50 protein-coding genes and 1 tRNA gene (1 of these 51 running past the window's edge) are annotated in these 57,671 nt (G+C 35.7%); 46 read left to right on the top strand and 5 right to left on the bottom strand.

Translation table 11 applies throughout. From position 1 onward, the window contains the following. The 12 genes from tsaE to DFR80_RS10495 form a co-directional block, all read left to right on the top strand. Positions 1–47 carry the final stretch of a tRNA (adenosine(37)-N6)-threonylcarbamoyltransferase complex ATPase subunit type 1 TsaE gene (gene tsaE, locus DFR80_RS10550; RefSeq protein ID WP_076544789.1) on the top strand. It extends 427 nt beyond the left edge of the window, so 47 of the gene's 474 nt are visible here — the last part of the coding sequence; its start codon lies off the left edge, out of view; it ends in the stop codon at positions 45–47. Next, entirely contained in the window at positions 41–754 is a 714-nt protein-coding gene (gene tsaB / locus DFR80_RS10545) for a tRNA (adenosine(37)-N6)-threonylcarbamoyltransferase complex dimerization subunit type 1 TsaB (protein ID WP_076544790.1), read from the top strand. Before tsaE ends, tsaB begins: the two co-directional genes overlap by 7 nt. Before the next feature lie 16 nt (positions 755–770). Beyond that, positions 771–1,808, top strand: a complete 1,038-nt coding sequence (gene tsaD / locus DFR80_RS10540) for a tRNA (adenosine(37)-N6)-threonylcarbamoyltransferase complex transferase subunit TsaD (RefSeq protein WP_233493825.1) — start codon at positions 771–773, stop codon at positions 1,806–1,808. An 8-nt stretch (positions 1,809–1,816) separates the two neighbouring features. Further along, positions 1,817–3,160, top strand: a complete 1,344-nt coding sequence (locus DFR80_RS10535) for a radical SAM protein (RefSeq protein WP_114489942.1) — start codon at positions 1,817–1,819, stop codon at positions 3,158–3,160. A gap of 230 nt (positions 3,161–3,390) precedes the next feature. Further along, positions 3,391–3,681 (top strand): co-chaperone GroES, encoded by a 291-nt coding sequence (locus tag DFR80_RS10530; RefSeq protein WP_076544792.1) that lies wholly within the window; start codon positions 3,391–3,393, stop codon positions 3,679–3,681. Between the two features lie 84 nt (positions 3,682–3,765). Continuing rightward, positions 3,766–5,433 carry a chaperonin GroEL gene (gene groL / locus DFR80_RS10525; protein WP_114489941.1) on the top strand — a complete coding sequence of 556 codons (1,668 nt, stop codon included), beginning with the start codon at positions 3,766–3,768 and terminating at the stop codon, positions 5,431–5,433. Between the two features lie 866 nt (positions 5,434–6,299). After that, the gene (locus tag DFR80_RS10520; RefSeq protein WP_114489940.1) at positions 6,300–7,109 is read left to right on the top strand and encodes a pyruvate, water dikinase regulatory protein; all 810 of its coding nucleotides are present in this window, start codon (positions 6,300–6,302) and stop codon (positions 7,107–7,109) included. A 14-nt stretch (positions 7,110–7,123) separates the two neighbouring features. Beyond that, positions 7,124–9,748, top strand: coding sequence for a pyruvate, phosphate dikinase (gene ppdK / locus DFR80_RS10515; RefSeq protein WP_369862730.1), 2,625 nt, complete (start codon positions 7,124–7,126; stop codon positions 9,746–9,748). 189 nt (positions 9,749–9,937) lie between these two features. Further along, the gene (gene guaA, locus DFR80_RS10510; protein ID WP_114489938.1) at positions 9,938–11,476 is read left to right on the top strand and encodes a glutamine-hydrolyzing GMP synthase; all 1,539 of its coding nucleotides are present in this window, start codon (positions 9,938–9,940) and stop codon (positions 11,474–11,476) included. 23 nt (positions 11,477–11,499) lie between these two features. Beyond that, on the top strand, positions 11,500–11,793 hold the full coding sequence (locus DFR80_RS10505; protein ID WP_076544797.1) for a YerC/YecD family TrpR-related protein: 294 nt from the start codon (positions 11,500–11,502) through the stop codon (positions 11,791–11,793). 82 nt (positions 11,794–11,875) lie between these two features. Beyond that, positions 11,876–13,132, top strand: coding sequence for a hypothetical protein (locus DFR80_RS10500; protein ID WP_114489937.1), 1,257 nt, complete (start codon positions 11,876–11,878; stop codon positions 13,130–13,132). Positions 13,133–13,333: 201 nt separating this feature from the next. Further along, a complete protein-coding gene (locus DFR80_RS10495) occupies positions 13,334–14,737 on the top strand; it encodes an NAD(P)/FAD-dependent oxidoreductase (RefSeq protein ID WP_114489936.1) in 1,404 nt (467 codons plus the stop codon). 87 nt (positions 14,738–14,824) lie between these two features. Here DFR80_RS10495 and DFR80_RS10490 read toward each other — a convergent pair. Continuing rightward, positions 14,825–14,901, bottom strand: a tRNA-Pro gene (locus DFR80_RS10490). A 157-nt stretch (positions 14,902–15,058) separates the two neighbouring features. Between DFR80_RS10490 and DFR80_RS10485 the strand changes: the two genes are divergently transcribed. From DFR80_RS10485 to hslO, 10 genes are all read left to right on the top strand, one after another. Then, positions 15,059–15,520 (top strand): redoxin domain-containing protein, encoded by a 462-nt coding sequence (locus tag DFR80_RS10485; protein ID WP_076544800.1) that lies wholly within the window; start codon positions 15,059–15,061, stop codon positions 15,518–15,520. A gap of 252 nt (positions 15,521–15,772) precedes the next feature. Beyond that, positions 15,773–16,252, top strand: coding sequence for a DUF456 domain-containing protein (locus DFR80_RS10480; RefSeq protein WP_114489935.1), 480 nt, complete (start codon positions 15,773–15,775; stop codon positions 16,250–16,252). 73 nt (positions 16,253–16,325) lie between these two features. Continuing rightward, positions 16,326–18,305 (top strand): UvrD-helicase domain-containing protein, encoded by a 1,980-nt coding sequence (locus tag DFR80_RS10475; RefSeq protein ID WP_076544802.1) that lies wholly within the window; start codon positions 16,326–16,328, stop codon positions 18,303–18,305. Between the two features lie 2 nt (positions 18,306–18,307). Then, positions 18,308–20,518, top strand: coding sequence for an ATP-dependent helicase (locus tag DFR80_RS10470; protein ID WP_114489934.1), 2,211 nt, complete (start codon positions 18,308–18,310; stop codon positions 20,516–20,518). Further along, on the top strand, positions 20,519–21,316 hold the full coding sequence (locus DFR80_RS10465) for a PD-(D/E)XK nuclease family protein (RefSeq protein ID WP_114489933.1): 798 nt from the start codon (positions 20,519–20,521) through the stop codon (positions 21,314–21,316). A 94-nt stretch (positions 21,317–21,410) separates the two neighbouring features. Beyond that, complete coding sequence (locus tag DFR80_RS10460; RefSeq protein ID WP_076544805.1) at positions 21,411–21,989, top strand: hypothetical protein; 579 nt, start codon at positions 21,411–21,413, stop codon at positions 21,987–21,989. Between the two features lie 13 nt (positions 21,990–22,002). Then, positions 22,003–24,309 (top strand): single-stranded-DNA-specific exonuclease RecJ, encoded by a 2,307-nt coding sequence (recJ, locus tag DFR80_RS10455; protein ID WP_114489932.1) that lies wholly within the window; start codon positions 22,003–22,005, stop codon positions 24,307–24,309. A 61-nt stretch (positions 24,310–24,370) separates the two neighbouring features. Then, positions 24,371–25,069, top strand: a complete 699-nt coding sequence (locus tag DFR80_RS10450) for a 2-phosphosulfolactate phosphatase (protein WP_076544807.1) — start codon at positions 24,371–24,373, stop codon at positions 25,067–25,069. Continuing rightward, positions 25,070–25,360, top strand: coding sequence for a hypothetical protein (locus DFR80_RS10445; protein WP_076544808.1), 291 nt, complete (start codon positions 25,070–25,072; stop codon positions 25,358–25,360). Positions 25,361–25,488: 128 nt separating this feature from the next. After that, positions 25,489–26,421, top strand: coding sequence for an Hsp33 family molecular chaperone HslO (hslO, locus tag DFR80_RS10440; RefSeq protein ID WP_076544809.1), 933 nt, complete (start codon positions 25,489–25,491; stop codon positions 26,419–26,421). 47 nt (positions 26,422–26,468) lie between these two features. Here the strand turns inward: hslO and hflX are convergent, their stop codons facing one another. After that, entirely contained in the window at positions 26,469–27,698 is a 1,230-nt protein-coding gene (gene hflX, locus DFR80_RS10435; RefSeq protein ID WP_076544810.1) for a GTPase HflX, read from the bottom strand. Positions 27,699–28,130: 432 nt separating this feature from the next. On the opposite strand from hflX, the gene adhE reads away from it, so the two are divergent. From adhE to DFR80_RS10345, 18 genes are all read left to right on the top strand, one after another. Continuing rightward, positions 28,131–30,725 carry a bifunctional acetaldehyde-CoA/alcohol dehydrogenase gene (adhE, locus tag DFR80_RS10430; protein ID WP_076544811.1) on the top strand — a complete coding sequence of 865 codons (2,595 nt, stop codon included), beginning with the start codon at positions 28,131–28,133 and terminating at the stop codon, positions 30,723–30,725. Between the two features lie 167 nt (positions 30,726–30,892). Beyond that, complete coding sequence (locus DFR80_RS10425; RefSeq protein ID WP_076544812.1) at positions 30,893–31,141, top strand: (2Fe-2S) ferredoxin domain-containing protein; 249 nt, start codon at positions 30,893–30,895, stop codon at positions 31,139–31,141. Beyond that, a complete protein-coding gene (locus DFR80_RS10420) occupies positions 31,134–32,861 on the top strand; it encodes a [Fe-Fe] hydrogenase large subunit C-terminal domain-containing protein (RefSeq protein ID WP_076544813.1) in 1,728 nt (575 codons plus the stop codon). Before DFR80_RS10425 ends, DFR80_RS10420 begins: the two co-directional genes overlap by 8 nt. Further along, positions 32,861–34,015 (top strand): SpoIIE family protein phosphatase, encoded by a 1,155-nt coding sequence (locus DFR80_RS10415; protein WP_114489931.1) that lies wholly within the window; start codon positions 32,861–32,863, stop codon positions 34,013–34,015. The genes DFR80_RS10420 and DFR80_RS10415 overlap by 1 nt, the downstream gene beginning before the upstream one ends. Positions 34,016–34,034: 19 nt before the next feature. Continuing rightward, on the top strand, positions 34,035–34,274 hold the full coding sequence (locus DFR80_RS10410) for an NAD(P)H-dependent oxidoreductase subunit E (RefSeq protein WP_076544815.1): 240 nt from the start codon (positions 34,035–34,037) through the stop codon (positions 34,272–34,274). Between the two features lie 11 nt (positions 34,275–34,285). Next, a complete protein-coding gene (locus DFR80_RS10405; RefSeq protein WP_114489930.1) occupies positions 34,286–35,707 on the top strand; it encodes a monomeric [FeFe] hydrogenase in 1,422 nt (473 codons plus the stop codon). A gap of 113 nt (positions 35,708–35,820) precedes the next feature. Beyond that, entirely contained in the window at positions 35,821–36,318 is a 498-nt protein-coding gene (locus tag DFR80_RS10400; RefSeq protein ID WP_233493823.1) for a DUF123 domain-containing protein, read from the top strand. Between the two features lie 50 nt (positions 36,319–36,368). Then, positions 36,369–38,516 carry a DNA helicase PcrA gene (pcrA, locus tag DFR80_RS10395; protein ID WP_076544818.1) on the top strand — a complete coding sequence of 716 codons (2,148 nt, stop codon included), beginning with the start codon at positions 36,369–36,371 and terminating at the stop codon, positions 38,514–38,516. A 12-nt stretch (positions 38,517–38,528) separates the two neighbouring features. Continuing rightward, a complete protein-coding gene (gene ligA, locus DFR80_RS10390; protein WP_114489928.1) occupies positions 38,529–40,544 on the top strand; it encodes an NAD-dependent DNA ligase LigA in 2,016 nt (671 codons plus the stop codon). Between the two features lie 79 nt (positions 40,545–40,623). Continuing rightward, positions 40,624–40,911: an Asp-tRNA(Asn)/Glu-tRNA(Gln) amidotransferase subunit GatC gene (gatC, locus tag DFR80_RS10385; protein ID WP_076544820.1), complete on the top strand. Its 288-nt coding sequence runs from the start codon at positions 40,624–40,626 to the stop codon at positions 40,909–40,911. 25 nt (positions 40,912–40,936) lie between these two features. Beyond that, entirely contained in the window at positions 40,937–42,379 is a 1,443-nt protein-coding gene (gatA, locus tag DFR80_RS10380; protein WP_114489927.1) for an Asp-tRNA(Asn)/Glu-tRNA(Gln) amidotransferase subunit GatA, read from the top strand. Positions 42,380–42,400: 21 nt separating this feature from the next. Continuing rightward, entirely contained in the window at positions 42,401–43,846 is a 1,446-nt protein-coding gene (gatB, locus tag DFR80_RS10375; RefSeq protein WP_114489926.1) for an Asp-tRNA(Asn)/Glu-tRNA(Gln) amidotransferase subunit GatB, read from the top strand. 110 nt (positions 43,847–43,956) lie between these two features. After that, the gene (locus DFR80_RS10370; protein WP_233493821.1) at positions 43,957–44,580 is read left to right on the top strand and encodes a CoA pyrophosphatase; all 624 of its coding nucleotides are present in this window, start codon (positions 43,957–43,959) and stop codon (positions 44,578–44,580) included. A 94-nt stretch (positions 44,581–44,674) separates the two neighbouring features. Then, the gene (locus DFR80_RS10365; protein WP_114489924.1) at positions 44,675–45,187 is read left to right on the top strand and encodes a YeeE/YedE thiosulfate transporter family protein; all 513 of its coding nucleotides are present in this window, start codon (positions 44,675–44,677) and stop codon (positions 45,185–45,187) included. A gap of 19 nt (positions 45,188–45,206) precedes the next feature. Further along, the gene (locus DFR80_RS10360; RefSeq protein ID WP_114489923.1) at positions 45,207–45,743 is read left to right on the top strand and encodes a DUF6691 family protein; all 537 of its coding nucleotides are present in this window, start codon (positions 45,207–45,209) and stop codon (positions 45,741–45,743) included. 65 nt (positions 45,744–45,808) lie between these two features. Further along, entirely contained in the window at positions 45,809–47,185 is a 1,377-nt protein-coding gene (locus DFR80_RS10355) for a rhodanese-like domain-containing protein (RefSeq protein ID WP_076544826.1), read from the top strand. Positions 47,186–47,350: 165 nt separating this feature from the next. Beyond that, complete coding sequence (locus tag DFR80_RS10350) at positions 47,351–47,680, top strand: helix-turn-helix transcriptional regulator (protein ID WP_084566130.1); 330 nt, start codon at positions 47,351–47,353, stop codon at positions 47,678–47,680. Between the two features lie 49 nt (positions 47,681–47,729). Continuing rightward, the gene (locus DFR80_RS10345) at positions 47,730–50,234 is read left to right on the top strand and encodes a CoA-disulfide reductase (RefSeq protein ID WP_114489922.1); all 2,505 of its coding nucleotides are present in this window, start codon (positions 47,730–47,732) and stop codon (positions 50,232–50,234) included. A gap of 126 nt (positions 50,235–50,360) precedes the next feature. Here DFR80_RS10345 and DFR80_RS10340 read toward each other — a convergent pair whose 3' ends face one another. Both DFR80_RS10340 and DFR80_RS10335 read right to left on the bottom strand, forming a co-directional pair. Beyond that, a complete protein-coding gene (locus DFR80_RS10340; RefSeq protein WP_114489921.1) occupies positions 50,361–51,728 on the bottom strand; it encodes an MATE family efflux transporter in 1,368 nt (455 codons plus the stop codon). 17 nt (positions 51,729–51,745) lie between these two features. After that, positions 51,746–52,675, bottom strand: coding sequence for an AEC family transporter (locus DFR80_RS10335; protein ID WP_076544829.1), 930 nt, complete (start codon positions 52,673–52,675; stop codon positions 51,746–51,748). A gap of 202 nt (positions 52,676–52,877) precedes the next feature. On the opposite strand from DFR80_RS10335, the gene rlmD reads away from it, so the two are divergent. The 6 genes from rlmD to DFR80_RS10305 all read left to right on the top strand — a co-directional run bounded on the left by rlmD (position 52,878) and on the right by DFR80_RS10305 (position 57,095). Continuing rightward, positions 52,878–54,242 carry a 23S rRNA (uracil(1939)-C(5))-methyltransferase RlmD gene (gene rlmD, locus DFR80_RS10330; RefSeq protein ID WP_233493819.1) on the top strand — a complete coding sequence of 455 codons (1,365 nt, stop codon included), beginning with the start codon at positions 52,878–52,880 and terminating at the stop codon, positions 54,240–54,242. A 160-nt stretch (positions 54,243–54,402) separates the two neighbouring features. Continuing rightward, positions 54,403–54,675, top strand: coding sequence for a hypothetical protein (locus tag DFR80_RS10325; protein WP_114489919.1), 273 nt, complete (start codon positions 54,403–54,405; stop codon positions 54,673–54,675). A 39-nt stretch (positions 54,676–54,714) separates the two neighbouring features. After that, positions 54,715–54,933: an FmdB family zinc ribbon protein gene (locus tag DFR80_RS10320; protein ID WP_114489918.1), complete on the top strand. Its 219-nt coding sequence runs from the start codon at positions 54,715–54,717 to the stop codon at positions 54,931–54,933. A gap of 119 nt (positions 54,934–55,052) precedes the next feature. Beyond that, entirely contained in the window at positions 55,053–56,195 is a 1,143-nt protein-coding gene (locus DFR80_RS10315) for a DUF362 domain-containing protein (protein WP_114489917.1), read from the top strand. A 16-nt stretch (positions 56,196–56,211) separates the two neighbouring features. Beyond that, complete coding sequence (locus DFR80_RS10310) at positions 56,212–56,706, top strand: metallophosphoesterase family protein (protein WP_114489947.1); 495 nt, start codon at positions 56,212–56,214, stop codon at positions 56,704–56,706. Next, positions 56,706–57,095: a YlbF family regulator gene (locus tag DFR80_RS10305; RefSeq protein ID WP_114489916.1), complete on the top strand. Its 390-nt coding sequence runs from the start codon at positions 56,706–56,708 to the stop codon at positions 57,093–57,095. The genes DFR80_RS10310 and DFR80_RS10305 overlap by 1 nt, the downstream gene beginning before the upstream one ends. Before the next feature lie 96 nt (positions 57,096–57,191). Here the strand turns inward: DFR80_RS10305 and DFR80_RS10300 are convergent, their stop codons facing one another. Beyond that, positions 57,192–57,413, bottom strand: a complete 222-nt coding sequence (locus DFR80_RS10300; protein WP_076544836.1) for a NifU family protein — start codon at positions 57,411–57,413, stop codon at positions 57,192–57,194. Positions 57,414–57,671 lie beyond the last annotated feature (258 nt).

Raw genomic sequence — 57,671 nt, 5'->3', positions numbered from 1 at the left:
GAAAACGAAGTAGTTTATTAATAGAAAGGTTGAATCAAAAATGTTAACTCTGGCAATTGATACTTCAACAGATAATTTGGGACTTGCTCTAATGGAATCTGGGCAGCTCAGAGGAGAATATAATTTAAGTTTAAAGAGGCAGCACAGCGAAAAATTGCTACCTTTGATAGAACAGATTTTTGAGCTCTTGGGAATTCAGCCCCGGGAACTTAACGGGGTTGCTGTAGCAACAGGTCCTGGTTCTTTTACAGGTCTTAGAATAGGTATTACTACAGCAAAATTACTGGGAAGAATATTTTCTATACCTGTAAAAGGTATATCGACTCTTGAAATCATGGCAGCCGGAATAGCTGAACCTTATTTATTACCTCTAATTGATGCCCGAAGAAAAAGAGTTTATTGTTCTTTTTATCAAAATTTACGGACTGCAAACGACAATTTTTTAAAAGAAATTTATCAACCTACAGCTATCAGTATTGCCGAATTACCAGAATTACTTAGTAATTATAAAGAAAAAGAAATTACATTAATTGGCGAAAAGAAGAAAGAAGTTAGGCGAGTTTTAGAAGCCAATGCATTTTCAACCAGACTTGCTGAGGCTGAATCTGATCTACCAAGGGCTGCAGTTTTAGCAAGGTTGGGAGAAAATTATTTTAAGACGGGACAGAGAGATGATATTTATCAGCTTAAACCCGCTTATTTAAAAAAACCACAGGCAGAAATTAACTGGCAGCAGAAATATGGAAATAATTAATATGGGAGTGGGAAAGTTGAAGTTTAGAGATAAATTAAAAGATGAAAGTGAAGACATTTATATACTTGCTCTTGAGAGTTCCTGTGATGAGACAGCGGCAGCAGTAAATAAAAATGGACTGAAAGTTTTGGCAAATGTTGTTTCTTCTCAGGTTGATCTTCATAAAAAATTTGGGGGGGTTGTACCGGAAATTGCCTCCCGTAAACATCTTGAGTTGCTGCTGCCTGTAATTGATCAGGCATTAGCAGAAGCAGGAATTGATTTTGAAGATTTAGATGCAGTAGCATCTACTTCTGGTCCAGGTCTAGTTGGAGGGCTTTTAGTTACTCTGACTGCTGCCAAGACAATTTCCCTGGCTTTAAATATTCCTTTAATAGGGGTTAATCATATTGCTGGACATATTTATGCTAATTTTATCGCCAATCCAGAAATAAAAAAACCACTTTTGTGTCTTACTATTTCTGGTGGACATACAGATCTGTTATATTTTGAGGATTTAAGAGGTTATAAAATTCTTGGGAGAACTGTTGATGATGCCGCAGGAGAAGCCTTTGATAAAATCTCCCGATTTCTCGGTCTGGGTTATCCCGGAGGACCGGCAATAGAAAAAGCAGCTCGAGCTGGAAATGAGATGGCAGTTGATTTTCCAAGAGCTGATTTAGGAGACAGTTATAATTTCAGTTTTAGTGGTTTAAAAACTGCGGTAATGAATTATGTTAATAATGAAGAACAGCGGGGCAATGAGCTAAAAATAAATGATTTAGCAGCCAGCTTTCAAAAAGCAGTAGTAGACAGTTTAACCGCAAATTTACTGCAGGCGGTAGAGAAATATGATGTAGAGAGTGTTGTTTTATCAGGTGGAGTTGCCGCAAATCAGAGGCTTAGAAGTTATATTGAGGAAAAATTAGAGGAAAATAATTTAAAACTTTACTATCCTCCTTTAGAATTATGTACTGATAATGCAGCTATGATTGGTGCAGTGGCATATTATCAGTATCTTGAGCGTGATTTTGCACCTTTAAGTATTAGTGCTGATCCCTCTTTAAAATTGTAGGTGATTAAATGAAAAAAAGATCTAAAGAAGAAATTTTATATAAAACAGTAAAAGAAGATAATATTCTTCCTATAACATCTATCTGCAAATTGAACTGTATTTTTTGCAGTCATAAAAACAATCCCCCCCAGGTTGAAACTTATAGCTTTGGACATCTGGATAAAGCACTAATCAAAAATATGATTGAATTTTTGAATCCGGAGAAACCAGTTTTTATTGGTGAGTCAGCCAGTAAAATTATCGAAGGTGAACCTTTTGTTTATCCAGAAATATATCAAATCTTAGAATATCTGCGTCAGCGATGGCCAGAGATTGAAATTAAAATTACAACTAGCGCTTCATTTCTAGAGCTTGAGAGATTAGAATACCTAAAGAATTTAGAACCATTGGAATTAAATATCTCGCTAAATGGTCCCGCTCCTGAGGAACGGGTTTTTTTAATGAATGATTCGCGTCCAAATAATGTTTTTAAAATTATTCCTGAACTAAAAAGAATGGAGTTTAATTTTTCTGCAAGTATTGTTTCCATGCACCATCTTAAAGGTTTTGATTATTTAAAAAGAAGCTTTGATTTTTTGGAAAAATACCAACCACGGACTTTGCGAGTGTTTATGGCTGGTTTTAGTAATTATGCAGATTCTGAGATTATTTCTGCTGCAGATGATTATCAGCAATTAAATCAGTTCATTAACTCAATCAAAAATGAATATTCATACCCAATTCTTGTTGAGCCTCAGCTATTGAATGATTTTAAAGCTGAAATAAATGATATTATAAAAGATTCTCCTGCAAAAGTAGATTTACAGCCGGGCGATATAATAAAAAAAATAAATCAAAATACTGTTGAAAGCAGAGTTGATGCTTTTTATCAAATTAAAACTGCCAGTAATCCTGAAATAATATTCAAACGTGATCAAAAAACTAAAAAAATAATTCTTAAAAAAAAGAAAAACGAAGATTCTGGATTAATCATGTCCTATGATTTGAGTAGAAAAGAAAAGAAAAGTTTAGAAGCTTATGCAGCTGAAAGTTCAAAAAACCAAAATGGAATCACAGTGATTTTAGCTTCAGAGGCGGGTTATAATCTCATATTTAGTTTAATTAAGAAATATTTAATAGATAATAAAAATTTAAAATTACTAAAAGTAAAAAATTGTTTTTTTGGAGCTTCAATTATTGCAGCCGGCCTTTTAACTAATTCTGATTTAATTAGCAGTCTCAATTTGATCGAAGAAAAGATCGAAAAAATCATTTTACCAGAGATTATTTATGATTATTATGGTAATGACCTGCTGGGAAACCATTACAGTCAGCTGGAAGAGAAATTTAGGGCAGAGGTGGTTTTAATTTAAATAATGTAAGATATGAAGACATCCTTATAAAATATTTGTTAATCAGAGAATAAATGATTTAATTTGATTTAATTGCAATTAATGAGCTTTGTTAACCTTTTAAAACCAAATAGAGGATTTGATTTTCCTAACTGTCTTAGATATTATATTTACAGTGCTTATTAGCACTCACCTCAAATGAGTGCTAATTATTATAAAAGAATATAATATTAGAAGGGGGTTATTTTTTAATGAGTATTAAACCACTAGATAACAGAGTTGCAGTAAAATTTGTCAAAGATGAAGGTGAAGAGAAAACTAAGGGAGGAATTGTACTTCCTGATACAGCCAAAAAAGACGAAAAGCCACAGCAGGGTGAAATAGTTGCTGTAGGTAAAAATATTGCACCAGAAGGCGAAGAAGCAGAAGTAGCTGTTGGTGACACAGTAGTTTTTGATAAATATGCTGGAACAAAAGTTGAAATTGATAGTGAAGAATATATTATTCTTGCAATAGAAGATATTTTAGCAGTTATTAACTAAATTAAAAATTATCTCTATTCAATTTGATAATTTATAAAATTACTTTCAAAAATAACTCAGATTAATTATACAGGAGGGATTTAGATGCCAAAACAGTTAAAATTCGGCGAAGACGCACGCCGCAAATTAGAAACAGGAGTTTCTCGTTTAGCAAATGCAGTTAAAGTAACACTTGGACCCAAAGGACGTAATGTACTTTTAGAAAAGAGCTTTGGTTCTCCTACTATCACAAATGATGGTGTTAGTATTGCCAAGGAAATTGAATTAAAAGATCGTTATGAAAATATGGGTGCTCAGGCAGTAAAAGAAGTAGCTACTAAAACTAATGATGTTGCTGGTGATGGTACAACAACTGCAACAGTATTAGCAGAAGCTATGTTAAAAGAAGGATTTAAAAATGTAGCTGCTGGTGCAAATCCAATGCTGATCAAAAGAGGTATTCAAAAAGCAGTAGAAAAATTAACTGATGAGATTGCTTCAGTTGCCAGACCTGTAGAAGGTAAAGAAGCTGTATCCCAGATTGCTTCTATTTCTGCCGGTAATGATGATGAGATTGGTAACTTAATTGCAGAGGCAATGGAAAAAGTTGGACAGGATGGAGTTATCTCTGTAGAAGAGTCTAAAAGTATGGGAACTTCCTTAGATGTTGTAGAAGGTATGCAATTTGATCGTGGTTACTTATCTCCTTATATGGTAACTGATACTGATACAATGGAAGCCTCTTTAGAAGATCCATATATCTTAATTACTGATAAGAAAATTTCCAGTATTCAGGATATTTTACCATTATTAGAGCAGGTTGCTCAGTCAGGCAAGAGTTTAATGATTATTTCTGAAGAAGTTGAAGGGGAAGCACTTGCTACTTTAGTGGTAAATAAAATTCGTGGAACCTTTAATTGTGTAGCTGTAAAAGCACCTGGATTTGGTGACCGCCGCAAAGCTATGTTAGAAGATATTGCTGTTCTAACAGGTGGTACTTTAATTACTGAAGATCTTGGTCTAAAGCTTGAAAATGCAAGCATTAATGACTTAGGTCAGGCACATAAAGTAACAATTACCAAAGATGATACTACAATTGTCGAAGGTAACGGAGACAAGGAAAAGATTCAGGATAGAATTTCTCAATTAAGAAAGCAGATTGAAACTACTACTTCTGATTTTGATAAAGAAAAATTACAGGAAAGATTAGCTAAATTAGCCGGTGGTGTTGCAGTAATTCAGGTTGGTGCAGCAACCGAAACCGAGCTTAAAGAAAAGCAGCATAGAATTGAGGATGCATTATCTGCTACCAGAGCAGCTGTAGAAGAAGGTTTAGTTGCTGGTGGAGGTACAACCTACCTTAAGGTAATGGCTGCCCTTGAAAGCTTAAACTTAGAAGGTGACGAGGGTACTGGAGTTGATATTGTTCGTAAAGCTCTAGAAGCTCCAATTAAGCAGATTGCTAATAATGCAGGTCACGAAGGATCTGTAGTTGTAGAAAGAGTTAAGGAAAAGGATGAAGGAATCGGCTTTGATGCCATGAAAGGCGAATATGTAGATATGATTAAAGCTGGTATCATTGATCCTGCTAAAGTTACACGTTCTGCTCTTCAAAATGCAGCAAGTGCTGCTTCCATGCTTTTAACCACTGAATGTCTAGTTGCTGATAATAGCGACGATGATGATGACGGAAATGGTGGCGGAATGCCCGGTGGCATGCCCGGAGGAATGGGCGGCATGGGTGGCATGGGTGGCATGGGCGGTATGATGTAAGCCCGATAACCACTCAGACTCATTAACTTAATATTTAAATTCAAGGATGCTTCCTCTTTAACTAGAGGTTGCATCCTTTTTTTACTTTGCAGACTCGATGTCCTAATAATATGACGCACTCAATGTGCTAACACAAATCTAACAATTTGTTTATTAAAGCAAGATTTGTGCCTCGACCATGCGTCTTAAAAAAGAAGAGAAGTGTGACGGACTCGATGTCCTAATACTAACCTAACAATGCGTCTTAGAAAGGGAGGTTAGTGAGACGGACTCGATGTCCTAATACTAACTCGACCATGCGTCTTAAAAAAGAAGAGAAGTGTGACGGACTCGATGTCCTAATACTAACTCGACCATGCGTCTTAAAAAAGAAGAGAAGTGTGACGGACTCGATGTCCTAATACTAACTCGACCATGCGTCTTAAAAAAGAAGAGAAGTGTGACGGACTCGATGTCCTAATACTAACTCGACCATGCGTCTTAAAAAAGAAGAGAAGTGTGACGGACTCGATGTCCTAATACTAACTCGACCATGCGTCTTAAAAAAGAAGAGTTAGTGAAAATTTTTCTGCTTTTAAAAAAGGATTTTTTTGACGAATAGAGAATAAATATTATAAGAGAAAACAATTTAGCTATGAAAGTTTAAATTAAAGTTTTATTTTAATATTAACTAATTTAATTAATGCTGAATAAACAAAATAATATTGCTGAAAAACATCCAATTAAAATACTTTATTTTAAATTTTCATAATTTTTTGCGAAAAGTAAAGGGTTATTTTGCAAAAAATAGAAATAAAATACAGGTGGTGATATATAAAAAGAGATATATAATAATTGTAAAAAAGTCTGTAGGATAAGGTGATTATATGATAAAAAATTTCTTAGTCTATGTATTATCTGATTCAGTAGGAGATACTGCAGAACAGGTGGCAAGAGCTTCGGCAGAACAGTATAAAGACTCAGATTATGAAATTAAGAAATATCCCTATGTAGAAAGCAAAACCAAAATTGATAGTATTATGGAAAGCTTGAATTCCGAAAATTCAATCTTTGTTTATACCATCGTTAATAAGGAGATATCTGAATATCTGCGACAGAAATGTGAAGAAAAAAAAGTTCCTTACATTGATGTAATGGCTCCCTGTTTGAATACTTTTACCGACTTTTTGGGACAAGAACCGGTGAGAGAATCAGGTGTTATTCGCAAACTTGATGAGGATTATTTCAAAAGGGTAGAAGCAGTGGAATTTGCTGTTAAATATGATGATGGTAAAGATCCACGGGGTATTTTGAAAGCAGATATTGTTTTAATTGGGGTTTCACGATCATCAAAAACTCCCTTAAGTATGTATCTGGCTCATAAAAACTATAAAGTGGTTAATATTCCACTTGTAAAGGGATCAAAAGTACCAGATGAATTGTTTGAAGTTCCACGCAGAAAAATAATTGGATTGATGATTGATCCTTCAGATTTAATAGAAATAAGAAGAGAGAGAATAAGGGTTTTAGGACTTGATAATAGTGTGGATTATGTATCAATAGAAAAAATTTACGAGGAGTTGGAATACGCTGAAAAGATAATGAGAAAAGTTGGTTGTCCTGTAATTGATATGACTAAAAAGGCTGTCGAAGAAGCTGCTAATTTAGTCATTGATATCATAAATGATCTTAACTAACAAAAGGAGGGGTTTTGTTGAAGAAATATGTATATGGCTTTGAAGAAGGTAAAAAAGAAATGAAGTCACTGTTGGGTGGTAAAGGTGCCAATCTTGCTGAGATGAGTAAAATTGGTCTGCCAGTGCCTCCAGGATTTACAATCACTACAGAAGCCTGTATTCACTATATTGAAATTGGTGAAAAGTTGGAAGATAGTCTCAAAGAAAGTATTTTCGAACACTTAAAAGACTTAGAAAAGAAAATTGGTAAAGATTTCGGTGATGTAAATGATCCTCTCTTAGTTTCGGTTAGGTCTGGAGCAGTTATCTCTATGCCAGGTATGATGGACACAATTTTAAATCTTGGTTTAAATGATAAGAGTGTTGAAGGACTTGCTAAAAAGACCTCCAATCCTCGCTTTGCTTATGATAGTTACAGACGTTTAATTCAGATGTTTGGTAATGTTGTACTGGGAATACCTGGTTATGAATTTGATAATTATCTAGAAAGAAAAAAAGAGAAAAAAGGCTATGACAATGATACTGATTTAACTGTTGATGATTTGAAAGATATAATAAAAGATTTTAAAGCTTTAATAAAAAATAGAAAAGACATAGAATTCCCACAAAAACCAGAAGAACAACTATTAATGGCTGTTAAAGCTGTGTTTAGTTCCTGGAATAATAACCGTGCTATTTCTTACAGAAATCATAATGATATACCTCATGATTTAGGTACTGCAGTAAATGTGCAAACTATGGTTTTTGGTAACATAGGTGAAAATTCTGGTACAGGTGTTGCTTTTACTAGAAACCCTGCAACTGGAGAAAACAAAGTGTTTGGCGAATTTCTGCTTAATGCACAGGGGGAAGATGTTGTTGCAGGTATCAGAACTCCAAAAGATATCAGTGAACTTAATAATTTAATGCCTGATGTTTATGACGAATTTATTGAGGTAACTGAGACTTTAGAGCAGCACTATAAAGATATGCAGGATATTGAATTTACAATTCAGGAAGGAGATTTATTCCTGCTTCAAACCAGAACCGGTAAAAGAACTGCAGATGCAGCAGTCAATATTGCAGTTGACATGGAAGAAGAAGATTTAATTGATAAAGAAACTGCTGTAATGCGAATCGATCCCGAGGATATAAGCCAGTTATTACATCCAAACTTTAAAGAAGAAGAGCTGGAAAAAGCAGATCTGTTGGCAAAAGGATTGGCAGCATCTCCTGGTGCAGCAACAGGTAAAGTTTACTTTAACTCAGAAGATGCAGCAGAAGCAGCAGCAGATGGAGAGGATGTAATTCTAGTTCGTAAAGAAACTTCACCAGAAGATATTGAAGGAATGGTTAAGTCCAATGGTATTTTAACATCACGTGGTGGTATGACATCTCATGCGGCAGTTGTTGCACGTGGAATGGGAAAATGCTGTGTTGCTGGTGCTGGAGATATTCAAGTTGATGAAAGCTCCAGACAGTTTTTTGTTGATGATCGTGTGTTTAATGAAGGAGATTATATATCATTAAATGGTAGTACTGGGGAAGTTTATGCAGGAATTGTTGAAACTACAGATGCTAATTTAACAGATAATTTTAGAATGCTGATGGAATGGTCTGATGAATATCGCGAGATGGGAGTTTATACTAATGCTGATACTCCTCATGATGCAGAAGTAGCTGTTGATTTTGGGGCAGAAGGTATTGGACTCTGTCGTACAGAGCACATGTTCTTTGATAGTGAAAGGATCATTTCTGTTCGAGAAATGATAGTTGCTGACAGTAAAAAGAAACGTAAAAAAGCTCTGGATAAGCTGTTCCCCTATCAAAAAGATGATTTTAAAGGAATCTTTAAAGTTATGCAGGATAAGACTGTAACAGTAAGGCTTTTAGATCCCCCATTACATGAATTCCTGCCTCAGAATGATAGAGATATTAAAAATCTTGCTGAACAACTTAGTATACCTGTTGATGAGTTAAAACGAATCATTGGTGAATTAGAAGAGATGAACCCAATGCTCGGTCACCGCGGCTGTCGTCTTGGTATTACCTATCCTGAAATTTATAAAATGCAGGTTAAAGCAATAATGTCTGCCGCTCTGGAAGTTAAAGAAGAGGAAGGTTATGATGTTAAAGCAGATATTATGATTCCTCTTGTTGGTACAGCCAAAGAATTAGAAATATTAAGAGAAGATGCTGTTGAAGTTGCAGAAGAACTTCTGGAAAATTCAAGTGTCAAAGTCAATTACAGTGTAGGTACTATGATTGAAATTCCAAGAGCAGCTTTAACTGCAGATAAAGTTGCAGAACATGCTGATTTCTTCTCCTTTGGTACTAATGACCTAACTCAGATGACTTATGGTTTCTCTCGTGATGATGCTGGTAAGTTTATTAGTAAATATCTAGATCAAGAGATATTTGCCAAGGATCCTTTCCAGGTCTTAGATCAGGAAGGTGTAGGTCAACTTGTCGAAAAAGCTTCCGAGCTGGGACGTAAAACAAAACCAGAACTGAAACTTGGAATCTGTGGTGAACATGGTGGAGAACCTTCTTCAATTGAGTTCTGCCATAAAACCGGCTTAAACTATGTATCCTGTTCACCTTATCGGGTTCCAATAGCTCGATTGGCTGCGGCCCAGGCTGCATTAAAAAATGATTAATTAATATCACAGACTCTAATTTTAAGGTTAGATATTAGATAAAAGAAAACTCCTTCCTGTTCAATTCCTTTTAACAGGAGGGAGTTTTAATATTTGAATTTAATAAATATTTTTCTCAGCGACTTATTCCTTGACAAAAGGCTTAATTCCACTGTATACTTTAGTAAATAAAAGCGGAAGGGGAATTAGATGGATTACGATAAGATATTGATTCTTGATTTTGGCGGCCAGTACAGTCAGCTGATTGCAAGAAGAGTAAGAGAATTTAATGTTTATTCTGTAATTAGAGGGCATGATATTGAGCTGGAAGAAATCAAACAAATTGATCCAGCAGCTATAATTTTTTCTGGGGGTCCTGATAGTGTTACAGCTCCTGGAGCACCCGGGGTTGATCAGGGTGTATTTGAACTTGGGATTCCAATCTTAGGTATTTGTTATGGAATGCAGTTGATGGCCCAGCTTTTAGATGGTGGTCATGTAGAAAAATCAGAGCATGGTGAATATGGTAAGGCTGATTTAGAAATTTATACCGAAAAAAAATTATTTAAAGAACTCGAAAACCACTCTCAAGTCTGGATGAGCCATGGAGATCATGTCAAGGAAGTACCAGCAGGATTTGAAGTTATTGCTAAAACTGATTTAACAGCTACAGCAGCTATGGCTGATTTTGAAAGAAATTTTTATGGAGTCCAGTTTCACCCAGAAGTTAATCATACAATTCAGGGGAAAACTATTCTTCATAATTTTTTATTTAGGATTGTAGATGCCAGAGCGAACTGGAATATGGCAGATTATATTAATGAAGAGGTTGAAAGAATAAGAAATCAGGTTGGTAAAGGCAAAGTTATCTGTGGCCTTTCAGGAGGCGTAGATTCTGCAGTTGCTTCGGCTATTGTTCATAAAGCAATAGGAGATCAGCTGACCTGTATTTTTGTTGATCATGGTTTACTTCGCAAAGGTGAGGCAGAACAGGTCAAGAGAACTTTTGGGGAAGAGTTTAATATTCCTTTAATTTATGTAGATGCCAAAGATCGTTTTCTGAGCCGATTAGAAGGGATAACTGATCCGGAAGAAAAAAGAAAAATTATTGGTGATGAGTTTATCCAGGTTTTCGACGAAGAAGCTGAAAAATTATCAGATGTTCGTTATCTAGTTCAGGGTACAATTTATTCAGATGTCATAGAAAGTGGAGGCACAGATAAGGCAGCGACAATTAAGAGTCACCATAATGTTGGAGGCTTACCAGAAGAAATGAATCTTGAACTGGTTGAGCCGCTGCATTTTCTTTTTAAAGATGAGGTAAGAAAAATAGGTGAGGTACTTGGTTTGCCAGAAGAAATTGTCTGGCGCCAGCCATTTCCGGGTCCTGGACTTGCAATCAGAATAATCGGTGATGTTGACTGGGATAAGTTAGAAGTTTTAAGAGATGCTGATGCAATAGTGCAGGAGGAAATAAAAGAAGCGGGTCTTTACCGTGACATCTGGCAGTCATTTGCCGTTTTACCGGATCTGAGAAGTGTTGGAGTTATGGGAGATGAAAGGACTTATGGCTATCCGATTATTTTGAGAGCTGTAAATAGTGATGATGCTATGACAGCAGATTGGGCTCGCCTGCCCTATGAAGTGCTGCAGTCAATTTCTAATCGAATAGTTAATCAGGTGGAAGACGTTAATCGAGTTGTTTTTGACATTACTTCAAAACCACCTGGAACAATAGAATGGGAATAATGTCCAGAAGAGAGGTGTAAACTTTGTCCAGAAATATAAAGGATAAATTTACTGAGCAGCTGTTTGAAGCCATTTTAAAGCTTGAAAGCAAAGAAGAATGCTATAATTTCTTTCAGGATATAGCAACAATTGGTGAGATAAAAGCTCTGGGTCAGAGGCTGGAAGTGGCTAGAATGCTTAAAGAAGGTTATACATATGATCATATAGTTGCAGAAACAGGTGTGAGTACAGCAACTATTAGCCGTGTTAAACGCTCCTTAGAATATGGTGAAGATGGTTATAATTTGATTTTGAGTCGCCTGGAAGAAAACAATTAAACAAATAATTAACGATTATTAAGAAAAAAGCTCATTTTGAGCTTTTTTCTTTGATAATATAAAAAATTCAAGGAGGAAGAAAATGAAAAAAACACTATTATTTCTATTAACAATTACAATTATTTTTTCGACAGCATTAACTGCCTCTGCCGCACTTGATGCGGAAGCAATTGGGATGGGGGATAACTTTTCTACTATGACAGGTGAGGCAGCCTATTATTCTAATCCGGCTGGACTGGCTTTAAGAGATAATAATTTTGCCTTAAAAGCAAATCTAGGTTTTTCTATCTGGAATAATGTTTTTGAGAACAGTGAATTTTCTAAAGATGAGATTGAGAGCAAGTTAACTGGTGAAGATTTAATTTTGGCCGGTAGAAGTGCTTTTGGAACTCAGTTTTATTATAAGAATTTTGCTCTGGCAGTCAATGGAAGAGCAGAAGGAATGCTGAAAACAGATAGTGATGCAGCTGAGATTCTGACAGGTGATACACCTGAGATTAGTCTTGAGTCACTACAAGATAAAGGTTCAGTTACTGTTGAATTTGGTGACAGTGCTGGTGGAGCAGCTGCTACAGCAGATGTTTCTTTAAGCTATGCTCGTCAGATTTTTAGAAACTGGTCAAATAATTCTCATAATATTGAGTCTGTATATTTTGGAGCTACATATCACTATCTAGAAGGAGAAATCTATAAATTTTCTGGTGGTGGAACAATTAAGGCGACTGTAAATGAAAATTCTGGTGACCCATATGTAGAGTATAGTACTTCAGATGCTGAATTTTATGAAAACCATTCTAAAGATGGAGAGGCGACAGGTGATGCCTTTGATTTTGGTTTAGCTATTAAAACAAGCAATGATTATACTTTTGCCTTCAGTGCAATGAATATTGGTGAATTATCTGCGGATAGTTCTGTTATTGATGGTACGGGATATGGAGTTACAACAGAAAATAATCCAAATGATACTTTAACAGAAAATAATTTAAGTGGTGAAGAAGGTAAAATCACTTATCAACTTCCAAGAGTATATAGATTAGGAATGAAAAAAGAATTCAGTCAAAACACTGTTTTATATGCTGATTATTCAAGAGTAAGCTATGATGGTGGACAGAATGATAATATTTATGCCTTTGGTAGTGAATTTAGAAAGAATAAATTTATTCCCCTGCGTCTGGGAGTTAATTATTCTTCTTTAAGAGAGGATATTGAAGTTGCTGCTGGAATGGGAATTAATATCAGCAACAATGTTAAGGTTAATTTAGGTATTGCTGATTTATTAGCACTTAGTGACAGTGCCAAAGGTGTTAAGTTTGGTATTTCAACTTTGATTGGATTTTAATTTAAAATCTTGCAGAGTTAATTTAAAAATAAAAAGAGAAATTAAACTACCGACCTTAACTATTTCTTTAGGGTCGGTTTTTATTTTGAAAAAAATAAAATTAAAAGCAGGAATTTAACTTCTGGTCTAGAAACTATAATATTGGTTTGTCTAAAAAATAATATTTAGACTTTATTAAAAAACCTGGAGGTTTAAAAATTAATGAGCAAAAAAGATTATGATGTGATTATCATTGGAGCTGGACCAACTGGAATATTTACTGCGATGGAATTTGTGAAAAAAGAAGCAGATTTAGATATTCTGATTTTAGAAAAGGGTACTGATCTGGAAAGAAGAGTCTGTCCAATGAAAGAAAATCCTGGGATGGGCTGTGTTAACTGTCCAAGCTGTGCAATAGTATCGGGCTGGGGTGGAGCAGGAGCTTATAGTGATGGTAAACTTTCTCTTTCTCCTGATATTGGTGGAAATTTAGAAAATTACATAGGAAGACAGCGATTAATAGATAATATTTCCTATGCAGATGATATTTATATGGAATTTGGTGCGCCTGATCGTATTTTTGGAGTAGCAGATGATAAACAAGATGAGATTAGGAAAAAGGCTGTCAGAGCAGAACTTAAGTTTATACCTGCCAGTTTACGGCATCTGGGAACAGGATACAGTCAGGTTGTTTTACAGAATATGCAGGATTATTTAGAAGAACAGGGTGTAGAAATAAGGTTTGGAGTTAATGTAAAGCGTTTTATAGTAAAAAACAATAAAATTGAGGCTGTTAAAACAGCTGAAGGCGAAAAAATAACTGCTGACTTTGTGATGGCAGCAGCGGGTAGGGAAAACGCTGAATGGTTAACTAATGAGGCTAAAAAACTTGACATTGAGACGGCAATTAACCCTGTTGATATTGGAGTTCGAGTAGAATGCCCAGCAGCAGTAACAGAATATATGACTGATAATTTATATGAATCTAAATTGATATATCATACTCCTACCTTTGAAGATAAGGTGAGAACTTTCTGTATGTCTCCTTATGGTGAGGTAGTTAGTGAAAATAATCAGGGTTTAATTACAGTTAATGGCCACAGCCATTCTGATCTTAAAACTCATAATACTAATTTTGCTCTACTGGTAAGCAAAACTTTTACAGAACCTTTCCATGAGCCAATTACTTATGGTAAAGACATTGCCAAACTGGCTAATATGCTTGCAGGAGGAGTTCTGGTTCAGAGGCTGGGTGATCTGCTGGAAGGTAGAAGAACTACTGAAGAAAGATTGAAACGATCTGTAACTGAACCGACTTTAAAAGATGCAACTCCTGGAGATTTATCTCTGGTACTTCCTCACAGACACCTGACAGGAATTATTGAAATGTTAAAGGCGCTTGATGAAATTACACCAGGAATTTATGGACGTGATACCCTGCTTTATGGAGTAGAGGTTAAGTTTTATTCTTCCAGATTAGATGTTAAAGATAATCTGGAAAGTAAGGTTGAAAATCTATTCTTTGGTGGGGATGGTGCCGGTATAACCCGAGGGCTGATGCAGGCTTCTGTTTCGGGACTTGTAATTGCTCGTTCAATTATGAAGAAGTTGGAAAAGAATAGCTAAAAAGTTTGTATTAATTAAATAATAATAATAAAGGCAGTAAGCTCAATCTCCTGGATGAGCTTTACTGCCTTTTAGTTTATAAATAAATGGTCTGGCTGCGGGGATTTGAACCCCGGACCTCTTCGTCCCGAACGAAGCGCGCTACCAAGCTGCGCCACAGCCAGTTAATATCATAAAACATTATATCACAATTTTTGTAAATACAAAAGCAAATAATTATGGAAATTGTTAAATTTTCACTTGATATTAAATCTTAAGAGAGTTACAATTAACACAAGTTAATAACTCAGGTTTAAATATATTTAACAGGAGGTATTTCAAATGAAATTAACAAAAGGTGAAAAAATTCCAGAATTTAAGTTAAGTGATCATCAGGAAGAAGAAATTACTTTAGAAAAATTCAAGGGTAAAAATGTATTGCTTTCTTTCCATCCACTTGCCTGGACAAGTGTCTGCCGTAATCAAATGCAGGCTCTAGAAGAGAATTATGATCAATTTGAAAAAAATAATACAGTTCCGTTAGGAATTAGTGTTGACCCTGTTCCTTCCAAACGTGCCTGGGCAGAGGATATTGGACTTGAAAATTTAAGACTTTTATCTGACTTCTGGCCTCATGGTGAATTTGCTTCTAAACTGGGAATTTTCATCAGAGAAAAAGGAATTTCAGGTAGAGTTAATATTTTAGTTAATGATCAGGGAGAAATTCTCTGGGTAAAAGAATATGATATACCGGAACTTCCTGATATTGATGAAGTATTGAAAGTGGTTTCTGACAACGCATAATTTATTGATATTGCTAATTTAATAAAATTTTTAAAAGCAACTGTTATTTAGCGGAATAAAGTAAAAAGTTCACAGTTTATTTATTCAAAAAAAATATTTAAGAGCTAGTAAACCCTGTTTAGATGACAGGGTTTTTTGCTTGCTCTTTGTTTTTTGTGTTATAATAAAATTTAGCTTAGACTTTAGAAGTAGATTAAATGATTTATTATTTTTTTAAAAATTTGAGCAATTCGTTGCCTGGGAGTGATCGGGTTGGAAATTTTTTTATTACTTATGATTTTAATATTATTTACCCTGGAAATTGCGGCAATTTTTTTGCCGGTACTGCCTGATTCTGTTTTTTTCTGGGCTGCAGTTATCTTATACAGAATAATTAAAACTGATATCAGCTACTCACCCTATTTTTGGACCGGTGCAGTGTTGATTACAGTCATTATTTTTCTGGCAGATTATCTGGCTAATGCTTATTTTATTAAACGCCAGGGTGGTACCAACAGGACAATTATAGCTGCTGTTTTAGGAATGATATTAGGGACCTTATTTTTAGGACCGCTGGGTTTTATAATTGGTCCATTTCTTTTAATATTTATCGCAGAATACTGGCAGAGCAGAAATAAAAGGAATTCCTTTAAACTTGCCTTAAGCAGCATCTTTGCTTTTGTTGCCAGTACAGCTTCTCGACTGGGGATGCAGATTTTTTTAATGATCTGGTTTTTTATCGAGATTTATTAATAACTAATTTGTTGTTCTTTTTTGAATTATATTTTAAAATTTTTTCATAATTTTAACTAAAGGAGACTGGCTGATGTACAGTATTTACAGTGGCAATACGGGTAGTGGTAAAACTTCAAAACTGAAAACTGACTACCAAAGGCTGGCAGCTGAACAGGGTAGTGAAAAGATACTCTTGTTTTTAAATTCTGCCCGTTCCGTCAGTCAGTTTAGAGAAGAATTAGATATAGAAATGATGGGAAATTTAAATATCTATACTTATTTTGGCTTTGTCAATCAGCAGTTAAATAAGAACTGGCCTGCTGTAGAGCGAAAATACAGTGGCTCCAATCAACTGATAGAGCCAACATTTATGAATATTGAAACATCTCATTTTTTAATGAGTAATTATGTGGCAAAATATAGAAAAGATAGATCATATTTTCGGAGTATTAAGGCCAGACCTGTCCAGATTGCAGTTCAGTTAATTGATAATTTGAATTTGGCTGCTTTCAACATGCTTGGTTTTAAGGAGCTTAAGCAGAGAATGCTAGGTTGGACTCAGAATGATGAAGAACGTAGAAAATATGCAGAACAGTCTTTAGAGATTATGAAGACTTTTAGAAATTTTTCGCTTACTTATCGGCTCTTTGATTATTCCGCAGCTGTAAGTTTGTTTAACAAATATCTGCTGGCTGATCCTGATTATCTCAGTAATTTAAAAAAACAATATAATTATTTATTGGTAGATGATTTAGAAAAAATGATTCCAGCCGGGCAAGAATTGATAAAGTCATTGATTGAATCTCAGATTAAAGGTATCTTTACTTTTAATGAGAGTGGGGGTTTTAATCGTTTTTTTGGGGGTAATCCTGCTGCGGCCAAAAAGCGTTTTTTTAAAGCGGAAGCAGAAATAATTGAAATTAATAAAAACTACACTGCCTCAGAAGCGAGCAGTGATTTAGCTGCAGAAATAAAAAAAGTAATTAAAGAAAGAAAGTCCAATTTAGTACAGTCTTCACTCCTCTTGGAAGAAATTGATAGTGAGTTAAGAGGTGAAATGCTGATTAAAGTTGGGAAAAAGATTATTTCACTTCTAAAAAAAGGAGTCAAAGCTGATCAAATAGCGGTTATTTCTCCTAAAATTGACAAAGTACTGAGCTTTAGTTTGCAGCAGATTTTAGAAAAAAATGGTTATCGATTGAGTAATTTTAACCGTTCTAAACGACTAATTGATATTCCTTTTGCACGAGCTCTATTAATTTTATATTTATTTCACTGTGAGAGAACTAATATAGTTGGCGTTTCTTCGCTGCAGCAGGCACTGTCGCTGCTTTTAGAATTGGATCCCCTGCGTTCATATATTCTGGCTGAGGAAATTGCTGCTTCCGGTATGAAATTGATAGACCTTGACCAGAGTGGGTTGAGAGAAAAGATAAACTTCCAATCTGCTGAAAAGTATGATTATCTAAAAGACTGGCTGCAGGATAAAAAAGAGGAAGAGCTGGAAATTGAAGATTTTTTTCAGCTGGTTTTTAGTGAAGTTCTGGCCCCTTTAGATCCTTCCCAGGAAGATATTTTTGCCTGCAGACAGATGATCGAATCAGTTGCCCGTTTCCATCAGGCAGTAGAAAATTTTCATCAGCATAAAAATGATCTAAGTGAACGTTATATTAAGATGATTTATGAGGGAACTCTGGCCGCAGAGACTCTATTTAAAGGTCAGGAAAAAGAAGCCGGAGTTATTTTGGCTTCACCCTATAAATTTTTATTTTCACCTGAACTGGCTGGAGTTGACTATCTATTTTTACTTGATATTTCCAGTAGTGACTGGCTGCAGAGTATTGCTAAAGAACTTGTTAATCCCTATATTTATACTGAACAGTGGCAGCAGATTGATAATTGGAATGACAGTCTAGATCAAAAGATAAGGTTAAATCAGCTCAGTGATTTTTTAATCAGTTTAATTTATAAAGTTAAAAAAGGAATTTATATAGCAGATAGTTTTCTAAACAGCAGTGGTAAAGAACAGGAAGGACCACTTTATCGCTGGCTTGATGTGAGAGGAGAGTAAGAATGGAGTTTAAACCCAGACCAGGACAGAAAGAAGTACTAGAATATCGAGGTGGAGAGCTTGCTGTACCTGCAGTTCCAGGAGCAGGGAAGACAACAGTTCTTGCTCATCTGGCAGCAGAATTGATTGCCTCTGAGTTAAATAATAATCAAAAAATATTAATTGTAACTTATATGAATTCAGCAGTGGCAAATTTTCGCAGAAGAATTGGAGATTTTTTAGCCAGCAAAGGACTTCCCCGCAGCCGGGGTTACAGTGTTAAAACCCTTCATTCTCTGGCGCTGGGGATTATTAAAGAAAAACCAGAAGCCCGGCTGATCAATCAAGAATTTGAATTAATTGAAGCCGGAAGGCGCTACCGCTGGATAAAAGATTTATGCCGTAAATGGGCCGGAGAAAACGGAGAGCTGCTGCAGCAATTTTTTAATTTAGAAAAAAACAGCTATCAATTTGATAAATATTTAAAAAAATGGAAAGAAGATGATTTTCCAGCCTATGTTGCTTCCATGATTTCCTATTTCAAATTGAAGCTGCTTGAGGGTGAGGAACTTAAAAATATGGTTAAATATTCAAATTTGAAATCAGCCAATATTTTATATCCTGCCGCAGAAATATTTGCTGAATATGAATTCCGGATGGCTCAGGCTGGTTTGCTAGACTTTGATGATTTAGTTCAGCAGAGTTTAAAATTACTAAAAGAAGACCCAGAATTTACAGAACGTATTGCTGCTCAGTATGCTTTTGTTTTTGAAGATGAAGCTCAGGATTCCAATCAGGCCCAGGAAGAAATGCTTTATCTTCTGGCTGGCGAAAACAATAATTTAGTTCGAGTGGGGGACAGTAATCAGGCAATTACCGGTACTTTTACTCTTTCAGATCCTGAAATTTTTCGTAGCTACTGTAAAAGAGAAGATGTTGAAGTAGAAACCATGGCTGTTTCCAGCCGCAGCAGCCTGGATATTATTGAGCTGGCGAACTATCTGGTTGACTGGAGTCAAAAGGAATTTGCGGAAAGAGAAATTGATCCTCTAGAAAAAAAATATATTCAGCCTACAGCTAAAGGGGATCCGGCTCCCAATCCCGCCCCAGAAGGGTATAGAATTGGAAGCAGATCTTTTAAAAATTGGAAGACTGAAAAGAAATTTATTGCCAGACAAGCTTTGCGTAAGGCAGTTGAAAATAATAGTGAAACCACGGCTGTATTGATGCCTACCGGCTGGCAGCTGGAAGAAATAGCAGTAGAGATTAATAGGCTGGGTGGAGAGTTTCAGCTTGCAGGGAGTAGTTCCAGTGATGCTTTTTTAACAGAGTTGGAAGTTATTTTAAAATTTTTGACTTCACCTGCTTCAGCAGATAATTTAAAGCTTATTTTTGCTGAGATTTTTACTAAAGATAATTCAGAATTGAGTCAGCTTCTGGAAGCTGCTCTGAGAGAAAAAGAAAATCAGGAGTTGATTTTTCCTCTCTCAGGTTTAAATCGTGATAATTTTGAACCTGAATTTAGAAAAAAAGATTATTTTAATGATTTTTTTAAAGCTCTAACCAGAATTCAGGGCTGGCTCGAAGCCTCAATGGAGCTGCCACCTGATGAACTAGTTTTATTCCTGGCGGAAAGAATTGAACTGACTGGGAAAAAACTGGCGTTGGCTCAAAATCTTGCCCTAGAATTTGGTAGACTTTTAAATGACAATCCAGCCTGGAGGCTGGATCAATTAACAGCTGAGCTTCCTGAAATTAGAGATCGTCTGCGGCAGTTTGCTGAAACTTTAACTGAAATGGAAGGCTTTGAAGCCAAACCTGATCAGGTAACACTTTCTACCCTGCATAAAGCTAAGGGGATGGAGTGGGATACTGTTTTTATCGGCAGTCTTACTTCAAGCCACTTTCAGCATGATAATGATGACTATTTTATGGGAGAAAAGTTTTATCTAAATGAGGAAATTAAAAATCCTAAGGCTTCTGCTAGAGCAGAACTAGAATATATCTTAAATGAAAAAAAGGAGAGAAATGCTGATTATAAGGCCCGACAGGAGCTAATTGCCGAAAGAGTGCGCTTGCTTTATGTAGGGATAACCCGGGCCCGTCAAAACTTATTTTTGAGCACCCATCAAAAAAGGGGTAAATGGGATAAAGATCCTGCTTTTGTTTTTAGTTCTTTAGATAATTTTATTAAAGAAAAGAAAAATAAATATCAGACAGAGGAGGCAGAATAGATGGCAGTAAATAATTTAAGAGATTTATATTTTTCTCAGTCTGCCCTGTCTATTTTTGATAACTGTCGCCGGCGGTTTCGTTATCGTTATCTGGATGGTCTTTACTGGCCGGCTGAATGGGGAATGAAAGAAGAGGTAAAAAATGATTTAAAACAGGGAAGACAGTTTCACCTGCTGGCAGAAAGATATTACAGTCAGAGCCTGGGGGAAACCGTACTTGATTCAGCTGATTTGCTGGCCGCCTGGTTCAATAGGTTAAAATCATTTTCGCCAGCAGAGAATGTTGTAGCTGCAGAGCAGGAACTTCGCTACAGGCAGGATAATTTAAAACTTCTGGCTAAATATGATCTATTAAAATATAATTCAGAAGCGAAAAAATTTATAATCTATGATTGGAAAACAGATAAAAAAAGCCTTTATCAAAAAGATGTTGAAAGCTCAATGCAGAGCCGTTTTTATTTATATCTTTTATATGAAGCTGGTTATGATTATTTTGCTGACGATTATAATCTCAAAGAAATGCCGGAACTTATTTACTGGAACCCCCGTTATCCAGATCAGCGGGTGAGAATCAATTATACTTCAGCGGATTTTGAGCAGGATAGAGAATATTTTAAGCAGCTGATCACTGAAATTTTAAATGAAAAAGATTTTCCCCTTACAGATGATTTAAATAAATGCAGATTTTGTGAGTACAGGCCAATCTGCAGAGATAAAAAAACGGAAGCCAGAGAAGTTATAGAAGATGATTTAGATTTGAATCTTGACTGGGAAGCGGTTGAAGAAATAGAATTTTAAGCGAAATTAGATTTAATTAGATTCCTGCATTAGATTTTAATAAATAAAACGAGGTGAGTTTCTGGAGAATAAATTAAAAATTTATTCTTAAATTATGTTTGAATACGAAGATGAGTATCAGCTCCGCTACATTTATCACACCAATCAACACAACAATGCATATCTGGTTGAACTTAATTTAGATAATTATGATGATCTGTTTAACAGCTGGGATGGCTCAGCTCTTGATCGAAAAGAGCTTGATCCAGAATTGAGTCATTTTTTAGAAAGAGCAAGCTATGAGCTGCCCTTAAAGGAAAAAGTGGAGCTCTGCTTTTATCTGCCAGAAGACAAACAGGACGAGGGAGTAGAGGCAGACTCCAGAGCGACAATAAAAAATAATTTTAGAATGAATTTATTTTTTATTGATCAGGATTTAAAAAATAATAACAAAAAAATTATGACCTATATTGTAATGGGCCTTTTATTTTTAATTACAGCCTATTTAATTCCAGAAAATAAAGACCTGTCACTTCTGATTTCCCTGCTGATGGAAGGACTATTTGTTGGAGGCTGGGTTTTTCTCTGGGAAGCCTTTTCAATATTCTTTTTCGGCAGCCGTGAATTAAAAGAAAAGAAAAAAAGATATTTGCGCTATCTAAATTCAGATATAGTATTTAAATATAGAGAGTGAGTGGATTTGAGCTATGCAGATTAAAAAAGCAGAAGTATTTGAACCAGCTGAGGAATTAGTTGAATATCTTGAAAATAAACAGCTTGCCCGACTGGCTCAGAAGCGGGGGCTGAATTCAAAGGCTGAGTTAATAGAATTTATAGAACCAGCTGCTTATTCCCAGCTTGAATTAAGAGACTTTCCTCAGATTATGGAAATTGCAGATTTTATTATAGAACATATTAAAGCAAATAATAAAATTTTAATTTATGGGGACTATGATGTTGATGGAATAACTTCTACTTCAATTCTAGTTGGAGCGCTAAGCCGCCTTTCTGATCAGATAAGCTATCACATCCCTGATCGTTTTAAAGAGGGTTATGGTCTCAATAAAGAAGTACTGGCTTCATACCAGGATCAAATTGATCTAGTCATCAGCTGTGATTGTGGTATCAGTAATTATGAGGAAGTTAAATTTGCTAGAGAACTTGGAATGGATTTTGTTGTCACTGATCACCATGAATTACCGGATGAATTACCTCCTGCAGACTATGTAATTTCCCCCCGGCTGCTGCCTGAAGATCATCAGGGATACTGGCTGCCAGGAGCGGGGATGGCCTATTTTTTAATAAAAGCAATTTATGAGCGGCTTGAGATGAATGGAGCTGAGAAAGATTATTTGGATTTATTATTACTTGCCATTATAGCTGATGTAGTTCCCCTAAAAGGAGAAAATCGCTATTTATTTAAAACCGGTCTAAAAAGATTGAAAAATACAGATAGAATTGGGCTTAAGGCTCTTTACAATGAACTTGATATAAATCCTCTAACGATAAATGAAAAGACTCTGGGATTTCAGATTGGACCCTTGTTAAATTCAGCTGGTAGAATTGACAGTGCTGAAAAGGGATTAAAATTACTTCTGGCAGATGATAAAAAGCAGGCAGCCGGACTGGCCGCGGAATTATATCAAATTAACCAGCATCGAAAAGAAATAAGCCAGAAAATTTATCTGGAAGCAGAGAAGAAAATCGAAAGCGGTCAGCGGCAGGGAATTGTTGCTTATGATTCCAGCTGGCATCAGGGAGTTATTGGGATAGCAGCAGGAAGAATTACTGAGAACTATCAGGTACCGGCAGTTTTAATGACTTCAAATCAGCAGAGTGAATTGATAACCGGCTCTGCCCGCTCGATTGAAGGCGTAAATATTAATAATTTGATCGGGAAGTGTTCTGATCTTTTAGAAAAACACGGGGGTCATGCAGCAGCAGCGGGTTTCTCATTAAAGAAAGACAGATTGGAAAAATTCCGTTTAAGACTGCAGCGTCTGATTGATCAAAAATTAACAGAGATTGATTCTGAGCTAAAAATTGAGACAGATTTGAATCTGAAGCTGGAAGAAATAAATGATGATTTTTATCAGGGACTGCGACTTTTTGCTCCCTTTGGCGAAGCCAATCCAGAGCCTCTTTTTTATCTGGAAAGCAAAGTCTTAAGCAGTCGTGAAATATCGGCTGGTAAACATAAAAAACTTATTTTCGGTGATCAGGATAAAAAAATCACAGCACTCTGGTGGTGGGCGGGAGAACTGGAAAGCAACTTTTTGCAGCAGACTGCCTGCAGATTAACTGAGAATATTTATCAGGGTAATAAAAGCCTGCAGCTTGAAATAAAAGCACTTGCACCACTAAAAGATGTCGCTAAAAAAGTTAAAAAAGGAAAAAATGAAAAAAGACTGCTTAAAGTAATTGACTGGCGCCAGAAAAAAATTTCAGAACTTGAAGCTGGTGCAGAAAACACGGTTTACTTTGCTGAGGGTCTGCAGGAATATCAACTTTATCCCTTAATAAATCGAAATTATTTTAAAAAGGCTGATAAATTAGTTTTGCTCACCATTCCTCCTTCACTACCTGTCTTAAAAGAAATTATACTTTTAAGTAACTGTCAAAAATTAATTTTAGTTAAGAGCAGAGAAGAGAGTTTAGTTTTTAATAAATTCATCCAAAAATTACTTTCGCTGCTTAAATTCAGCCTGAAGCAGGAGAACGGAATTTTTAATCTGGAGCGGGCTGCACTGGCCCTTTCAGCAGAGGAGATAGCTGTTAAGAGAGCTTTAGAGTTTATTCGGGCTAAGGGAATAATTAGCTTTGAATATATCAGTTATCAGGAACTTTTAATTACAAAAGATGGTTCCAGAGATCAGGGAAAAGCTAATTTAAGCAGGCAAAATTTAAAGAAATTACTAAATGAAAGTTCAGCCTTTAGATCTTTTCTTAAAAATCAGGAAATAGAAAAAATTGAAGATCTTTTAAATAGGAGTCTGGCCTCAGCCAGATATTAAATTTCTCTGGTGTTTAAAAAAATATTAAGCCATAAAATTTGGAAGTTAGGGAAGTGGAAAGATGGAAATAAAAAAACTAAAATTTTTAGAGGGAGCTGCAGAAGCAGAAGGCTTAACAGTAATCATTGATGTTTTCAGAGCCTATACAACTGCCGCCTATCTTTTTGCAAATCAAGCAGAAAATATTTTTATAGTTAGTAAAATTAAGACAGCAAAACAATTAAAAAAGAAATTAAAAAATTCAGTATTGATTGGAGAGAGAAGGGGAATTAAAATTTCAGAATTTGACTTTAATAATTCTCCATACTTCATCTCCTGTCATAATTTTGCGGATAGAAATATAATTTTAAGTACCAGTGCCGGTACTAAAGGAATCATTGCAGCCCAAAATGCAGCTGAAATTATTACAGGTAGTTTTGTAAATATTACTGCGGTGGCTGATTATATTAAAAGCAAGGATCCTCAACTGGTCTCTCTGGTAGCAATGGGCAATAACGGAGTCACAGAGGCAGCTGAGGATAATCTTTATATCGATCAATTAACAAGAATTTTAGAAAACAAAAAAACTTTTTCTAAGGCTGAAATTAAAAAGAGATTAAGGAGTCCTGCCGGAGATAGATTTTTTGTAGAAGAGACTCAATCAGAAATGCCGGCTGAAGATTTTGAGTACTGTCTAAAAATAAATAAATTCAATTTTGTGATTAAAGCAGAGAAAGTAGATTCTGATATTTACCAACTAAAAAGAAAAGAGGGTGATTAAATGAAAAATTTTTTAATAAGCTTAGTAATTATTCTGGTTTTGTTAGTCGGTGCAGCGGTTACGAATCCTTCTCGGGAAGAATTTATCAACTGGGGTGTTGCAGAGATTCGTTCGCAGGCAGACAATGATATTGAAAGAATTTTTGGAGGTGCAGTTGCAGCACCAATGCTTGAGTTGCAGACCGAGGTTGATGATTATGTCTTTTTTAGTATTTTCACTCTACAGAAATCTGAGAGTGAAGTTAGGTATTTGGGGGTTTTTAATAATTTCTTTATACTTACTGAAAATTAAAATGAGAACTTTGTATAATTAAGTTAGAATAAAATAATTTGACATTAGAGCTGAATTTAATAAAATAATGTATGGATAATTAAAATTATAATTTGATTTGTAGCTAATCAATCTGGAGGAGATTATATATGGATGATTATTTAATTCGTGCAATAACAACCAATAAGGAAATAAGAGCTCTGGCAGTTAAATCTACTAATGTTGTGAGAGAAGCACAGGAGAGACACCAGACTACCCCTGTAGCAACTGCAGCTTTAGGTAGGGTTATTACTGGTGCCTTATTAACTGGCTCATTAGTTAAGTCTGGAGATGAAATTGTTCTAAAAATTGAAGGTACTGGACCTGCCGGTAAAATTGTAGCTGATGCCAATCAGGAGGGTGAAGTAAGAGGTTATATTGAAAATCCAAACTTAGATTTATATCAAACTGATACAGGTAAGCTTGATGTGGCAAAGGCTGTTGGGGCAGGAGAACTTTCTTTAACCAAAATTATGAGAATGAAAGAGCCTTATACAGGTAGTGTGCCGCTAGTTTCGGGAGAAATTGGGGAAGATTTAACTTATTATTTTACTGCCTCTGAACAGGTTCCATCAGCTGTAGGTCTGGGGGTTTTAGTAGACACAGATCTCAGTGTTAAAGCAGCTGGAGGATTTATTATCCAATTACTTCCTGATGCTTCTGAAGAGACTATTCAGATGCTGGAAGATAATCTGGCAAAGGTAAGTTCAGTCAGTAAATTAATTGAGGCTGGAATGACTCCGGAAGAATTATTAGAGGAACTGCTGGGAGATATGGATTATAGAATTATGGCCCGCAAAGATGTTAAGTTCAAATGCCGCTGCAGTAGAGAAAGAAGTTATGAATTAATAGCCGGACTTGGCAGAGAGGATATAGAAGAGACTCTGGCTGAAGAAGGAGAAATCGAAGTTCGCTGTCATTTCTGTAATAACACCTATACTTTTAATAAAGAAGAAGTGGAAGAACTGCTTGCTGAACTGGAAGCAAAAGAAAAAGGGATTCCCGAAGTTGATACTGATCAAATAGTTGTTGAAAATGATTAATCAGAATATAGAATAGAATAATTTTTAAAAAGTAAGCCGCAGAGAATTTAAGCTTCTCTGCGGTATTTTTTTAGTTTTGCAGCTGTAGTTTGAGGAAGCAGAGCTTTTAAATAAATATTATTTTTCTGGTATTTTTCTTCATATACCTTAGCTGTATTGTGAATCCTTTCTACCCAGGATGCTTCAGAATAGGGAAGATCCAGCTCTACTTCTACCATTTCTTCGCTGATAATTTTATTTAGTTTCTCAACAACAGAATTAGTATTAATTCTTTTTAAAGCTGAGATAAAAAGAGCATCTGGATAAATTATTTTTAAATCAGCAAGTCGTGATTCCTCAATTAAATCAATTTTGTTAAAGACCTTGATGATTTTACAGTCAACTTCAACCAACTCTTTGATTTCGTCATTAACCACCCTAATATTTCTTTCCAGATCAGAGTTTGAGGCATCAATTAAATGCAGAATAATATCAGCATTTTCTATTTCTTCCAGGGTAGTTCTAAAAGAAGCTACCAGCTGGTGGGGGAGCTTACTGATAAAGCCAACTGTGTCACTCAAAATAATATTCTGGCCCACAGGTAACTCCAGCTGCCTCATAGTAGAATCAAGAGTTGCAAACAATTTGTCAGCAGTATAACTGTCTGCTCCAGCAAGTCTGTTCATTAAAGTTGATTTCCCAGCATTTGTGTAGCCAACCAGTGCTGCCACTGGGTCACGCCTGCTGCTGCGCTGAACTTCTCTGCTGGCTTTAATTTCTTTCAAATTTTCTTTTAAACGGTGGATTTTCTTTTCAATTCGACGGCGGTCAACCTCGAGTTTTGTTTCACCAGGACCACGAGTTCCAATTCCACCTGCAAGTCTTGACATTTCTACTCCTCGTCCCTGCAAGCGGGGAAGACGATATTCTAGCTGTGCCAGTTCAACCTGAATTTTGCTTTCACGGCTGTGAGCATGACGGGCAAAGATATCTAAGATTACCTGAGAGCGATCAATTACTTTTATTTCAATTTTATCTTCCAGATTACGTTGCTGAACAGGTGAAAGTTCATTATCAAATACAATTAAATTGGCTGCTGCAGTTTCAGCTGCTTCTCTAATTTCTCTAACCTTACCACTTCCTATATAATAGGCGGGATCAATTTTTCGGTCATGATAGGTCATTTTTAAAATGCTTTTTGCTCCTGCTGTTTCAACAAGAAGTTCCAGTTCATTCAACTCACTTTCATTTTGACCAACCAGAACAGCTTTTTCTTCCATTTGTTCTATTTGATACATCTCATTTTTTTCATTGATTGTAAATTTATTATTAATAATATCATCTCCTATTGTGTTATTCTAAATTATAGAAACTAGTCAAACTAAATAATTTGTACTTCATTTTATTCACTTTTGCTTATTATTATTATAACATTTTTTAAAATAAACTAAAATTTTTAGCTGCTATCTAAATAAAACTGAGAATTAATAGGATTTAGCATAGTAAATGATAGCTAATCGCTTTTAAAGATTAAATATAATGTGAAATTAAACACTTTTATATTTGATATAATAATTTTTGCGTGTTATTCTATAAATATCAGATAAGTTATAAAAATAAAAGGCTGATATAACAACCATTATAATTTCATAAGATAAAGAAAATATTTTTTTATTAAAATTTGTTATAATCTTCACAATAACTTTATAAGTCCAAAAGGAGGATAACTAATGAAGATTAAAAATGTTAGTACAGTAGAAGAATTTGATGAGATGATTGCTGAAGTAGAGACAGCTCAAGAAGAATACGCCGAGTATAGCCAGCAGGAAGTTGATGCAATATTTAGAAGAGCTTCAATTGCTGCTAACGATCAGCGGATTGAGCTAGCTAAGCTGGCTGTTAAAGATACTGGAATGGGAATTGTTGAAGACAAAGTAATTAAAAATCATTTTTCATCCGAATATATTTATAATAAGTATCGTGATCAAAAAACATGTGGGATTCTGGAAGAAGATACTGCATATGGTATTAAAAAAATTGCGGAGCCGATTGGAATTATCGCCGGTATTGTTCCGGTAACCAATCCAACTTCAACAACAATTTTTAAGTCCTTAATTTCTTTAAAGACTAGAAATGCTATTATATTTTCTCCCCATCCTAGTGCTAAAGAGTGTACAATTGAAGCGGCAAAAACTATTCTAAAAGCTGCAGTGGAAGCAGGAGCTCCCGAAAATATTATTGGCTGGATAGATGAGCCTTCAATCGAGTTATCTCAGCATTTAATGCAGCATCCCAAAGTCAGTATGATCCTGGCAACTGGTGGCCCAGGAATGGTTAAGGCAGCTTATTCTTCAGGGAAACCAGCAATTGGGGTTGGTGCAGGAAATACTCCAGCAGTTATTGATGAGACAGCTCATCTAAAAATGGCTGTTAGTTCAATATTAATGAGTAAAACTTTTGACAACGGAGTTATCTGTGCTTCTGAACAGTCAGTAACTGTGGTTGATGAAGTTTATGATAAAGTAAAAAAGGAATTTGAAGATCGTGGAGCTTATATTTTAAGTGAAGCTGAAAGAGAAAAAGTATCCGAAATTCTGCTTATTGACGGCCATATTAATGCTAAAATTGTAGGGCAGAGTGCTCATAATATCGCAGCAATGGCAGGAGTTAATGTACCTCAGGATGCAAAAGTATTAATTGCAGAAGTAGAAGAGGTTGGTAAAGAAGAGCCTTTTTCTTATGAGAAATTATCACCAACTCTTGCTTTATATAAAGCAGCTGAGTTTAAAGACGCAGTGGCTAATGCAGTTGAATTAGTTAAATTTGGTGGAATTGGTCATACCTCCGTTTTATATACTGACAGTATAAATGATGAGCGTAAAGATTATTTCAGTCATCAGATGAAAACAGGTAGAATTTTAGTTAATATGCCTTCATCACAGGGAGCAATTGGTGACATTTATAACTTTAAGCTCGAGCCATCATTAACTTTAGGTTGTGGGTCATGGGGTGGAAATTCAGTCAGTGAAAATGTGGGGGTTAAACATCTAATGAATATAAAAACGACTGCAGAAAGAAAAGAAAATATGCTCTGGTTTAAAGTTCCCGAAAATATTTATTTTAAATATGGAGCGCTACCTTCTGCTCTGGCAGAATTGAAAGACAAAAAGCGAGCCTTTATTATGACAGATAAGCCGCTTGCCAAAATGGGCTATACTGATCGAGTTACAGATGAACTGGATAAGCATGGTGTTGATTATAGAGTGTTTGCCGATGTTGAGCCAGATCCAGAAATTTCTATGGTCCGGAAAGCTGTAAAACAGATGCAGAGTTTTAAACCTGATTTAATCATTGCTCTTGGTGGGGGCTCACCAATGGATGCCGCAAAAATTGCCTGGCTGTTATATGAACATCCAGAGGCAGAGTTTAAGGAACTCTCAATGACCTTTATGGATATCAGAAAGAGAATTTATAAATTTCCTGAATTAGGAAACAAAGCTGAACTGGTTGCGATTCCGACTACTTCCGGTACAGGTTCAGAAGTTACTCCTTTTGCAGTAGTAACAGATGACAGTACAGGAATAAAATATCCGATTGCTGATTATGAGTTAACACCAAATATGGCAATTGTTGATCCTGATCTGGTGCTATCAATGCCTAAAACTCTGACAGCACATTCCGGGATAGATGCTTTAGTTCATGCAATTGAAGCCTATGTATCAGTTTTATCAAGTGAATATACCAGAGGCTTATCTTTAGAAGCCATAAGATTAATCTTTAAATATTTACCCGAGTCTTATCAGGGAGGAGCAGATGCCAGAAAAGCAAAAGAAAAGATTCATTATGCAGCTACAACTGCTGGTATGGCTTTTGCCAATGCCTTTTTAGGAATCTGTCACTCAATGGCTCATAAGCTGGGATCGGCTTTTCATTTATCACATGGATTGGCAAATGCTTTACTAATTAACAATGTCATCAAATATAATTCCAGTGATAAACCAGTTAAACAGACAGCTTTTCCACAGTATAAATATCCAAGAGCTAAAATTAGATATGCAAAAATAGCAGATCACCTTGGTCTGGGAGGAAGAACTCCAGAGGAAAAGGTAGATCTTTTAATAGATGCAATTAATGAACTGAAAACAGAATTGGATATTCCTGCAACAATTCAGGAAGCAGGAGTAACAGAAGAACAGTTTAATAAAAAAGTTGATGCGATCTCCGAATTAGCTTTTGATGATCAGTGTACAGCAGCAAATCCACGCTATCCGCTGATTTCAGAAATCAAAGAGCTATATCAAAAATCATTTAAAGGAGATTTATAATAAATTTGCCCAAATGTAAAATATACTCTAGCAAAAAGATGCTCTCCCCAGAGCATCTTTTTGTGATTCAAAATATCGTATATAATAGATACTTTGTTGATTTTCGCAAAATTAAAAGTTAAAAACAGTAAGATTTAAATTACTTAAAACTTAGAGGAGGACATACAATGAACGAAATAATTATATGTGTTGGCAGCAGCTGTCATTTAAAGGGGTCAGAGAAGATAATAGAAATTTTTAAGAAAGAAATTGAAAAAAATCAGCTTCAAGAAATAAAAATTTCTGGCAGTTTCTGTCAGGGGAACTGTACGGCAGGCGTTAATATAGAAATAGATGGCCAGAAGATAGCTGCAGTCACTGAAGAAAATGCCAGAGGAATCTTCAAAAAATATTTGCTGGATGATCAAAATGAATGAGACCTTGATTGTCAGGCCGGCCAGCTGTAAGGACTGTCATAAGTGTCTCCGGGAATGTCCGGTAGCAGCAATTGGATTTAAAGATAATCAGGCTTTTATTATTGAAGAAAAATGTATTTACTGTGGCAACTGTATTAAAACCTGTCCTCAGGGAGCAAAAAGTGCGCTTTTTGAAGAAAAGAAATTAGAAGCATATTTGGAATCAGACAGCTATTTAATTGCCTCAATCGCACCATCGTTTGTGGCTGCTTTCTCTGAGCTTAAACCAGGACAGTTAGTTAAAGCACTAAAATTAATTGGTTTTGATTATATAGCTGAAACTGCAGAGGCTGCTGCCAGAGTTGTACAGCAGTTTAAAGAGGAGAGAAAAGAGATGGATAAAACTCTGATGACTTCCTGCTGCCCGGCGGTAGTAAATTTAATTGAAAAACACTATCCAGAATTACTGCCCCAACTAGCTTCCGTCCTCTCCCCAATGATGCTGCAGACAGCAGAATTAAAAAATAAATTTGAAAAGGCAAGAGTAGTTTTTATTGGTCCCTGTCTGGCCAAAATTGAAGAAAGTAAAAATGAAAAAAGAAGAAATTATAGACCTGATATTGTAATAACCTTTGAACATCTCAGGCTTTTTTTAGAGAAGAAGGGAATTAAAATTTCTGAACTTAACGAGGTAGAGGTGGATCTTCCAGCCTCTCAGTTGACTGCAGATTATGCTCTTTCTGGTGGTGCTGTTAAAGCAGCAGATTTACTTCGAGCTGATCCCGGTTGTGGAAATAAAGCACTGCATTTAAGTGGTCTTGATAATATAATAAATTTTCTGGAAGATTTAAAAAGAGATAAGGCTAAGATTAAGGTAGAGCTGGTCGAACTGCTTGCCTGCTCAGGGGGGTGTATTAATGGTCCAGCAATCAATAATGATTTAAGTATTCCTTTAAAAGAGTTAGAAGTTCATAATTATTTAACAGCTAATAAAAAAAATAAAATTAAAAGCTATCTTCCTATAAATAAAGAGGTATCAATTAAAAGAGAACATCAGAATAAAAAAATGCAGCTGCCTGAAGTACCGGAGTCAGCAATTAGAAAAATATTGGCTTCGATTGCTAAAGAAAAGAAAGAGGACGAAAAAGACTGTGGTGGCTGTGGTTATTCGAGTTGTCGCGAAAAAGCAGCTGCAGTATATCATGGATTTGCGGAAAAGAAAATGTGTATTCCCTACATGAAATCAAGAGCTGAGTCTCTATCTCAAATTATAGTTGAGTCATCACATAATGCGATAGTTGTAGTCAACGATCAGATGGAAATTCAGAAATTTAATCCTGTGGCCCGAGAACTATTTACTCAGACGAATAGAGATTTGAAGGGGATAAAACTGGATAAATTTATTAACAGCAGTAGTTTTCAAAAAGCCTGGAATCTTAATCAGCGGCTTATTCACCAAAAATGCTCCTATAAAAAGGGAGGTATTATCGTCGATCAGACTATTTTCGCGCTTAAAGAACATAAAGTTATAGTTGGAATTTTAACTGATATCAGCCAGCAGGAAAAACAGCGGCTTGAGCTTCAGAAAATGAAAAAAGTAGCTGTTGAAAAAACAAATGATGTTGTTAATAAACAGATGCAGACTGTGCAGGAAATAGCAGGTCTTTTAGGAGAAACAACTGTAGAAACAAAGGCTGCTTTAACAGAGCTTGCAGATCTGCTGCAGGCAGGTGATGAATAATGGGACTGGTTTTTGAAGAATTTTATAGATCGATTCCTAAAGCTGGAGAGGAAGTCTGTGGTGATAGCGTAGAGATTATTAAAAAAGGAAATAAAACTATTGTCGTTTTATCTGATGGTCTGGGAAGTGGTATTAAAGCCAATATTCTTTCCACCTTAACCGCAAAAATTGCTTCCGGGCTGCTGGAAAAAGAACTACCTTTAAAAGAAATTCTTTCGACCATTCTGGCTACACTTCCTGTTTGTGAAGTTAGAGGAATTGCTTATGCTACCCTGGTTTTTTTAATAATTGATCAAAATCAGCAGCTGCGGCTGATAGAAATTGATAGTCCTTCAGCTTTTTTATTTAGAAACAAACAGGTGCAAAAATTAGATTATAGAGAGTTTGAATTAGAAGGCAAAAAAATTAGAGAGGCCAATTTTAAATTTCAGCGTCAGGATCAGCTGTTTTTAGTTAGTGATGGAGTTACTCATGCCGGGATAGGGGGACTTCTAAATTTCGGTCTGGGCTGGGAGGGAGTCGCCTGTGAAATTGAAAGAGTAGTTAAAAGAAGTCAGACAGATTTAAAAAATAATATTAATAAACTAGTTAAAGTTTTTAATACTTTTTATGGGGATCAGGCTGGTGATGACTTTACAATTATTGGTATGAAATATCGTAGGAAAAGAAAATTAAATATCTGGAGTGGTCCTCCTTTGAAAAAAGAAAATGACAGTCTTCTGGCCAGGAAAATTTCTGAAGCCGAAGGTAAAAAGATTATTAGTGGGGGAACTACAGCTCAAATTGCAGCTCGCGAATTGAACAGAGATCTGGAGGTTGGACTTAAATATTATGATCGAGATATTCCTCCAATCAGTAAAATGGATGGAATTGAACTTTTAACTGAGGGATTATTAACTTTAAACCGGGTTCTTTCAATGCTAAAAAAATATAAACCTGGTCAGATTCCAGTTGAAGGTAAGGATGGAGCTTCTCGTTTTACCCGTCTGCTTTTGGAAAGTGATAGTGTTAAATTTCTGGTAGGCCGAGCTGTTAATGAATCTCATCAGAGTCTTAATCTGCCAATTAATCTTGGAATCAGAAGTCAGATAATTAGTCAGATTGCTGAGCAGCTGAGGCGGATAAAAAAGAAGGTCGAAATTGAATGGTTTTAAGTCAGAGGAGGTGGAATAGATGTCCAAAAACATTTTGAAAATATGTATAGGAACTCCCTGTCATTTGATGGGAGCTGCGAATTTGCTTGAATCAGTAGAAAAATTTGATTGTAAGCTGCGGCAAAAAATAGAGTTAAAAACAAGTCACTGTATTGATAACTGTTGTGATCAGGCTCCAGTTGCTGAATTTAATGGTAAAGTTTATCAGAATTTAAATCCGGAAAAACTATATAAGATTATAAGAGAGAATATAAAATAGGAGCTGTTAAAATGAGTAATAATGCAATTTCTGAGATTGTTAAGTTAAAAAGAAAACTGTATGTTGAGCTTCTCAAGCTTGTTAAATCTGGAGATCTGACAGCAGAAATTTCGAATTTATCTAAAAAAATGATAACAAAAGATACAGCTCGCTACAGATGCTGTGAATTTAAAGAAAGAGCTATTTTTGAGGAGCGAATTAAAGCAGTACTGGGTTTTAATATTGCAGAAAACAGCAAAAAAAGTTTGGAGGAACTGGCAGCTTCATTGCCACGCTGGCAGAAGAAAAAAAGGATAGTTGAAGTAATTGGTAAAGCATGTGACAGTTGTCCAATTGATAAATATCTAGTTACCGATGCCTGCAGAAATTGTGTAGCCCATAAATGTGTTAATAGCTGTCCGGTAAAGGCAATAGTAGTTATTCAGAATAAAGCTTATATTGATCAGGATAAATGTGTGGAGTGTGGCAAATGTGCTCAGGCCTGTTCTTATAATGCTATCTTAGAAAATGAACGCCCCTGCAGCAGAGCCTGTGAGCTTGATGCCATCAGTTCTGATTCCAATCGTCAAGCTAAAATTGATCAAAAAAAGTGTGTAAGCTGCGGCAGCTGTATAGCAGCCTGCCCTTTTGGAGCAATAACAGCGATTAGTGATCTGATTGAAGTTGCCCTAAATTTGTTTGCTGAAAAAAATAACTTGGCTGTGATGCTTGCGCCTTCATTTTTAGGCCAATTTGGACATCAGCAGAGTGCAGCAAAGGTAAATTATGCTCTGAAAAAAGTTGGTTTTAGGCTGGTGAGAGAAGTTGCTGCTGGAGCTGAAATAACTGCAGCAGCTGAAGCTGAAGAACTGGAAGAAAAAATTGAATTTAATAAGACATTACTTTCTTCCTGCTGTCCGGCCTTTAAAAAAATGGTAGAAAAAGAATTTGAAGAACTTTCAGCTCTAATTTCTAAGACAGACTCTCCGATGTCAGTAACCGCGGCAGAAATTAAGAGTAAAAATCCTGAACTGAAGACTGTTTTTGTGGGACCATGTACTGCCAAAAAGGCAGAGGCACTAAAGGATAAAAATGTTGATTATGTTTTGAATTTTGCAGAGATGCTCGCCTTATTTACAGCCAGCAATATTAATTTAGCTCAAATAAATGAGGAAGAAGAACTAAATGATGCCGGACAATTAGGCAGACAGTTTGCCTATGCTGGGGGTCTACAGCAATCTTTAAAGGAACTGACAGCATCTGATTTTAAATGCCGGCAGCTAGATGGATTAGGAAGACTAAAAAAAGAACTTTATTTAATCAGGGCAAATAAACATGATTATAATTTTCTGGAAGGGATGGCCTGTAGTGGTGGCTGTGTTGGGGGTCCATTTTCGATGATTAATCAAAATTTAGCTAAAAAATTAGTAAAAGAATTTGCAGAATCCTTTTAGTTCTTGATTTTTGGTTTAAATAATAATTGCTAAATTCCAGCTTAAAAATTGATAAAAACTTATAAATGTATTATAATTGAAATGCCGGGATACCGGCATTTTTTCTGTTCAATATGCAGGAAATAAGTGATTTTAACTTAAATAGAAAAGTTAGTGGAGTGATTGTAATGAGTGAATACCCTGCTGGTGGAGTATATATTTTAAAAATAAAAGTTGAATATCAAAAGAAGATTAGGATTGGTGCCCTGGGTAAGAAAGACTTTACTCCTGGTTATTATTTTTATGCGGGTACAGCTCAGCGGAACCTTGAAGCAAGAATTAAACGTCATTACAGCAGTGATAAAAAATTCCACTGGCATATAGACTACTTTTTAGCAGAAGTAAAGCTGGAAAAAGATTTTGTTTTTGAGCTCCCAGCTGAAGGAGAATGTTTTCTGGCCCAAACTTTAATCAATAATGGTGGTAGAACACCAGTAGAAGGTTTTGGGGCCAGTGACTGCAGCTGTGGCAGTCATTTAATTTATTTTTCTCTGACTGAAGGTAGAGAGATTATGGAGCAGCTAAGTTCAGAAAAGGATTTGGAAGCAGAATTTTATGCGGCTAAGGGTTAAAATAATAACATTTAAAAAAATAATAAGTTTTAAAATAAGGAAGTGATTTGGTGGAAGCAAGTGAAGTACTGAAAAATTTAAATCAGGCTCAAAAAGATGCTGTTAAACACCATAAAGGTCCAGAGCTGGTGCTGGCTGGTGCTGGTAGTGGAAAAACTAGAGTTCTGACCAGAAGAATAGGTTATTTAATCAACCATTATGGAGTTTCTCCCTATAATATTCTTGCTGTAACCTTTACCAATAAAGCAGCAAATGAAATGAAAGAAAGAGTAAAGGATATGGTGGGAGGAGTAAACAGCAGCCTCTGGGTTAGTACTTTTCACTCTTTTTGTGTTCGGATTTTACGCCGCGAGGCGGAAAAGCTTGGTTATAATAAAAATTTTGTTATTTTTGACAGTCTCGATCAGCGAAAACTTGTAAAAGAAGTTTTAAAATCAAAAAATCTAGATCCCAAAAAAACTAAACCGAGATCTGTTTTAAGTAAAATTTCAAATGCAAAAAATGAACTAAAAACTCCGGAAGAGATGCGAGCAGTTTCTGGCAGTTTTTTTGATCAGACTGCAGCTGATATTTATGCAGAATATCAAAAACGTCTTAAAGAAAATAATGCTATGGACTTTGATGACCTGATTCAGCAAACTGTAAGGCTTTTTGAAGAATATCCACTTGTTCTGGAACACTATCAGGAACGTTTTAAATATATTCTGGTAGATGAGTATCAGGATGTCAATCATGCTCAGTACCAGTTGGTAAATTTGCTGGCAGAGAAATACCGAAATGTATGCGTAGTTGGTGATCCAGATCAGGGAATCTATGGTTTTAGAGGAGCTGACATCCGCAATATTTTAAATTTCGAAGATGATTATCCGGATGTTAAAACTATTCGCCTGGAGCAGAATTATCGCTCTAAAGGGAATATTTTAAAAGCTGCTCAGGCAGTAATTAAAAATAATGCCTCCCGCAAAGAAAAAGAACTGTGGACAGATCAAGGGGAAGGTCCTAAACTGGAACTTTATGAAGCTAAAGATGAAAAAGAAGAGGCTGATTTTGTCTGTCGAACTGCAAAAAAACTGACTGAAAAGGAAGATTTAACCTTTGATGATCTGGCTGTTTTATACAGAACAAATTCTCAGTCAAGAGCTTTTGAGGATATGCTGATGAAATATGGTATTCCCTATCAGATAGTCGGGGGAGTTCGTTTTTATGAACGAATGGAGATTAAAGATATTATGGCTTATCTGCGTCTTATTTACAATCCGGCTGATGATATCAGTTTTTTAAGGATTATTAACCGTCCTAAAAGAGGAATTGGAGCCGGGACTCTGGGTAAGATCCAGGATTTTGCTGAAGCAGAAGGTCTTAACTTATATCAGGCTGCTTTAAAGTCTAAAGAAAACCCTGCTTTAAGTGGAACCTATGCTAAAAGAGTGCTTCATTTTACAGAAATTATAGAAGAATTAAGAGCTGAACAGGATGAGATTGCCCTGGCCAGATTGACTGAAAAACTTTTAGATAAAAGTGGTTACCGTCACAATTTAGAAGAAGAAAAAACAGCTGAAGCAGAGAGTAGATTGGAAAATATAGAAGAATTATTTTCTGTTATCAATGAGTATATGAAAAATAGTGACAACAATACTCTGGCTGGATTTTTAGAGGAAGTTACTCTAATGTCAGATATTGATTCTATGGAAGAGAATCAGAGTTCTTTAACTTTGATGACCATTCATTCTGCTAAAGGATTGGAGTTTCCAGTTGTCTTTTTAGTCGGTATGGAAGAAGGAATTTTTCCTCACTCTAATTCAATGTTTGAACAAAAAGGAATGGAAGAAGAAAGGCGTCTCTGCTATGTTGGGATGACCAGAGCAGAAGAAAGATTATATTTAAGCAGAGCACAGGTCAGACTTCGTTTTGGGGAAAGAAAAATAAATCCTCCTTCTCAATTTATCGAAGAGATACCTTCTGAACTGCTTTCAGGGGCAGCTGATACCCGTTCTGAAATGGCAAAAGAGGAAGAACTTATTCATAGTGATAATTCTGGTACTGATTATGCTATTGGTCAAAAAATTGTCCATCCTCGCTGGGGAATTGGAACTATTCTTTCTATTCGGGGAGAAAAAAATCCAGAATTAAAAATTGCTTTTGCCGAAGGTAAGACCAGAAATTTACTGGCAGAATATGCTCCAATACAGAAAGTTTAGGTAGGTGTAGAGATGACAAATTTAACAAAAGAAAAGGCAGAAAAGAAAGTAAAAGCTTTAAGAAAAAAAATAAGAGAACATGAATATAAATATTTTGTACTTGATGATCCTTCAATTTCTGATGCTGAGTTTGATCAGTTGATGCAGAAATTAATTAAACTTGAAGAAGAGTTTCCCGAACTTGTAACTGAAGATTCCCCCACTCAGCGAGTCGGAGGAGAGGTTCTGGATGAATTTGAAAAAGTTGAGCATTCTGCAGCTATGCTGAGTCTGGATAATGCATTTGATGCTGGGGATTTAAGAGATTTTGATCAGCGGGTCAGGAAAAATCTTAGTGGTGAAGATTATCAGTATGTAGTAGAGCACAAAATTGATGGTCTTTCGGCAGTGATGAGATATAGAGATGGGAGTTTTGAGTTGGGTGCAACCCGGGGGAATGGAGAAGTTGGTGAGGATATTACTCAAAATATGAAAACTATCCGCTCACTTCCCTTAAAAATTGAAGAGCAAGCAGAGATGGAGCTCAGAGGAGAAATTTATCTGGCAAAAAGTGAATTCCAGCGTTTAAATGAGGAAAGGTTGGAAAATGAAGAAGCTCCCTTTGCCAATCCCCGTAATGCCGCTGCAGGTTCAGTTAGACAGCTGGACAGTAAAATTGCTGCTCAGCGCAGTTTATCTATTTTGATTTATGATCTTATTTCCCATTCAACCAGAGAATTTGAGACCCATCTTGAAGTGTTTTCTTACTTAAAAGAGCTGGGTTTTAAGGTCAACTGGCATCAAGCAGCTGCAGATATTGAGGCGGTTATTGAAATCTGTGAACACTGGCAGGAAGAAAGGGAAAGTCTGGATTTTGAGATTGATGGACTGGTAATCAAAATTAATAATCTTTCACTGAGAGAAAAATTAGGTTCAACAGCAAGGTCACCTCGCTGGGCAATTGCCTATAAATTCCCGGCTCAGCAGAAGACAACTCAAATTAAAGATATAGAAATTTCACTCGGGAGGACAGGGGCACTAACCCCCACAGCTATTCTGGAGCCAGTGGAGTTGGCTGGCTCAACAGTGAGTAGAGCGACTCTGCATAATGAAGATGAAATAAAAAGAAAAGATATCCGGATTGGTGATACTGTTCTGGTTCAGAAAGCAGGAGATATAATTCCCGAAGTTGTAAAAGTAATAAAAGAAGAACGCGATGGTTCAGAAAAAGAATTTAAAATGCCAGATCAGTGTCCGGTCTGTGGTGGTGAGGTAATTAGGCCTGAGGGTGAAGCTGTTACCCGCTGTACTAATATCAGCTGCCCCGCCCAGCGCAAGGAGAGTATACTTCATTTTGTTTCCAGAGATGCGATGAATATAGATGGGGTTGGTCCTGCATTAATTGAACAGCTTTTGGAAAACAATCTGATAGAAGATTATGCTGATCTTTACTTTTTAAAGCAGTCACATCTTAAGGACCTGGATAGAATGGGCGAAAAATCTTCTCAAAATGTGATAGAGGCAGTTGAAGCCAGTAAAGACAGAGAATTCTTTCGGGTTCTCTATGCACTGGGAATCAGACATGTTGGAATTGGTGCTGCCAGAATTTTAGCAGCAAACTTTAATTCTATAGAAGAGCTGCAGCAGGCTTCAGCAGAAGAATTAGAAGCAATTGATGAAATTGGCCCGGTGATTGCCGAGAGTATTGTTGGGTTTTTTAAGGAAAGACACAATAGAGATCTTTTGAGCAGATTAAAGCAGGCCGGGATCAGGCTGCAGAAAAAAGAATCAGAAAGCACAAAATTTCTTGAGGGCTTAAAATTTGTGTTTACAGGTTCCTTAAACAATTACAGCCGTTCTGAGGTTAAAGATTTAGTTGAAAAAGCTGGCGGCAGGGCAGTTTCTTCAGTTAGCTCTAAAACAGATTATCTGGTAACTGGAGATAATCCTGGTTCTAAATATGATAAAGCCAGGGAGCTCGGGATCGAAATCTTGACTGAAGAAGAGTTTAAGGAATTAATTGAGGAGAAAAATTCTTCTGAGAATTAAGTGTTATTATTTGCTAATCATTTAAGATTAGAATTTTAAATAGATTATAAAATTATCCTAAAGTGAGGAGGAAATATAAATGATTGATAAAAAAGATGTAGAGTATGCAGCAGGTTTAGCACAGCTTAAACTTGATGAGGAAGAAAAAGAAAAGTATACAGAACAGATTGGTGAAATACTTGATTATGTTGATAAGCTGAGTGAACTGGATACAGATGATGTTGTACCAACAGCGTATACAGTACCCATGAAAAATGTACTGCGTAAAGATGAGGTTCAGGAGTCACTTCCGCGTGAAAAATCACTGGCCAATGCGCCGGATAAAAAAGATGGGCAGTTTAGAGCACCAAAAATTATGTCAGATTAAGCAGTTAAGGAGGTAAGATAATAAAATGAATATTTATGATTTAACAATTCATGAACTAAAAGATAAAATTGCTGCCGGAGAAATGACTCCTGCAGAAATTAAAAAAGCTTTTGCAGATAGAATTAATGATGTAGAAGATAGAGTAAAGTCTTATATTACAGTAACTGATCAGCTTGCAGAAAATGGGCTAGCAGACTATGAAAATAAGAAGGATGGTCTTTTAGCTGGGATTCCAATTGCAGTTAAGGATAATATGTCAACAGATGGCATAAAAACCAGCTGTGCTTCAAAAATGCTGGAAAATTATAAACCACCCTATGATGCAACAGCTGTGAAAAAATTAAACGAAGCTGGAGCAGTTATTATGGGAAAAACCAATATGGATGAGTTTGCTATGGGATCTTCAACCGAAAACTCTGCCTTTTTCAACACCCATAACCCCTGGAATTTAGATCGAGCTCCCGGTGGATCCAGTGGAGGATCAGCAGCAGCAGTTGCAGCAGGCGAATGTGCAGCAGCTCTGGGATCTGATACAGGTGGTTCAATTAGACAACCTGCGTCTTATTGTGGAGTAGTAGGTTTAAAGCCTACTTATGGTATGGTTTCTCGTTATGGGCTGGTAGCTTTTGCTTCTTCTTTGGATCAAATTGGCCCTATTACAAAGGATGTTGAAGACAGTGCAATTTTGATGAATGTAATTGCAGGTCATGATCCAAAAGATTCTACATCTATTGAAGGCAAAAAAGAAGACTATACTGAATATCTTAAAGAAGATGTCAGTGGTATGAAGATTGGTATTCCAGAAGAATACTTTAATTTAGATTTTGATAAAGATGTTAAAGAAAGTGTACTATCAGCAGTAGAAAAGCTTAAAGAAGCGGGAGCTGAAGTGGAAACGGTACATATGACAGATGCTTCTTATGCTCTGGCAGCTTATTACGTAATTGCTCCAGCAGAGGCCAGTTCTAACTTGGCTCGTTATGATGGGGTTCGTTATGGTCTGCGCAGTGAACATGCTGCTGATATTAGTGAAATGTTTACGAACACCAGACATGAGGGTTTTGGTGATGAAGTAAAAAGAAGAATAATGATTGGTACTTATGCCTTAAGTTCAGGTTACTATGATGCTTATTATCTTAAAGCTCAGAAGGTTAGAACTCTGATTAAGGATGATTTTGACCGTATTTTCAATGATTTCGATCTAATTATTACTCCTACGGCACCGACAACAGCTATTGAACTGGGATCAAATAGTGATCCGCTAGAAATGTATTATACAGATATCTTTACAGTACCAATTAATATTGCCGGTGTGCCAGCAATGTCTGTACCCTGTGGCTTTGACAGCAAAGAAATGCCAATAGGGCTGCAGTTAATTGGACCTCACTTTGGTGAGGGGAAAATTATTCAGGCAGCTTATACGCTGGAAAAATTATTAGATATTAGCAATAAAAGAGCGGAATTATAAATACTTAAGAGAGGTGAAAAAATGTCCACTAAATATGAAACAGTAATTGGACTTGAAGTCCATGTACAGCTAAATACAGATTCTAAGATTTTCTGCGGCTGCAGCACAGAATTTGGCAAAGAACCCAATGAAAATACATGTCCGGTATGTCTGGGATTACCTGGAACTCTGCCGGTATTAAATAAAAAAGCGGTAGATTATGCAATTATGGCAGGTTTAGCTCTAAATTGTGATATTGCTGAATACTCTAAATTTGATCGCAAAAATTATTTCTATCCAGATCTGCCAAAGGCCTACCAGATTTCTCAATTTGATCTGCCAGTTGCAGAAGACGGTAAAATTGAAATTGAAACTGATGAGGGTATCTTTAATATTGGAGTCACCAGAGTTCATTTAGAGGAAGATGCAGGTAAATTGATCCATGAGGGGAGTATTGATAAATCTAAAGGTAGTCTGGTAGATTATAATCGTACCGGAGTTCCTCTCATTGAAATTGTTAGTGAACCTGATATGAGAACTCCTGCTCAGGCAAGGGCTTATTTAACTGAGCTAAAAATGATCATGGAGTATCTTGAGATTTCTGACTGCAATATGGAAGAAGGCTCTCTACGCTGTGATGCCAATGTGTCCCTGCGGCCTGTAGGACAGGAAGAATTTGGCACTAAAGCAGAGTTGAAAAACATGAACTCTTTCAGTGCAGTAGAAAAGGGTTTAGAATATGAGGTTAAAAGACAGCGTGAAATTCTGGAAGAAGGTGGGGAAGTTGTTCAGGAAACTAGAACCTGGGATGAGTCTTTAAATAAGACAATCTCCATGCGTGGTAAAGAAGAAGCACATGATTATCGCTACTTCCCTGAGCCTGATTTAGTTCCTCTAGAAATTGATGAAGCCTGGAAAGAAGAAATGCGTAAAGAAATTCCAGAACTGCCGCGAGAAAAGTATAAGCGCTTTGTTTCCGAACTGGGGCTGCCTGAGTATGATGCAGGTGTGCTGACAGGAGACAAAGATATGGCAGTTTTCTTTGAAGAGGTTCTTAAAGACTATACTGACCCTAAAAACTTAAGTAACTGGATGATGGGAGAATTTTTGAGATTATTGAATGAAAATAATCATTCACCATTTGAGTCTGGTGTTACTCCACTGAATCTGGCAAAAATGCTGAAGCTGATTGATCAGGATGTTATCAGCGGTAAAATTGCCAAAGAAGTTTTTGAAAAAATGTATAACAGTGGTAATGATCCTGAGACTATTGTAGAGAGCGAGGGTCTAAAACAGATTAGTGATGAAGATGAATTAGAAAATATTGTTGATGGAATTATTGAAGCTAATCCAGATGCAGTAGAAGATGTTCAGAGTGGTAAGGATAGAGCAATAGGATTTTTAGTAGGACAGGTAATGAAAGAAACAAGAGGTAAGGCCAATCCTGGTCTGGTAAATCAGATGTTGAGGGATAAATTGATGGATTAAATAGAATTTAATTCAATAACTAATAAATAGCTTATTTACTGGTCTCCGGAAAGCTGCATTTTTGGAGGCCAGTAAAATTATTAAAAAATAGATTAATATTATTTTTAAGGGTGATTTTTTTGAATATTGAAAATATAAAAGCGAAGATTCAGAATAGAATACCCGGACCGACCAGAATACAGCATTATTTTTCAGTTTTAATTCCTTTAGTTGAGATTGATGGTGAGATACATTTAATTTATGAGCTGCGATCTAAGAATTTAAACACTCAGCCAGGAGAAGTATCTTTTCCAGGAGGAAGAATTGAGAGAGGGGAGGAATTCTCTCAGGCTGCTGTTAGAGAATGTAGTGAAGAGCTTTTGATTCCAGAAACAAAAATTGAACTTTTGGGAGAAACAGATTATTTAATAACACCATTTAATTTTATAATTTATGCTTTTGTTGGTAAAATAAATGTGAATTCAATTGAAGAAATCGGGGTTAATAATTACGAAGTTGAGGAAATTTTTACAGTTCCCTTAAAATTTTTTTTGAATCATCAGGTGGAAAAGTATGCAGCAGTTTTAAAAAGTGAATTTGATCAAGATTTCCCCTATCATCTTCTACCACAGGGAGAAAAGTATAACCCCAGACAGGGTGATTATCAAATTTATTTTTACCGCTATCAGGGACGAGTTATCTGGGGAATTACAGCAGAAATAACAAAATCTTTTATCGATATCTTAAAACATTAATTTATCTTTATTGGAGGAATTATGCTTTTTGTCTGGAATATGGTACTAACAAACAGTTTAAATAAATTTACTGGGAAAAAGGAGTTGGTTTCTAATGATTAAGTTTATTTTTGCTGACAGTTGGTCACCCTATCTTGTGGGGACATTAATTGGAGTTTTAAGCTGGTTTTCCTTTATAATTTCCAGGAAAGCCCTCGGCACCTCTACCTCATTTGCCAGAGGGTCTGCAAAATTGGGGGCTCTTTTCCTGGGAGAAAAAGTTTATGATTGGAAGTATTATCAGAAATATAAACCTGAACTCGAATGGCAGTCAATGCTGGTAATTGGAATTGTAATCGGAAGTTTTATTTCCGCAGTTCTTTCTGGAGAGTTTAATCTGGCTTTTCTACCTCAAACAGAATTTGAGTCAATTTTAAATCAGAATCTAATCGGCAGAATTTTTTCAGCTTTTACTGGAGGTATTTTCCTGGGCTTTGGGGCTCGTCTGGCAGGCGGCTGTACAAGTGGGCACGGTATAAGTGGAACTTTTCAGTTAAGTATTGCCAGCTGGATTAGTTTAGTCGGATTTTTTGTTGGGGGAGCTATAACTGCATTTTTAATTTTTTAATTGAGGCAGGTGGAAAGATATGGAAAGCAAACTTAGATTAATTAAGGGACTGGGTACCGGAATATTTTTTGGTTTTCTGCTTCAGCGAGGTGGAGTAACTGATTATAATGTTTTAGTCGGTCAGCTTCTTTTAGAAGATTTTACGGTAGCCAGGATAATTTTAACTGCAATAGTTGTTGGAATGCTGGGAGTTTATTTTTTAAGCGATAGAGGGCTTGTTGTACTTAAACCTAAGTCCGGTTCCTTGCGGCGTACAATTTCTGGAAGTTTAATTTTTGGAGCAGGTTTTGCTCTGCTTGGTTACTGTCCGGGTACAATTGCTGGTGCTATTGGTCAGGGGAGTATTGACGCCCTTATCCCCGGGCTGCTAGGGATTTTTACTGGTTCCTTTATTTTTGCAGCTTTTTATGAAAAATATAGTGATTTTATAGAGAAAAATAAATTCAAGTTTAATACTTTTCCCGAGCTTTTTAAAATTAATCACTGGAAAATTATTATTCCCCTGACTACTGTAATTATTATCTTTTTATTCTGGCTGGAGAGTATAGGCTTTTAAGTTAGAGAGTCTGGGCTTTTGGGTTAGAGATTTAGAATAAAATTACAAAAATGGAGTGGTTATTTATGTTATTTGAAAAAATAAAATCACCAGGACTTGCTCATATTTCATATTTAATTGGTGATGGTAGTGAGGCTGTGGTGATTGATCCCAGAAGAGACATTGATATTTACTTAGAAAAAGCTGTAGAAGCAGGATATAAGATTACTAAAGTTTTTGAGACTCATCGTAATGAAGATTATATAGTTGGCTCAAATGAATTAAAAGTAAAAACTGGAGCTGAAATTTGGCATGCAGATCGGATGCTGGATTATCAGTATGGCAAAGCTGTTGAGGATGGCCAGGAGTTTAAGGTTGGGAGTTTAAAGTTTAAAGCAATGCATACACCCGGACACACTCCTGGTTCAATGTCCTATCTTCTATATGGTTATGAGGGAGAACCCTGGATGGTCTTTACCGGAGATGCACTTTTTGCTGGAGATGTTGGCAGAATTGATTTTCTGGGTGAGGAGAATTTGGAGAAGACAGGAAGCTGGTTATATGATTCTATTTTCAATAAAATACTGCCTTTGGGAGATGAAGTTATTCTCTGTCCTGCTCATGGTGCTGGTTCGGTCTGTGCTTCAGCAATTTCTGATAGAGAATGGACAACTCTTGGTATAGAAAAGAAGTTAAACCCTAAACTTCAGGTTAAAAATAAAGAAGAATTTATTAATCTTGTTGGCGAAATGTTGGAATATCCTCCTTATTTTAAAAATATGGAAGAATCGAATTTAACCAGACAGGAACTTTTGGCTAACTATCAGCAGCCAGCTGCTCTTTCAGCTGCTCAGTTTACTGAGGCTATGGAAGATGATAATACTTATATTATAGATGTAAGAACAGAAGTCAGTTATGCATCTGCACATCTACCAGGTTCAATTTCTATTCCTCTACAAAATCTTCCAAGTTTTGTCGGTTGGTTTATTCCAACTGGAGCCAGGATTTTACTGGTAACTGAAGGTGAATATCCTAAAGAAGCGATCAAGCATTTATATAGAACTGGTTATGATAATATTCTTGGCTATTTAGGAGGGGGAATTATTAAATGGCATATGACCGGCAGGAATAGTGAAGCGATTAATACGGTTACTGTTGATAAACTTTGTAAATTGCTGGATAATGACTCTGATGACTGGTTTATTCTTGATATTCGCTCTGAGGATGAGCTCGAAGAAGAGGGAGAAATTAAGTATGCAGAACATATTCATTTAACCCAGCTGCCTGAAAATTATAATCAGCTGCCTAAAAATAAGCCAATATATATTTTCTGCGGTAGTGGTTTGAGGTCAATGACAGCAGCAAGTTTATTAAAAAATGCAGGTTATACTAACCAGTGGGTAGTATTAGGAGGTTTGACTGCCTGGAATTCAACAACCTGTCCAGTAGTTAATCATCAATAAAATTAAGGTATAAATCCAGGTGGCCATTTTTGGCCACCTTATATTTTAGCTGGAAAATTTATTTTAAGCTGCTTTGTTAAATAATTCTTAAAATAGCTTGACATTTTATTCACTATATCGTATTATTTAAATAATGCAATACAAATTAAGATTGGAGGTAAAAAAATGCCTTTTTTCACAGGTGAAGAGGGAAAAGAAATTTTAAAAGAACACGGAGATATATTGGAAGAAGAAGCAGAGTTATTAAAAGCGCTTGCTCATCCAGTAAGATTGATAATTGTTAAAGGACTAATGGCTGAAGAAGGCTGTAATGTTTCCGAAATGCAGCAGTGTCTGAATATTCCTCAGTCAACACTATCTCAGCATCTTGCTAAATTAAGAGAAGCTAATATCTTAAATAGTGAAAGAAATGGTCTGGAGAGAAATTATTATGTTGTTAATAAAAAAGCTATGGATATTATAAATGTACTTCAGGATTTTAAAGTAAACAAATAAATTAAAGTTATTAGTAAAAGTTTATTAAAAAATAATTAGGAGGATAATAATGCCTAAGAAAGTAGTTATAGTAGGTGGAGTTGCAGGAGGAGCAAGTACTGCAGCCCGGCTACGAAGAATGGATGAAGATATTGAAATAATAATGTTAGAGAAAGGAAAGCATATCTCTTTTGCCAACTGTGGTTTACCTTATCATATTGGTGAGGTTATAAAAGAAAGAGAGAAGCTATTGGTTCAGACTCCTCAATCTATGGAGGAGAGATTTGATATTGACGTTAGAATTCAGCATGAAGCTGTTAAAATTAATCGGGAGGCAAAAGTAGTAGAAATTAAGGATCTCCAGAGTAATGAAGTATATCAGGAGAGTTATGATAAACTTGTTCTATCTCCCGGCGCAGAACCTATTAAACCACCACTGCCTGGCCTTGATTTACCTGAAGTTTTTACACTTAGAAATATTCCGGATACAGATAAAATAAAGAATTTTGTAGATGAAAAAAAACCTAGCCGGGCTGTAGTAGTAGGTGGAGGTTTTATTGGTCTGGAAATGGCTGAAAATCTTCATGAAAGAGGAATAGAAGTTTCAGTTGTAGAGATGATGGATCAGTTAATGGGATCACTTGACTATGAAATGGCTGCAATGCTTCATAATCATCTTAGAACCAAAGGTATTGATCTGCATTTAGGAGATGGCATAACTGCTGTTGAAGAAGCGGATGGAAGGAAAATAGTAAAATTACAGAGTGGTAGAACTGTAAAAACTGATCTTGTTATTTTGTCTATTGGAGTAAATCCAAGAACTGAACTGGCAGAAGAGGCGGGGCTTGAAATTGGAAGCAGTAAAGGAATTAAAGTAAATGAATATCTTCAAACTTCAGATCCCAGTATTTATGCTATTGGTGATGCTATAGAAGTTAAAGATCTGGTGACAGACAGGTCGGTTAGAATTCCTCTTGCTGGACCTGCTAATAAACAGGGTCGAATAGCTGCTGATAATATTTGTGGAAGGAAAGAGACATACAAGGGAACTCAGGGAACTTCAATTGCTAAAGCCTTTGATTTAACAATTGCTTCCACAGGGGTTTCCGAAAAGACACTTAAAGATCTAAAATGGGATTATCAGGTTGTTCATACAAATTCTAATAATCATGCCGGTTATTATCCAGGGGCAGTACCGATGATGATCAAATTAATTTTTGCTCCGGATAACGGCAGGATACTGGGAGCTCAAATTGCAGGTTATGATGGAGTTGATAAAAGAATTGATGTTCTGGCTACAGCAGTTAGACAGGAAATGGATATTTATGATCTCCAGGAGCTAGAACTTGCTTATGCACCACCATTTGGTTCAGCTAAAGATCCAGTAAATATGGCAGGTTTTGCTGCAGGTAATATTTTAAATGGTCTGGTTGAGCCAGCTTACTGGCAGGAACTAGAAAATATTGATCCAGAGCAGACAGTAATTCTCGATATTCGCGAAGAAGTAGAAACACAGCTGGGAAGTATTGATAATTCAATTAATATTCCGCTAAATGATTTACGAGATAATTTAGATCAGCTTGATCCCCAAAAGGAGTATATCGTCTACTGTGCTATAGGCTTAAGGGGATATATAGCTGCCCGAATATTAAACCAGAATGGTTTTAGTAAAGTCCGCAATTTAAGTGGTGGTTATAAACTATACAAGGCTGTTAAAGATGATCAGGAACAGGTTATTGAGGATCCGGCTGAAGCAAATTATAATTCTGCAGAAAGTCCGGAAGAAGCAAATCTTGCTGCTAAAGACATGTTAAAATATGGCAAAGGTACAGTGGTAGAACTGGATGCCTGTGGACTGCAGTGTCCGGGACCAATTATGCAGGTATATAAAAAGATGGAGACAATGGAAAATGGAGATATGCTGGAGGTAACAGCAACTGATCCTGGATTTATGCAGGATATTAAAGCCTGGGCTAAAAACACTGGTAATACTGTTCTAAGAATAGAAGAACTTGCCGATAAAATAGAGGTTACTCTTTTAAAAGGCCAGTATAATCAAGGCCAGCAGGCAGAAATGGTTCAGAATACTGCTGCTCAATCAGTTCAAAAAGGAAAAACGATGGTTGTTTTCAGTGGTGAACTGGACAAAGCTATAGCATCATTTATAATTGCCAATGGAGCAGCTGCAATGGGTAATCAGGTAACTTTATTCTTTACATTCTGGGGTTTAAATATTTTAAGAAAAGATGGCCCGGTCAATGCGGATAAGAGTATGATGGAAAAAATGTTTGCTAAAATGATGCCTCAGGGTAGTAAAAATCTGCCACTTTCAAATATGAATATGATGGGAATTGGACCAAAGATGATTCGAGGTATTATGGAGAAAAAAGGTGTTGACTCTCTAGAAGAATTGATCGAAAATGCGGTGGAAAATGGAGTTAGACTTGTTGCCTGTCAGATGACAATGGATATGCTGGGAATTAAAAAAGAAGAATTAATTTCCGGAGTTGAAGTTGGAGGCGTGGCAACTTTCTTGGGCTCAGCAGACGAATCTAACATGAGCTTATTTATTTAAGTAATAAAATAAAGTTTTAGTTAAACCCCGGTCAAAGATTAATTTAATCTTGCCGGGGTTTTATAGTTGCTTTAATGAATATAATTAAAATCTGATAGTCAGTTATTAATAAAAACTATTTAGGATTCATGTTTTTCTTTTTTCCATTCTGGCAAAAATACTTCTAAATTTTAACCGTAACCAGATTGAAGCTGGCAAAATACTGGCAGCTTCTGAAATTGGAAAAGCAAACCAGAGATATTCTAAACCGAAATAATGCCCCAATAAATACATTACGGGTAGTAAAACAACAATTTGCCTTAAAAATGAAAAGATGAGGCTGGGAAAGCCATTACCCAGTGCCTGAAAAGTAGTTGAAATAATAATTGCAGGTCCAATAACAGGAAAAGCAATACTTATTTTTTTTAGAGCATTTGTACCAATTCGGAGAAGTTCAGGATCGCTGTTAAACATTTTAATTAGTAGACCTGGTACGGTTTGAAAAATTATAAAACCTGTTGTTGTAAAGGTGATTGCGACAAGAAGAGCAGACTTAAAAGTCTTTTTCATTCTTTCGGGATTATTGTGTCCATAGTTATACCCCATAATCGGCATATAACCCTGATTGAGACCAAAAACAGGCATAAAAACAAAAGACTGCAGTCTAAAATAAATACCTGCCGCTGCAATTGCAGTACTGCCAAAACCGGCCAGAATTTTATTCATACCTCCGAGCATAAAACTGGCCAAAAATTGCATTACCATTGCCGGGAATCCAACTATATAAATATCTCTGATTATTTTAAAATCAAAAGAAAAATCCTTCAAAGAAATTTGCAGCTCATTTTTTTTACTGAAAAGTAAAATGTAAATTAAAAAACTACCGCTGATTATTCTGGCAGCAACTGTTGCAATTGCAGCTCCAGCCACCCCCATCTCCGGAAAAATCCAGATTCCAAAAATTAAAAAAGGATCAAGAATTATATTTAAGACTGAGCCAATCAGCATAGCTATCATCGGGGTAAATGTATTACCCTCTCCCCGTAAAATATTATTACTAATCATCGGAAAAAACATAGCTATAGATCCAATTAAAATAATTTTTATGTATTCACTTCCCATTCTAATCAAATTTACTTTATCTGTAAACAGCTGTAAAATTTGATCAGAAAATAAAAAGCCCAGAATAGCAACTATTACTCCATAAAAAATAGAAAGCATAATACTGTGTTCAGCTGCATTAACTGCTGCATGATTATTGTTCTCTCCCAGTCTTCTAGAAATTAAAGAACTGGCACCTACTCCGGTTCCGACTCCGATCCCGATCAGAATAATCTGAACTGGAAAGGCCAGGGAAAGTGCAGAAAGAGCATCGGTGCTAATACGACCTACATAAATACTATCCACTACATTATAAAGTGCCTGAATAGCCATTGCTATAATTGATGGTATTGAAAGCCTCATCAGCAGAGGAATTATTGGCTCTGTACCAAGTTTTTGAGAGTTACTTTGCATTTTAGGTTCCTCCATTTTTATTTGAAATATGTTGTTAAATAAGAAATTAGTGGGATACTCAGAGCAGCCATTAAAGTTGATAAAAAGAGACTCTCAGCTGCAAAGATATAATTACCCTCATATCTTTCAGCAAAAATCACTCCATTGGCGGCAGCAGGCATTGCAATCTGTAATACAAGTATCGTTCTAACAGGATCAGAAATATTGAATAGGTTTAAGATCATTAATGCAGCTGCTGGTATTAATAATAATTTCAATGCTGAGTAAGATATAATATTTAGATCTTTAAAAATTCCAGTGATTTTAATCTGAGCCAGTCCGCTTCCAATGACCAGCATTGAAAGTGGAAAGGTAGCATTTGCCAGCATATCAACAGCTGTCATAATTGTAGTTGGAAGTTTGATTCCAGTCAGCATTAAAAATAAACCAATGATAATGGCAATAACTCCATTATTAAAGATATCTCTGAGATTAATTTTTTTGTTATCATTGTTTCGTAAAAAAAGGCTGGCTCCATAGGTCCATAAAAAGATATTAAAAACTACTACTCCAATTGAGCCAAAAAAGATACCGTTTTCTGGGAAAATTACATCTATTACTGGTAAACCCATATATCCAACATTACCAAAAATCAGGAAAAATTTAAGAACTACTTTTTTATCTCTGGAAATTGGAAATAATTTAGTAATAACTGTTGCCAAGACTATCAGAATCAGATAAAAAGCAATCCAGTATAAAAATAAATTAATAAAATCTCCCAGCATTTTTGCAGTAATATCGATTTGTAGTGAAGAAATTAGCATAGCTGGCAGGATCAAATCCAAAAGGAGTTTCGAAATAGCACCGGTTTCTTTTTGATCTAAATGTTTGCTGCGCCGGAGAAAATAACCGACAGCAATGAGTAGAAATAATGATATAATTTGTGTTATGACAACCTGAAAGTTCAAAGAACTGCCCCCTTATAAAATTCCTTTAAATTGAATAAAAGTTTGACTGTTATTTAAAATCAATTTGTTTATAAATCATAAATATTCTATCAAATAATTCTACCACAGAAGCATTGAGCTGTAAAGCTGGCTTGATAAGCGGGAGTTTTTTGTGATAAACTTGATAGGGATAAGTTAAGAATTATTTTTAATAGATAGAGGAGTGCCAATTTTGAAAAAAGGTGAGATTAAAAATTTTAAAATAGAAGATTTAGCCCACGGTGGAGATGGAGTTGCCAGAGCAGAAAATGGGATGGCTGTTTTTATTTCTCTGTCTTTACCTGGGGATCTGGTAAAAGCAAAAATTACTAAGATTAAAAAGGATTACGCCTTTGCTGAGTTAATAGAAATTATCGAAGCTGGAGAGGGAAGAACCGAAGCCCCCTGTCCGGTCTATAATGAATGCGGAGGCTGTCAGCTTCAGCATATTAATTATCAAAAAGAACTGGAATTTAAACAAAATAATATTAAACAACTAATTAATCGGATAGCTGAAATCGATAATTTTAAATTAAATGAGGTACTGGCGGCAGATGATGATTTTCGTTATCGTAATAAAGCTCAGTTTCCATTAGCTCTGGATGATAATGATCAGATAACAGCTGGATTTTATAAAAGAGGAAGTCATGATATTGTTCCTAATCATAATTGTTTAATTCAGCATCCTTTAATTAACAGGATTTTAAGAATTACTCTGGAAGAACTGAATAAATTTCAACTGAGTGTATATAATGAAAAGACTCTAAAAGGACTGCTGCGGCATCTGGTGATTAGAGTAGGTACCTGCACAAATCAAGCTTTGCTGGTCATGGTGACTAATGGAGATGATTTTATAGATAAAAATTTAATAGCCAGGACTTTGATGCGCAAAATACCTGAACTAAAGGGAGTAGTTCAAAATATAAACTCTCAAAATACCAATGTTATTTTTGGGAGTAAGGATATACTTTTAGCAGGAGAAAATAAAATTACTGAATATATTGGCAGTACTGCATATTTAATTTCTGCCCGTTCTTTTTTCCAGGTTAATACAATGCAGGCTCAGAAATTATATGATACCGCAGCAAAATATTTGGGGAATACTCACAATTCCAGGGTGATTGATGCCTTTTCTGGTACCGGGAGTATTGCCTTATACCTTGCAGATAAAGCGGAAAAAATATATGCTGTTGAATCTTTGAAGGCAGCTGTTAAAGATGCTAGAGAAAATGCCGGCCTGAATAATGTAAAAAATGTTGATTTTGAATTGGGTAGAGTAGAGGATAAACTGGCAAAGATACTAGAAAAAAATCAGATTGATTCGATTATCTTTGACCCGCCCCGTAAAGGATTGGATCAGAAAACTATTCAGCTGCTGCTTAAAAAGGAGCTAAATAAAATTATTTATATTTCCTGTAATCCAGCTACCCAGGCCAGAGATCTAAAGAATTTAAAAGAAAAATATAGATTAGTAGAAATTCAGCCTGTAGATCTTTTCCCTCAGACCTATCATATAGAGTCTGTAGCCTTATTAGAGTTAAAAAATTAGAATTAGTAAATTATTACTACTATAAACAGCGTTAAACTTTAGTTTTCAGTCTCAAACTGTAAATTATTAACTTGCTAAAACACTTTATTTTATGATATATTATTATAAAGTTATATTTTAATTTCAAGAATCAGGAAACTCCATAACTGGAGGTTAAATTATGAACTTATTTTTATTGATTATATTTTTGCTGGTTGGAATTGCCGGTCTTATTTATAATGTTGATTCTGGAGTCTTTATTGGTCTGGGATTAATCCCCTGGCAGATATTAAAAATTAAATTAAAACGAAAATTTGTTTTGACGGCAATAATTATTAGCTCAATCGCTGGACTCGGTTATTTTATCTACTATTCTAAATGGTTGATTGCTGCTTTATTTGTATTTATTCAGCTTTATAATTACTGGGGTTATCTAAATATTGTTAATGAATAAAAATTAAAATAGAAAAAAGGATATGAAGGAGGAATAAAAATGCCGACATATTTATATGAATGTGAAAAGTGTGGTAGATTTGAAGAATTTCAGAATATTAATGATGATGCCTTAGAAGAATGTCCGGAATGTAGTGGTGAGGTAAAAAGAATTATTGGTTCACCTGGAATAATTTTTAAGGGATCTAATTTTTATGTAAATCAGGATAAAAAGAAAGCAACTAAGTCTAAGGAAAAGAAAAGCGAAAAAGTTTCTTAATCAGGTATTTATTCAGTTAATGCTTTAAAGGCAGTAATTGAGTGAAGTAGAAAATTAAAGAAATAAGCCGGCCTTAGTGCCGGTTTTAATTTTTTCTTGAGCAGAAAGAAGGTAAAAAAATGACTATTGTAGCTGCAAAAAAATGTGCAGGTTATCAAAGGGAAGAACTGGCTGCCAAACTTGATTTATTATTAGATGAACTTGGGGGACTTGCTAACTTCGTTAAGCAAGGAGATCGAGTGGTTTTTAAAACAAATCTTTTAATGGGTAAATCTCCTGAGGCTGCAGTAACGACTAATCCAGAATTTATAAGAGTTCTGGCTCAAAAAGTTAAAGCACTTGGAGCAAAAGTGGTTATTGCTGACAGTCCTGGAGGTCCTTTTAATGAAAAATTACTAAAAAGAGCATACCAAAAATCTGGTCTTTATCAGCTGGCCGCTGAGGAGAATCTGGAATTAAATTATAATACTGATTCCAGAAAGCATGAATATCAGGCTGGTAAGATTAATAAATCTTTTCAGCTGGCTTCATATTTAGAGAATGCTGATTTGATAATTAATCTACCAAAACTAAAAACTCATGGCTTAACAATGTATACAGGTGCAGTTAAAAATCTGTTTGGGTGTATTCCAGGGATTCTGAAAGCAGAATATCATCTCAGAATGCAGGCAGTAGAAGATTTTTCGCGGATGTTAAATGATCTGGCAGGACTTGTTAATCCTGCTTTGACAATCATGGATGCGGTTGTGGGAATGGAAGGTGATGGTCCCTCTAATGGAAGACCAAAAGAATTTAATTATTTGCTGGCATCTACTTCTCCTTATTATTTAGATCTGGCAGCTGTCAGTTTAATGGGTATAGATCCAGTAGAGAAGGTTCCGTCTGTTAAAGCAGCGCTTGATGATCAGCTTATTCAAAAAGACAATTTGGAACTTAGAGGAGATCCAATCCAGGCTCCAGCTGCAGTAGAGATTCCCAAAATTGAAAAGGAGAATAATTTATTTGATACCAAATTGCCCACTTTTTTGTCAGATATTTTAGAAAAATTTCTGCGCCCTAAACCAGTTTTTAAAGAAGATAAGTGTGTGGGCTGCCGTACCTGTGCTGAGAATTGTCCCCCAAATGCAATTACAATGGTTGATAATTTTCCAGAAGTGGAATTAGAAACATGTATTCGCTGTTTCTGCTGTCAGGAGTTGTGCTCCTATGATGCAGTTGAAATTAAGTATCCACTGCTGGCTCGACTGTTTTTTTCAAAGTAATGGAGGTTTAATAGAAATGAAGATAGGAGTTATTTCAGATACACATCTGCCCGGTGCAGATCAGGATTTTCCGAAAAAATTAATTGAAGAACTAAAGAATGTTGATTTGATTATTCATGCTGGTGATCACTGTGAATTAAGATTTTTAAATAAATTAAAATCTATTGCAGAAGTTAAAACAGTTGCCGGCAACAGAGATAGTTATCAGTTACAGCAGAAGTTAAAGGATAAAATTACTTTTGAGACCGCTGGAAGGAAGATTTCAGTTATTCATGGTCATCAATTTAGAGGTAGAAATATTTTGCAGGGTTTAAACTACAGTTTTGGTGATAGTGATATTATTGTTTTTGGTCATACACACAGACCTTTTAATGAAAAGGTAAGTGATAAATTATTTTTTAATCCTGGTTCACCAACAGATAAACGCCTGGAAAAAAATTATACATTTGGTATAATAGAAATTGATGAGGAAATAAAAGCTGAAATAAAAATTTTGAAGGAGGAATCTTAATGTCAGTACATGATACAGCGCGGAGGTTACAGAGAAAATTAAAAAATTCTGATGAATATCAAAATTATCTTGAACTTCGTAAAAAGGTAATGGCAAAAGAAGGTTCAAAGAAGATGCTGCTCGATTATCAGAATTTGATGATGGAAATGCAGAGTAAAAGAATGTCTGGAGAAGAATTGAGTGAGGATGATAAGGAAAGACTTCAAAACCTGCAGAATTTTATTGAAATTAACAATAATGTCAAAAAATATTTAGAAGCCGAATATGCACTCAGTAAGACAATACAGGATATTCAAAAAATAATCTTTTCAGATATAGAAGTAGGAATATCAGAAGCAGAATTAAAGTCAGAGCAAGAAGAGTCAGATTTAGAAGCTGAAACGGAATAGAGGCAGAGTGATTGCTAAACAAAAAAGCATCCCCAGCTTGAGGATGCTTTTAAACTCTTTTTATTTAAATGTTAAAAACTTAAATCTGTTAAAATCTTATACAGGTTTAACTTCTTTAACACCATCAACATTTTGTTTTAAAGTTCTTTCAATACCATTTTTTATGGTTAAGGTTGACATTGGACAACCACTGCAGGCTCCTAAAAGCTTAACTTTAACAACACCATCTTCAGTAACTTCTACCAGTTCAACATCTCCACCGTCAGCCTGAAGACTGGGTCTAATTTTATCAATATATTTTTGTACCTCTTCTTTCATTCTTGCACCTCCTAAATTGACATTTGATTATATTATACAAAAAAACTCAAGATTTTACAAGCATAAATTAAAAGTAGTTTCCCCATTTTTTAAAATAGCAAAAACTCAAAGTTATCAACAGTAAAAAATGTGGATAATTAGCTCTTAGAAGTCCTTAAAATAAATTATCCACAGATTACGCAAAAAAGGTGAAACAAGCTCCTTCTTTTGGTATAATTAGTTTGCAGACAAAAAACACCAAAAGGAGTTGTTTCACCG

The organism is Halanaerobium sp. ST460_2HS_T2, from assembly GCF_003337665.1.
GTDB classification, from domain to species: Bacteria; Bacillota; Halanaerobiia; order Halanaerobiales; family Halanaerobiaceae; genus Halanaerobium; species Halanaerobium kushneri.
The sequence above is the reverse complement of the archived record's forward strand: the minus strand, read 5'-3'. Positions and strand labels throughout refer to the sequence as shown.

Excerpts from the sequence above, each read along its gene's own strand:
- DFR80_RS10410 (WP_076544815.1), top strand. The coding sequence starts at position 34,035 with ATGTCCAAAAACATTTTGAAAATATGTATAGGAACTCCCTGTCATTTG.
- gatA (WP_114489927.1), top strand. The coding sequence starts at position 40,937 with ATGAATATTTATGATTTAACAATTCATGAACTAAAAGATAAAATTGCT.
- DFR80_RS10495 (WP_114489936.1), top strand. The coding sequence starts at position 13,334 with ATGAGCAAAAAAGATTATGATGTGATTATCATTGGAGCTGGACCAACT.
- DFR80_RS10355 (WP_076544826.1), top strand. The coding sequence starts at position 45,809 with ATGTTATTTGAAAAAATAAAATCACCAGGACTTGCTCATATTTCATAT.
- DFR80_RS10345 (WP_114489922.1), top strand. The coding sequence starts at position 47,730 with ATGCCTAAGAAAGTAGTTATAGTAGGTGGAGTTGCAGGAGGAGCAAGT.
- DFR80_RS10405 (WP_114489930.1), top strand. The coding sequence starts at position 34,286 with ATGAGTAATAATGCAATTTCTGAGATTGTTAAGTTAAAAAGAAAACTG.
- DFR80_RS10310 (WP_114489947.1), top strand. The coding sequence starts at position 56,212 with ATGAAGATAGGAGTTATTTCAGATACACATCTGCCCGGTGCAGATCAG.
- DFR80_RS10465 (WP_114489933.1), top strand. The coding sequence starts at position 20,519 with ATGGCAGTAAATAATTTAAGAGATTTATATTTTTCTCAGTCTGCCCTG.
- DFR80_RS10340 (WP_114489921.1), bottom strand. The coding sequence starts at position 51,728 with ATGCAAAGTAACTCTCAAAAACTTGGTACAGAGCCAATAATTCCTCTG.
- gatB (WP_114489926.1), top strand. The coding sequence starts at position 42,401 with ATGTCCACTAAATATGAAACAGTAATTGGACTTGAAGTCCATGTACAG.
- DFR80_RS10470 (WP_114489934.1), top strand. The coding sequence starts at position 18,308 with ATGGAGTTTAAACCCAGACCAGGACAGAAAGAAGTACTAGAATATCGA.
- DFR80_RS10305 (WP_114489916.1), top strand. The coding sequence starts at position 56,706 with ATGTCAGTACATGATACAGCGCGGAGGTTACAGAGAAAATTAAAAAAT.
- DFR80_RS10400 (WP_233493823.1), top strand. The coding sequence starts at position 35,821 with ATGCAGGAAATAAGTGATTTTAACTTAAATAGAAAAGTTAGTGGAGTG.
- DFR80_RS10315 (WP_114489917.1), top strand. The coding sequence starts at position 55,053 with ATGACTATTGTAGCTGCAAAAAAATGTGCAGGTTATCAAAGGGAAGAA.
- DFR80_RS10450 (WP_076544807.1), top strand. The coding sequence starts at position 24,371 with ATGGAAATAAAAAAACTAAAATTTTTAGAGGGAGCTGCAGAAGCAGAA.
- DFR80_RS10300 (WP_076544836.1), bottom strand. The coding sequence starts at position 57,413 with ATGAAAGAAGAGGTACAAAAATATATTGATAAAATTAGACCCAGTCTT.
- DFR80_RS10485 (WP_076544800.1), top strand. The coding sequence starts at position 15,059 with ATGAAATTAACAAAAGGTGAAAAAATTCCAGAATTTAAGTTAAGTGAT.
- DFR80_RS10520 (WP_114489940.1), top strand. The coding sequence starts at position 6,300 with ATGATAAAAAATTTCTTAGTCTATGTATTATCTGATTCAGTAGGAGAT.
- adhE (WP_076544811.1), top strand. The coding sequence starts at position 28,131 with ATGAAGATTAAAAATGTTAGTACAGTAGAAGAATTTGATGAGATGATT.
- DFR80_RS10365 (WP_114489924.1), top strand. The coding sequence starts at position 44,675 with ATGATTAAGTTTATTTTTGCTGACAGTTGGTCACCCTATCTTGTGGGG.
- hslO (WP_076544809.1), top strand. The coding sequence starts at position 25,489 with ATGGATGATTATTTAATTCGTGCAATAACAACCAATAAGGAAATAAGA.
- DFR80_RS10445 (WP_076544808.1), top strand. The coding sequence starts at position 25,070 with ATGAAAAATTTTTTAATAAGCTTAGTAATTATTCTGGTTTTGTTAGTC.
- guaA (WP_114489938.1), top strand. The coding sequence starts at position 9,938 with ATGGATTACGATAAGATATTGATTCTTGATTTTGGCGGCCAGTACAGT.
- recJ (WP_114489932.1), top strand. The coding sequence starts at position 22,003 with ATGCAGATTAAAAAAGCAGAAGTATTTGAACCAGCTGAGGAATTAGTT.
- hflX (WP_076544810.1), bottom strand. The coding sequence starts at position 27,698 with ATGTATCAAATAGAACAAATGGAAGAAAAAGCTGTTCTGGTTGGTCAA.
- DFR80_RS10500 (WP_114489937.1), top strand. The coding sequence starts at position 11,876 with ATGAAAAAAACACTATTATTTCTATTAACAATTACAATTATTTTTTCG.
- DFR80_RS10415 (WP_114489931.1), top strand. The coding sequence starts at position 32,861 with ATGGGACTGGTTTTTGAAGAATTTTATAGATCGATTCCTAAAGCTGGA.
- DFR80_RS10535 (WP_114489942.1), top strand. The coding sequence starts at position 1,817 with ATGAAAAAAAGATCTAAAGAAGAAATTTTATATAAAACAGTAAAAGAA.
- DFR80_RS10350 (WP_084566130.1), top strand. The coding sequence starts at position 47,351 with ATGCCTTTTTTCACAGGTGAAGAGGGAAAAGAAATTTTAAAAGAACAC.
- DFR80_RS10420 (WP_076544813.1), top strand. The coding sequence starts at position 31,134 with ATGAATGAGACCTTGATTGTCAGGCCGGCCAGCTGTAAGGACTGTCAT.
- DFR80_RS10425 (WP_076544812.1), top strand. The coding sequence starts at position 30,893 with ATGAACGAAATAATTATATGTGTTGGCAGCAGCTGTCATTTAAAGGGG.
- DFR80_RS10475 (WP_076544802.1), top strand. The coding sequence starts at position 16,326 with ATGTACAGTATTTACAGTGGCAATACGGGTAGTGGTAAAACTTCAAAA.
- DFR80_RS10460 (WP_076544805.1), top strand. The coding sequence starts at position 21,411 with ATGTTTGAATACGAAGATGAGTATCAGCTCCGCTACATTTATCACACC.
- DFR80_RS10320 (WP_114489918.1), top strand. The coding sequence starts at position 54,715 with ATGCCGACATATTTATATGAATGTGAAAAGTGTGGTAGATTTGAAGAA.
- DFR80_RS10530 (WP_076544792.1), top strand. The coding sequence starts at position 3,391 with ATGAGTATTAAACCACTAGATAACAGAGTTGCAGTAAAATTTGTCAAA.
- groL (WP_114489941.1), top strand. The coding sequence starts at position 3,766 with ATGCCAAAACAGTTAAAATTCGGCGAAGACGCACGCCGCAAATTAGAA.
- gatC (WP_076544820.1), top strand. The coding sequence starts at position 40,624 with ATGATTGATAAAAAAGATGTAGAGTATGCAGCAGGTTTAGCACAGCTT.
- DFR80_RS10325 (WP_114489919.1), top strand. The coding sequence starts at position 54,403 with ATGAACTTATTTTTATTGATTATATTTTTGCTGGTTGGAATTGCCGGT.
- DFR80_RS10360 (WP_114489923.1), top strand. The coding sequence starts at position 45,207 with ATGGAAAGCAAACTTAGATTAATTAAGGGACTGGGTACCGGAATATTT.
- tsaB (WP_076544790.1), top strand. The coding sequence starts at position 41 with ATGTTAACTCTGGCAATTGATACTTCAACAGATAATTTGGGACTTGCT.
- ligA (WP_114489928.1), top strand. The coding sequence starts at position 38,529 with ATGACAAATTTAACAAAAGAAAAGGCAGAAAAGAAAGTAAAAGCTTTA.